Source organism: Amycolatopsis sp. NPDC098790 (assembly GCF_044759945.1).
Lineage (GTDB): Bacteria > Actinomycetota > Actinomycetes > Mycobacteriales > Pseudonocardiaceae > Amycolatopsis.
Genome location: NZ_JBIWAI010000002.1, coordinates 402,362 through 460,032, shown reverse-complemented (window position 1 = coordinate 460,032; position 57,671 = coordinate 402,362). Strand labels below are relative to the sequence as shown.

At 73.0% G+C, this 57,671-nt stretch carries 34 protein-coding genes (2 of these 34 running past the window's edge); 22 read left to right on the top strand and 12 right to left on the bottom strand.

Features of this window, described 5'->3' with window-relative positions; genetic code table 11:
* Together ACIQWX_RS15795 and ACIQWX_RS15790 are read right to left on the bottom strand one after the other, a co-directional pair.
* A protein-coding gene (locus ACIQWX_RS15795; protein WP_400870535.1) for a TetR/AcrR family transcriptional regulator crosses the window boundary here: on the bottom strand, nt 1-337 show its 5' portion. Its footprint begins 206 nt before the window's first position; 337 of the gene's 543 nt are visible here — the first part of the coding sequence; its start codon is at nt 335-337; its stop codon lies off the left edge, out of view.
* A gap of 61 nt (nt 338-398) precedes the next feature.
* Entirely contained in the window at nt 399-1,241 is an 843-nt protein-coding gene (locus ACIQWX_RS15790; protein WP_400870532.1) for an oxidoreductase, read from the bottom strand.
* A gap of 206 nt (nt 1,242-1,447) precedes the next feature.
* On the opposite strand from ACIQWX_RS15790, the gene ACIQWX_RS15785 reads away from it, so the two are divergent.
* The 3 genes from ACIQWX_RS15785 to ACIQWX_RS15775 all read left to right on the top strand — a co-directional run bounded on the left by ACIQWX_RS15785 (nt 1,448) and on the right by ACIQWX_RS15775 (nt 5,934).
* Nucleotides 1,448-3,013 (top strand): cytochrome c biogenesis protein DipZ, encoded by a 1,566-nt coding sequence (locus tag ACIQWX_RS15785; RefSeq protein WP_400870529.1) that lies wholly within the window; start codon nt 1,448-1,450, stop codon nt 3,011-3,013.
* Between the two features lie 84 nt (nt 3,014-3,097).
* Nucleotides 3,098-4,558, top strand: a complete 1,461-nt coding sequence (locus tag ACIQWX_RS15780) for an aldehyde dehydrogenase (RefSeq protein ID WP_400870526.1) — start codon at nt 3,098-3,100, stop codon at nt 4,556-4,558.
* Nucleotides 4,555-5,934 (top strand): MDR family MFS transporter, encoded by a 1,380-nt coding sequence (locus tag ACIQWX_RS15775; protein WP_400870523.1) that lies wholly within the window; start codon nt 4,555-4,557, stop codon nt 5,932-5,934. Before ACIQWX_RS15780 ends, ACIQWX_RS15775 begins: the two co-directional genes overlap by 4 nt.
* On the opposite strand, the gene ACIQWX_RS15770 is transcribed toward ACIQWX_RS15775, so the two are convergent.
* The gene (locus tag ACIQWX_RS15770) at nt 5,898-6,383 is read right to left on the bottom strand and encodes a carboxymuconolactone decarboxylase family protein (RefSeq protein WP_400870521.1); all 486 of its coding nucleotides are present in this window, start codon (nt 6,381-6,383) and stop codon (nt 5,898-5,900) included. The genes ACIQWX_RS15775 and ACIQWX_RS15770 overlap by 37 nt on opposite strands.
* Before the next feature lie 104 nt (nt 6,384-6,487).
* Nucleotides 6,488-7,609, bottom strand: a complete 1,122-nt coding sequence (locus ACIQWX_RS15765) for a hypothetical protein (protein WP_400870518.1) — start codon at nt 7,607-7,609, stop codon at nt 6,488-6,490.
* A 298-nt stretch (nt 7,610-7,907) separates the two neighbouring features.
* Between ACIQWX_RS15765 and ACIQWX_RS15760 the strand changes: the two genes are divergently transcribed.
* Nucleotides 7,908-13,226, top strand: a complete 5,319-nt coding sequence (locus ACIQWX_RS15760; protein ID WP_400870516.1) for an RHS repeat-associated core domain-containing protein — start codon at nt 7,908-7,910, stop codon at nt 13,224-13,226.
* Nucleotides 13,227-13,241: 15 nt separating this feature from the next.
* Here ACIQWX_RS15760 and ACIQWX_RS15755 read toward each other — a convergent pair whose 3' ends face one another.
* Nucleotides 13,242-13,835 carry a TetR/AcrR family transcriptional regulator gene (locus tag ACIQWX_RS15755; protein WP_400870513.1) on the bottom strand — a complete coding sequence of 198 codons (594 nt, stop codon included), beginning with the start codon at nt 13,833-13,835 and terminating at the stop codon, nt 13,242-13,244.
* Between the two features lie 110 nt (nt 13,836-13,945).
* Here ACIQWX_RS15755 and ACIQWX_RS15750 point away from each other — a divergent pair, with 110 nt between their 5' ends.
* Both ACIQWX_RS15750 and ACIQWX_RS15745 read left to right on the top strand, forming a co-directional pair.
* Nucleotides 13,946-15,010 carry an MBL fold metallo-hydrolase gene (locus tag ACIQWX_RS15750; RefSeq protein ID WP_400870510.1) on the top strand — a complete coding sequence of 355 codons (1,065 nt, stop codon included), beginning with the start codon at nt 13,946-13,948 and terminating at the stop codon, nt 15,008-15,010.
* Nucleotides 15,007-17,355: an acetyl-CoA acetyltransferase gene (locus ACIQWX_RS15745; RefSeq protein WP_400870507.1), complete on the top strand. Its 2,349-nt coding sequence runs from the start codon at nt 15,007-15,009 to the stop codon at nt 17,353-17,355. Before ACIQWX_RS15750 ends, ACIQWX_RS15745 begins: the two co-directional genes overlap by 4 nt.
* A 12-nt stretch (nt 17,356-17,367) precedes the next feature.
* Here ACIQWX_RS15745 and ACIQWX_RS15740 read toward each other — a convergent pair whose 3' ends face one another.
* On the bottom strand, nt 17,368-18,522 hold the full coding sequence (locus ACIQWX_RS15740; protein WP_400870504.1) for a TetR/AcrR family transcriptional regulator: 1,155 nt from the start codon (nt 18,520-18,522) through the stop codon (nt 17,368-17,370).
* A 207-nt stretch (nt 18,523-18,729) separates the two neighbouring features.
* Here ACIQWX_RS15740 and ACIQWX_RS15735 point away from each other — a divergent pair, with 207 nt between their 5' ends.
* On the top strand, nt 18,730-19,920 hold the full coding sequence (locus ACIQWX_RS15735; RefSeq protein ID WP_400870501.1) for an oxygenase MpaB family protein: 1,191 nt from the start codon (nt 18,730-18,732) through the stop codon (nt 19,918-19,920).
* A 39-nt stretch (nt 19,921-19,959) separates the two neighbouring features.
* On the opposite strand, the gene ACIQWX_RS15730 is transcribed toward ACIQWX_RS15735, so the two are convergent.
* A complete protein-coding gene (locus ACIQWX_RS15730) occupies nt 19,960-21,156 on the bottom strand; it encodes an MFS transporter (RefSeq protein WP_400870494.1) in 1,197 nt (398 codons plus the stop codon).
* Nucleotides 21,157-21,360: 204 nt separating this feature from the next.
* Between ACIQWX_RS15730 and ACIQWX_RS15725 the strand changes: the two genes are divergently transcribed.
* The 8 genes from ACIQWX_RS15725 (at nt 21,361) to ACIQWX_RS15690 (ending at nt 42,369) form a co-directional block, all read left to right on the top strand.
* Nucleotides 21,361-24,366 carry an MGH1-like glycoside hydrolase domain-containing protein gene (locus ACIQWX_RS15725; RefSeq protein ID WP_400870491.1) on the top strand — a complete coding sequence of 1,002 codons (3,006 nt, stop codon included), beginning with the start codon at nt 21,361-21,363 and terminating at the stop codon, nt 24,364-24,366.
* A 252-nt stretch (nt 24,367-24,618) separates the two neighbouring features.
* A complete protein-coding gene (locus tag ACIQWX_RS15720; RefSeq protein WP_400870488.1) occupies nt 24,619-28,416 on the top strand; it encodes an amino acid adenylation domain-containing protein in 3,798 nt (1,265 codons plus the stop codon).
* Complete coding sequence (locus ACIQWX_RS15715; RefSeq protein ID WP_400870486.1) at nt 28,413-36,881, top strand: AMP-binding protein; 8,469 nt, start codon at nt 28,413-28,415, stop codon at nt 36,879-36,881. Before ACIQWX_RS15720 ends, ACIQWX_RS15715 begins: the two co-directional genes overlap by 4 nt.
* A gap of 22 nt (nt 36,882-36,903) precedes the next feature.
* Entirely contained in the window at nt 36,904-37,776 is an 873-nt protein-coding gene (locus ACIQWX_RS15710) for a TauD/TfdA dioxygenase family protein (RefSeq protein WP_400870483.1), read from the top strand.
* A gap of 10 nt (nt 37,777-37,786) precedes the next feature.
* Complete coding sequence (locus tag ACIQWX_RS15705; protein WP_400870480.1) at nt 37,787-38,995, top strand: cytochrome P450; 1,209 nt, start codon at nt 37,787-37,789, stop codon at nt 38,993-38,995.
* Complete coding sequence (locus ACIQWX_RS15700; protein ID WP_400870478.1) at nt 38,992-39,663, top strand: hypothetical protein; 672 nt, start codon at nt 38,992-38,994, stop codon at nt 39,661-39,663. The genes ACIQWX_RS15705 and ACIQWX_RS15700 overlap by 4 nt, the downstream gene beginning before the upstream one ends.
* Nucleotides 39,664-39,665: 2 nt before the next feature.
* Complete coding sequence (locus ACIQWX_RS15695) at nt 39,666-41,108, top strand: serine hydrolase (RefSeq protein WP_400870475.1); 1,443 nt, start codon at nt 39,666-39,668, stop codon at nt 41,106-41,108.
* Between the two features lie 76 nt (nt 41,109-41,184).
* Complete coding sequence (locus ACIQWX_RS15690) at nt 41,185-42,369, top strand: glycosyltransferase (RefSeq protein ID WP_400870472.1); 1,185 nt, start codon at nt 41,185-41,187, stop codon at nt 42,367-42,369.
* Nucleotides 42,370-42,391: 22 nt separating this feature from the next.
* On the opposite strand, the gene ACIQWX_RS15685 is transcribed toward ACIQWX_RS15690, so the two are convergent.
* A complete protein-coding gene (locus ACIQWX_RS15685) occupies nt 42,392-43,246 on the bottom strand; it encodes an EamA family transporter (RefSeq protein ID WP_400870469.1) in 855 nt (284 codons plus the stop codon).
* Nucleotides 43,247-43,330: 84 nt separating this feature from the next.
* On the opposite strand from ACIQWX_RS15685, the gene ACIQWX_RS15680 reads away from it, so the two are divergent.
* Both ACIQWX_RS15680 and ACIQWX_RS15675 read left to right on the top strand, forming a co-directional pair.
* Nucleotides 43,331-44,218 carry a LysR family transcriptional regulator gene (locus tag ACIQWX_RS15680; protein WP_400870466.1) on the top strand — a complete coding sequence of 296 codons (888 nt, stop codon included), beginning with the start codon at nt 43,331-43,333 and terminating at the stop codon, nt 44,216-44,218.
* 255 nt (nt 44,219-44,473) lie between these two features.
* A complete protein-coding gene (locus ACIQWX_RS15675) occupies nt 44,474-45,625 on the top strand; it encodes an MFS transporter (protein WP_400870464.1) in 1,152 nt (383 codons plus the stop codon).
* Between the two features lie 95 nt (nt 45,626-45,720).
* On the opposite strand, the gene ACIQWX_RS15670 is transcribed toward ACIQWX_RS15675, so the two are convergent.
* Entirely contained in the window at nt 45,721-48,552 is a 2,832-nt protein-coding gene (locus tag ACIQWX_RS15670) for an AAA family ATPase (RefSeq protein ID WP_400870462.1), read from the bottom strand.
* A gap of 998 nt (nt 48,553-49,550) precedes the next feature.
* Between ACIQWX_RS15670 and ACIQWX_RS15665 the strand changes: the two genes are divergently transcribed.
* The 4 genes from ACIQWX_RS15665 (at nt 49,551) to ACIQWX_RS15650 (ending at nt 53,710) form a co-directional block, all read left to right on the top strand.
* Nucleotides 49,551-50,549, top strand: a complete 999-nt coding sequence (locus ACIQWX_RS15665) for an ABC transporter substrate-binding protein (protein ID WP_400870459.1) — start codon at nt 49,551-49,553, stop codon at nt 50,547-50,549.
* A gap of 148 nt (nt 50,550-50,697) precedes the next feature.
* Entirely contained in the window at nt 50,698-51,084 is a 387-nt protein-coding gene (locus ACIQWX_RS15660) for a YciI family protein (RefSeq protein ID WP_400870456.1), read from the top strand.
* Entirely contained in the window at nt 51,084-52,298 is a 1,215-nt protein-coding gene (locus ACIQWX_RS15655; RefSeq protein WP_400870453.1) for an RNA polymerase sigma factor, read from the top strand. The genes ACIQWX_RS15660 and ACIQWX_RS15655 overlap by 1 nt, the downstream gene beginning before the upstream one ends.
* 173 nt (nt 52,299-52,471) lie before the next feature.
* Nucleotides 52,472-53,710 (top strand): prolyl oligopeptidase family serine peptidase, encoded by a 1,239-nt coding sequence (locus ACIQWX_RS15650; RefSeq protein WP_400870450.1) that lies wholly within the window; start codon nt 52,472-52,474, stop codon nt 53,708-53,710.
* Here the strand turns inward: ACIQWX_RS15650 and ACIQWX_RS15645 are convergent.
* From ACIQWX_RS15645 to ACIQWX_RS15635, 3 genes are all read right to left on the bottom strand, one after another.
* Nucleotides 53,707-54,537, bottom strand: a complete 831-nt coding sequence (locus ACIQWX_RS15645; protein ID WP_400870448.1) for a MaoC family dehydratase N-terminal domain-containing protein — start codon at nt 54,535-54,537, stop codon at nt 53,707-53,709. The genes ACIQWX_RS15650 and ACIQWX_RS15645 overlap by 4 nt on opposite strands.
* Nucleotides 54,534-55,679, bottom strand: coding sequence for an acyl-CoA dehydrogenase family protein (locus ACIQWX_RS15640; RefSeq protein WP_400870445.1), 1,146 nt, complete (start codon nt 55,677-55,679; stop codon nt 54,534-54,536). Before ACIQWX_RS15640 ends, ACIQWX_RS15645 begins: the two co-directional genes overlap by 4 nt.
* 105 nt (nt 55,680-55,784) lie before the next feature.
* Nucleotides 55,785-57,182: a carboxypeptidase-like regulatory domain-containing protein gene (locus ACIQWX_RS15635; RefSeq protein ID WP_400870443.1), complete on the bottom strand. Its 1,398-nt coding sequence runs from the start codon at nt 57,180-57,182 to the stop codon at nt 55,785-55,787.
* Nucleotides 57,183-57,421: 239 nt separating this feature from the next.
* Between ACIQWX_RS15635 and ACIQWX_RS15630 the strand changes: the two genes are divergently transcribed.
* A protein-coding gene (locus ACIQWX_RS15630) for a helix-turn-helix domain-containing protein (protein ID WP_400870440.1) crosses the window boundary here: on the top strand, nt 57,422-57,671 show its 5' portion. The gene runs 701 nt beyond the window's last position; only the first 250 of its 951 coding nucleotides appear in the window; the start codon lies at nt 57,422-57,424; the stop codon falls past the right edge of the window.

The following is a 57,671-nucleotide window of genomic DNA, read 5'->3' as shown; positions in this document are numbered from 1 at the left end:
GCCGGGCCCAGATCTCCGGGTCCGAGCGCATGCGGCTGACCTCGGTCGGCCACTTGCGGTTGACCCCGACGATCTCCTCGACGTACCGGTGCAGGGCCACCGGCACCGGCGCCTCGCGGAGCCGGGCCGCCTCGATCGCCGCCTCGATCGCGTCGAGCCGGGCTTGGTACACCGCCGTCAGCAGTTCTTCGCGGCCGGTGAAGCGCCGGTAGACGGTCCGGCGGTCCACGCCGGCCTCCGCCGCGATCGCCGCGATGCTCGTGGCCGGGTCGTCGGCGAGCATGCGGGCGCCCGTCGTCAGCAGGAGTTCGAGGTTGCGCGCGGCGTCGGCTCTCACGGTCCCAACCTACCCTTCGGTGTCGCTTTCCCCGGCTCAACCGCCACCCGGCTGAGGCCGCTCAGCGTTCCTCGGCCGGGAAGTCGGCCGCGCGGCTCGCCTCGGCCCACCGCTCGGTCTCGGCGGCCCGCTCCTCGCCGGCCTTCAGCGCGGCCACGACGGCGTCGCCGCCCAGGATCAGCCGCCGCGGCGGGTCGTCCGAGCCGACCGCGTCGACGACGACCTTCGCGCCGCGGGCCGGGTCGCCCGGCTGGTTTCCGTCGTGCTCGTCGCGGTAGCGGTGGATGGCGCCGACCGTCTGCTCGTAGTCGGCGCCCACGGCGTGCCGGGTCATGGACGAGCCCTGCCAGTCGGTCCGGAACGCCCCGGGCTCGACGATGATCACCTGCACGCCGAAGGGCGCCGTCTCGCTCGCGAGCACCTCGGAAAAGCCCTCCACCGCGAACTTCGCGGTCTGGTAGGCGCCCATCCCGGGGGTGCCGCCGACGCGGCCGCCGATCGAGGAGAACTGCACGAAGGTCCCGGACCGCTGTGCCCGGAAGACGGGCAGGGCGGCGCGCGTGACGTTCACGACGCCGAAGAGGTTGGTCTCGATCTGCGCGCGGAAGTCGTCCTCGGGCATCTCTTCGATGGGTGCGCTGTTCGCGTAGCCGGCGTTGTTGACGACCACGTCGAGACGGCCGAAGGCATCGGTGGCCTCCTGGACGGCACCGGCCGCCGCGCCGGCGTCGGTGACGTCGAGGGCGAAGGGCCGGACGCGGGTGCCGTACCGGGCGACGAGGTCGTCCAGCTGCCCGGGCTGCCGCGCGGTGGCCAGGACGGAGTCGCCCGCCGCCAAAACCGCTTCGGTGAGGCTGCGGCCGAAGCCCCGGGAAGCTCCGGTGATCAACCAGGTCCTGCTCATCGCCCTGCTCCTGTCGTTAAGTGCGTCATCGATGTGTCAATTAGAGCATGAAGTGGCACGAAGTGCGACTCGATGTGACGACGGAGACAACGGGCACCCAGCCGACGGAGAGTCCGAAGTGGACAGTGAGCGTGGAAACCTGACGAAACCCTTACCGCAGCCCCACAATCCCGGAGCCGGCCACGGACGTCATTACGGTCGTTTTCGTGCCCACCCTCCTCATCGCCGGCCTGCTCGCCGGGATCGTCACCAGTGTTTCGCCGTGCGTGCTGCCGGTGCTGCCCGTCGTGCTGACCGCGGGCGCGCGGCGCCCCTGGGCGGTCGTCGGCGGGCTCGTCACCAGCTTCAGCCTCGCCACCCTGTTCGGGTCCCTGCTGCTGGACGCGCTCGGCCTGCCGACCGGGCTCCTGCGGACCGCGGGCATCGCCGCGCTCGTCCTGCTGGGCACCGGGTTGCTCGTGCCGCGCGCGGGCGAACTGCTGGAACGGCCGTTCGCCCGGCTGCGCGGCCGGGCCGCCGCCGACGGCCGCGGCGGGTTCGTCACCGGCCTGGCGCTGGGACTGGTGTACGTGCCGTGTGCGGGGCCGGTACTGGCCACCATCGCCGTGGTCGGCGCGACCGGCCACATCGGGTTCGGCGGCCTGCTGCTGACCGCCGCCTTCGGGATCGGCACCGGCATCCCGCTGGTCCTGCTCGCCGCGTCGGGCGGGGCACTGGCCCGCCGGGCACGGTTCCTGCGGACGCACGCCCGGACCCTGCGGGTCGCGACCGGCGCCGCGCTGGTGCTGGTCGCCGCCGTCACCGCGTTCGACCTCGCCGCGCCGCTGCAGCGCACCGTGCCGGACTACACCGCCGCCGCCCAGCGGGCGGTCGGCACCGACCAGCTCGACCAGCTCACCCACGCCCCGGAGTTCACCGGCATCAGCACCTGGCTCAACACCCCCGGCGGGCAGCCCGTTTCGCTCCGGGAGCTGCGCGGCAAGGTCGTCGTCGTCAGCTTCTGGACCTACAGCTGCATCAACTGCCAACGCGCGCTGCCCCACCTCGAGCAGTGGTCCGCCACCTACCGCGACGCCGGCCTGACGGTGATCGGCGTCCACACCCCCGAGTTCGCGTTCGAGCACGACCCGGGCAACGTCGCCGACCAGGCCGAGGCCCTCGGCGTCCGCTACCCCGTCGCCGTCGACAACGGCTACGCCACCTGGAACGCCTACCGCAACCACTACTGGCCGGCCGCGTACCTGATCGACGCGACCGGGCAGGTCCGCGAGACGAGCAACGGCGAGGGCGGCTACGCGGAGTTCGAACAGCGGATCCGCACCGCGCTCACGGACGCAGGAACGCCTCGGCTCCCGCCGCCCACCGACGTCCCCGACACCACCCCGGCCACCTCGCTGACGCCGGAGACCTACCTCGGCGCCGAGCACGCTCCCCTGGCCACCACCGGCACCCGGGTCGCCACCGGCCGCACGCGCGGCTACACGTTCCCCGCCTCCCTCGACGCCGACACCTTCGCCCTCGACGGCACCTGGACGTCCGGCACCGACAACCTGACCGCGGGACCGGACGCCCGGCTGCGGCTCGCCTTCCACGCCACGTCCGTCCACTGGGTACTGGGCGGGACCGGGACGGTGACCGTCGACGGCACGAGGACGATCACCGTCTCGGGCCCGCCGACGCTCTACACCGTGCTGGACGGCCATTCCGGTCGCGGTGAGCTGACGTTCTCGGTCAGCCCGGGCGTACAGGCTTACTCCTTCACCTTCGGCTGAGGTTGTGCACCGCCTCACAGATGCGCTGCTTGATAGTTCTAAGTGCTACATTGATGTGGCAGATCAAGAACTCCGGAGGCACCTGTGATCACCCACAACCAGCTCTTCATCGGCGGCGCGTGGACCACTCCGAGCAGCGCCGAGCTGCTGGACATCGTTTCCCCGCACGACAACGCGGTCATCGGCCGCGCCGCGCAGGCGCTGCCCGCCGACGTCGACCGCGCCGTCGCCGCCGCCCGCAAGGCCTTCGACGAAGGGCCGTGGCCGCGCACCGCACCCGCGGAGCGGATCGCCGTGCTCCGGCGGCTGGCCGCCCTCCGCGAGAAGCGCGCGGACGAGATCGCCGCCCTCATCTCCGCGGAGAACGGCTCGGCGCTGTGGTTCACCAAGGCCGGCCAGCCCGGACTGGGCCGGCAGGCCAACGCCTACTTCAAGGCGGCCGAAGAGTTCGACTGGGAGAAGACCCTCGAGCCGTCGGACCCGGCGCTGCCGTTCCGGTCGGTCGTGCGCCGGGAGGCGATCGGCGTGGTCGCCGCGATCATCCCGTGGAACTCGCCGTTCTCCTCGGCCATGGCCAAGATCGTCCCGGCGCTGCTCGCCGGCAACAGCGTCGTCCTCAAGGTCTCGCCCGAGAACACGCTGAGCATGAGCCTGCTCGCCGACCTGCTTGCCGAAACCGGGCTGCCGGAGGGCGTCATCAGCGTCCTGCCCGCGGACCGCGAGACGAGCGAACACCTCGTCAAGCACGCGGGAGTCGACAAGATCGCCTTCACCGGCTCGACGCGCGCCGGGCGCCGCATCGCGTCGCTGGCCGGGGAGCAGCTCAAGCGCGTCAGCCTCGAACTGGGCGGCAAGTCCGCCGCGATCATCCTGCCCGACGCCGACGTCACCACGGCGGTCCAGGGCCTGAAGTTCGGTTCCCTGCTCAACAACGCCGAGTCCTGCATCGCCCAGACCCGCATCCTCGCGCCGCGCAGCCGCTACGAAGAGGTCGTCGCCGGGCTGAAGGACCTGGTCGAGTCCCTCGGGGTCGGCGACCCGGCCGACGACGCGACCTTCATCGGCCCGATGATCCGCCGCGACCAGCAGCAGCGCGTCCTCGACTACATCCGCCTCGGCGTCTCCGAAGGCGCGCGGCTCGTCACGGGCGGCCCCGAAATCCCGGCGGGGCTGGAAAAGGGCAACTACGTCACGCCGACGCTCTTCGCCGACGTCGACAACGGGATGCGCATCGCCCAGGAGGAGATCTTCGGCCCGGTCCTGGTCGTCATCGCCTACGACGACGAGGACGACGCCGTCCGGATCGCCAACGACTCCGAGTACGGCCTCTCCGGCGGCGTCTGGTCGGCGGACCCGGCGCACGCGCTGGCCGTCGCGCGCCGGGTGCGGACCGGCACCGTCACCGTCAACGGCGCGCCGATCGGCTTCGACGGCCCGTTCGGCGGCTTCAAGGCCAGCGGCCTCGGCCGCGAATACGGCGCCGTGGGCCTCGGCACCTACACCGAGTACCAGACCATCACGATCCCGGAAGCGACAGACCGATGACCCTCGACGTCCCCGCCAGACCCGCGGTGCGCCCGGCGATGGCGGCGCTGGTCCTCGCCGTCCTGCTGGCCGCACTGGACCAGACCATCGTGTCCACGGCCTTGCCGAAGATCGCCGCCGACCTCGGCGGGTTCCGCGACATCGCCTGGATCACCGCGTCCTACCTGCTCGCCTCGACCGCCGCCACCCCGCTGTGGGGCAAGCTCGGCGACCTGCTCGGGCGCAAGCGCCTGTACCTCGTCGCCACGACCGCGTTCCTGGTCGCGTCCGCGCTGTGCGGGCTCGCCCAGGACCTCCCCCAGCTGATCGCCGCCCGCGCCGTCCAGGGCCTGGCCGGCGGCGGCATGATCGTCCTGACGTTCGCACTCGTCGGCGACATCGCCGAACCCGCCGAGCGCGGGCGGTACCAGGGCAGGTTCGGCTCGGTGTACGGCGTCGCCAGCATCGCCGGCCCGCTGCTCGGCGGCCTGTTCACCGACCACCTGTCGTGGCGGTGGGCGTTCCTGGTCAACGTGCCGGTGGGGCTGGTGGCCGTCGTCCTCGCCGCCCGCGCCCTGCCCTCGACCGGCCGCCGGCCCGCGGCCCGCATCGACTACGCGGGCGCGCTGCTGCTGGCCGGCGCGGCGACGGCCCTGGTCCTCATCACCTCCTTCGGGCCCCGCTGGGGCTGGACGTCCCCGGGCACCCTGGCGCTCGCCGGCGCGGCGATCGTCCTCATCGGACTCGTGGTCCCGGTCGAACGCCGCGCCGCCGCACCGGTGCTGCCGCTGACGATGTTCGCCTCCCGCACGGTCGTCATCGCCTCGCTCGTCGGGTTCATCGCCAACGTCGCGATGTTCGGCGTGCTCGTCTACCTGCCGACGTTCCTGCAGGTCGCCGACGGGGTGTCGGCCACGCTGTCCGGGGTGCACATGCTGCCGCTGGTGCTCGGGCTGGTGGTCAGCCAGTCGTTCGCCGGCCGGTGGGTCGCGAACCCGGCGCGGCTGCGGGTGGTCCTGGTGACCGGCATGGCGCTGAACGTCGCCGGGCTCCTGCTGCTGAGCACGTTGGCGCCGGGCACGGCCCAACTCGCCCTCATCGCCTACTTCCTCGTCGCCGGCGTCGGCATCGGCATGGTCCCGATGGTGGCGCTGACGGCGGCGCAGAACGCGGTGCCGGCCGCCGACATCGGTGCGGCGAGCGCGGTGGTCACGTTCGCCCGCTCGATCGGCGCCGCGTTCGGGGTGGCCGTGTTCGGCACCCTGCTCGGCGAAGACGTCGCGCACACCATCGGCGGTGCCTTCCTGGCGATCACCCCGGTGGTCGTGGTGGGCACGGTGCTCGCCGCGCTGCTGCGGCGTCAGCCGGTGACCGCCGCGAACATCCCGGGCTCGTAGGAGCCGCCCTTCTGGTGCACGATCACGGCGAGCCGGTTCGCCGCGTTGATGAGCGCGACCAGCGCCACCAGGGCGGCGACCTGTTCGTCGTCGAAGTGCTCGCGCACCCGGGCCCAGGTCGCGTCGGAGACGCCGTCGCAGGCGTCCGCCAGCCGGGTGCCCTCCTCGGCCAGCGCGAGCGCGGCCCGCTCGGCCTCGGTGAACACGGTCGATTCACGCCAGGCGGCGACGAGGTGCAGCCGGACGGCCGTCTCCCCGGCGGCCGCGGCCTCCTTGGTGTGCATGTCGATGCACCAGCCGCACCCGTTGATCTGGCTGGCCCGCAGGCTCACCAGCTCCTGGGTGGCCTTCGGCAGCGGCGACCGCTCGACCACCTGCCCGAGGTTCGCGAACCGCTTGCCGAGCCGGGCGCCGGTCTCGGTGGTGAACAGGTCGAATCGGGGTTCCATGGTGTCGTCCTCACTCGTGTCGTGGCGGGTGAACGACCTCAAGACACCGGGTGCGCGAACCCTGTGACAGCCTGCTGTTGTGACGGGCGTCACCGGCCAGGCGCTCACGTCACCGGGTTCTCGACCAGGTACACCTCCGGCGAGGGCGCGCCGCACGTGATCGGCAGCTCGCCGGGGTGGCCGGTGAACGCGAGCGTCGCCGCGGCGGAACTCAGGGAGACGGCGACGCTGCTCGCGCCCGCGTCCGGGCGGAACGGCCCGGCCGACAGCGTTCCTTCCGCGGGCAACAGCAGCACGATGTCCCGGTCCCGCACCAGGGGTGTCGGCGGGATCGCCACGCCGGCCGCGACGTTCTGCGCCGCCGGGGTGCCGCCGCGCACCACCAGGTTCAGCTCCGTGACCCGGCCGGACACGCTGCCCGAGTACCCCTGGTCGAGGAGCTTGTTCACGGTCGCCTTCGGGATCGTCAGCGCGCCGGAGGCGTCGGTGAACGACATCGACCCGGCGCGGGCCACCGTCAGCGGGATGGTGCCGCCGACCGCGATGCCCGCGTCGAGCCGCTGGTCCCCGAACGAACACCGGTACGGCGCGTTGATGATGCCGTTCAGGTACCCGGGCGCGACGGGTGGGAAGTGCAGCGGCGCGCCGTGGATCAGCGAGACCGGCTGCCCGGCCGGACCGCCGACGGCGATCGTCAGCAGCGCGTTGCCCGCGGTCGGCGTGCACGTCGCGTCGACCTTCAACCGCAGACCCCAGGACGCCTTCAGCGTGACGTGCGCCACCGCCTGCTCGAACTTCAGCGTCACCGTGCCGCTCTGCGGTGCGGTGTACGGGCCGACGTCGAAGGTGCCCTGCAGCGGCAGCCCCACGGTCAGCGGCTCGCCGGGCTTGATGACGATGCCGACCGTGCCCGCGAGCCCGGTCAGCCAGGACGGGAACGTGATCGCACCGGACCCCTGGGAGAGGTAGAACTGCTGGCCAGGGCCCAGACCGGTCGCGACGACGCCCTGGACGTCGACGCTGGTGCCGAGGTCGAAGACCTTGGTCCCGCCCAGGTCGGGCAGCGTGATCGCGCAGCTGATGGGCAGGTCGAAGCGGCCGGTGTCGACGCCGACAGCCGGCACGTCGGCCGGCGCGAGTGCCTCGGCGGGTGGCACCGCCGTGGTCAGGGAAGCTGCGGAAACCGCGGCGAGGACAGCGATCCGCCGCAGCGGACGTCCGAACATGGCTTGCCTCCGTGCGAAAGCGGGGACGAGGACGGCCCATGGGACACCCGAAGGTAGCGGCGGCCCGCGCCGAGATCCAGGGGAACCGTTGCCGCGCAAGGTTTTCGTCACGTCCGGACGAGGCGACGGCGGCGGCGTGCTCACCGCCGTCCGGCTCGCGGGTGTGAACCACGTCGCAGCCGCGGGGACACGATCGGCTGACCGAAGGGGCAACGTGAGGGGTTCGCGATCTTCTCGCCGACACCACTTGTTAACTTGATTTTGTGGTCGTCAGGCCCGTGGAGGGGAAGAAGCACACGTGAGCAACCCGTTGATCGCGCAGACGCAGGATTCGACGAAGGCGTATTCCGGCATCTCGCTGCTGGAGTCGGCGAACGACCTGAAGTCCGCGATCGAAAGCGGCGACTGGGCCTCGGTCGCCCTCGGCGCCGTCGGCACCGCCCTCGACGCCCTCTCCATGGCCATGGACCCCTTCGGCGCGATCCTCGCCGCCGGCGTCGGCTGGCTGATCGAACACGTCGGCCCGCTCAAGGAAGCCCTCAACGCCCTCACCGGCAACGCCGACGAAATCGCCGCCCAATCCGAGACCTGGAAGAACGTCGCCACCGAACTCGGCAGCATCGGCGAAGACCTGACCGGCATGGTCAAAGCCGACACCGCGTCGTGGACGGGCAACGCCGGCGACACCTACCGCCAGCGCGCGCAGGACACCGTCACCCTGCTGGAAACCGCGCAGAAGGGCTGCGAAGGCGCCTCCAGCGGCGTCAAGACCGCCGGCGAGGTCGTCGCCGCCGTGCGCGCGCTCGTCCGCGACATCATCGCCGAACTCATCGGGCACCTGATCAGCTGGGCGCTGCAGGTCGTGTTCACCCTCGGCATCGGGCTCACCTGGGTCGTCCCGCAGGTCATCAACGCCGTCGCTAAGACGGCCTCGAAGATCGCCGATCTCACCAAACGGCTCGTCAAGGCACTGCAGGCGCTCATCCCGCTGCTCAAGCGCGCCGGCGACCTGTTCTCCGACGCCGCCAAGGCCCTGAAGAACATCAAGCCCGGCAAGGCCGCCCCGACGCCGAAGCACGCCGACATCAACGGCAACCCCAAGGGCCTGGACGGCCCGAAGGGCAACGGCGGGCCGGACGCTCCCCCGCCGAAGACCGACCCGCCGCCGGCGCCGAAGGGCGGCGACGGGAACACGACGCCGTCGGGTGCCAAGGGCGATTCGACCACGCCGTCCGGCGACCACACCCCGCCCCCGCCGAAGAGCGACCCGCCGCCCGCGTCGAAGAGTCCCGACGAGACGCCGAAGAGCCCGGACCCGACGCCTCCCCCGGCGTCGAAGGGGCCGGACACCACGCCGTCGAGCACCCCGAAGGGCGACCCCAAGGGCGACGGCGGGCGGATCAAGGACAACAACCCCAAGCCGGACGAGCACACCACGCAGACGAAGGACAAGACCGACTGCGGCGACCCGATCGACGTCGCGACCGGGGCCGTGATGCTCGTGCAGGAGGACGTCTCCCTGCCGGGTGCCCTGCCGCTCGTGGTCGAGCGCACGCACCTGTCGACCTACCGGGCCGGCCGGCTGTTCGGTCCCACCTGGGCCTCGACGCTGGACGAACGCCTCGAGGTCGAGCCGGACGGCCTGCACCTGGCGCTGGCCGACGGCACCCTGCTGCGCTACCCGGTCCCGGCCGGGGTGGAGGCGGTCGTCCCGGACAGCGGCCCGTACCTGGCGCTGCGCCGGGTCCGGCACGGGTTCGTCGTCGGCGACCCGCAGTCCGACCGCATGCGCTACTTCGCCGGCCGTCCCGGCGACACCACGCTGCCGCTGCGCGCGGTCGTGGACGGGACGCGGAACCGGATCGTCGTCCGCTACCGCGACGGCGTGCCGGTGGCGCTCGAGCACTCCGGCGGCTACCGCGTCGAGATCGACAGCGCCGGCGGCCTGGTCACGGCGGTGCGCGCGGCGGGCTCCCCGGTCCCGCTGGCCGAGTACACCTACGACGCCGCCCGCCGGCTCGTCCAGGTCGTCGACGCGGTGGGCACCCCGCAGAAGTTCACCTACGACGCCGACGGCAGGCTGACGCGCTGGGAAGACGTCAACGGCCGCTGGTACCGCTACGGCTACGACAGCCAGGGCCGCTGCGTGCGCGCCCAGGGCACCGACGGCTACCTGGACACGGCGCTGGCCTTCGAGCCCGGCGTCACGACCGTCACCGACTCGCTCGGCGCCGTCACGCGCTACCGGCTCGACGAGCGGCTGCGCGTGGTCGGGCAGACCGACCCGCTCGGGCACACCACGAGTGCCGAGCGGGACCGCTTCGGGCGCGTGGTCGCCGAGACCGACGAGCTCGGCAACGTCACGCGCTGGGACTACGACGAGGTCGGCAACCTCGCCGCCGTGACGCGGCCCGACGGCAGCCGGATGGTCGTCGGCTACGACGAGCGGCACCGGCCGGTCGCGGTGACCGGGCCGGACGGCGCCGTGTGGCGCTACGAGTACGACGCCGGCGGCAGCCTCGCCCGGACCGTCGACCCGACGGGCGCGGCCACCTCCTACACCTACGACCCCTTCACCGGCACCGTCGATTCGGTGACCGACGCCCTCGGCGGGGTCACCCGGATCCAGGCCAACGCCGCCGGGCTCCCCCTGCTCGTCACCGAACCGGACGGCGCCGTGTGGCGCTACGGCTACGACGCGCTCGGCAACACGACCACCGAGACCGACCCGCTGGGTCACACCACCACCTTCGTCAGCGACGCCGCCGGCCGCCTCGTGCAGCGGCGCGACGCCGACGGCGCGGTCGAGGAGTTCGCCGCGACGGCGCAGGGCAGCTTCGAGGAGCGGACGGACCCGCGCGGCGGCGTCACCCGCATCGAGTACGCCCAGTTCGACCTGCCGGTCAGCGAGCGCGACCCCGGCGGCGGCACGCTGAAGTACGGCTACGACACCGAACTGCGGCTCACCTCGATCACCAACGAACGCGGCCTGGTGTGGCGCTACGAGTACGACGCGGCGGGCCGGAAGATCGGCGAAACCGACTACAACGGCCGCGTCCTGCGCTACGGCTACGACGCCGCGGGCCGGCTCGTGGAGCGCACCAACGGCGCCGGGCAGACCATCGCCCTCGAGCGGAACGCCGTGGGCCGGGTCGTGCGGCGCAGCAGCGCCGACGAGGTCGCCGTGTTCACCTACGACGAGGCCGGCCGGATGGTGTCGGCGGCCAACGCGCACAGCGAAGTCCGGTACACCTACGACGCGCTCGGCCGCGTGCTGGCGGAGTCCGTCAACGGCCGGACCGTGGTCCACCGCTACGACGCCCTCGGCCGCCGCGTCGCCCGCCGGACGCCGTCGGGCGCGGAGTCGGTCGTCGGCTACGACGCCGCCGCACGCCCGGTCGCGCTGACGACCGCCGGGCGCACCCTGCGGTTCGGGTACGACGCCGCCGGCCGGGAAACCGTGCGCGAACTGGTCACCCGTACCGGGCCGGTGGCGCAGCTGCGGCAGGACTGGACCCCCACCGGGCAGCTGTCCGCGCAGACGGTGCTGCGCGGCCCGGACACGTTGCAGCGGCGCGAGTACGGCTACCTGCCCGACGGCTACCTCGCCGGGGTGACCGACCTGATCTCCGGGCCGCGCACCCTCGACGTCGACCCCCGCGGCCGGGTCCGCGCCGTGCGCGGTCCGCGCTGGCAAGAGGACTACGAATACGACGCGAGCGGCGCCCTCACCGGGGCGGGCTGGTCCGGCGGGCCGCAGGCCGGCGGGCCCCGGTCCTACACCGGCACCCTGCTCACCTCGGCCGGCCCGACGCGCTACAGCTACGACGGCGAAGGCCGGGTCGTCGCCCGCGAACGCCACGGGCAGCGGTGGACCTACGAGTGGAGCGCGGAAAACCGGCTGACCGGCGTGCTCACCCCCGACGGCACGGTGTGGCGTTACCTCTACGACCCGTTCGGCCGCCGGATCGCCAAGCAGTGCCTCGACGGCAGCGGCGCCGTCGCCGAGCAGGTCGAGTTCGCCTGGGACGGCCAGGTCCCGGCCGAACAGGTCCACAGTGGACCGGGCCGGCCGCCGGTCGCGACGGTGTGGGAGTACGCGCCCGGCTCGCCGGTCCCGCTCACCCAGACCGAGCGCGTCCTCGGCGCCGCCGGGGACCGGTTCCACGCCATCGTGCCCGACCTCGTCGGCGCGCCCGCGGAGCTGGTCGACGACACCGGTGCGCTGGCCGGCCACCTGCACACGGCGCTGTGGGGCCCGGCCGTCTCGGCCGGCGGCACGGCGCGTACCCCGCTGCGGTTCCCCGGCCAGTACCACGACCCGGAGACCGGGCTGCACTACAACCGCCACCGCTACTACGACCCCGAGACCGGCCGGTTCCTCTCGCACGACCCGCTGGGCCTGACCCCGGCGCCGGACTCGATGTCCTACGTGGACAACCCGACCGCCATGACCGACCCGCTCGGGCTGGGCCCGCAGCGGACCACGCCGTGCGCGGCGGCGGCCGCCCGGGCCCAGGCCCACCCCTACGCCCGCGGGAACGACGGACCGTCGACGAGCAACCGCAAGTACCCGGAAAGCACCTACGGCGACCGCAACGCCGAGCGCAAGCGCCTCAACGAGAAGTACGACTACAAGATCGACGGGGACAAGACGCACCAGAACGAGCACGCCGCCGGGTACGACATCCTGAGCGACAACGGCGGCGCGAAGGGCTTGCGGAAGGACAAGGACAACAAGCCGCTGGAGAACAACGCTTACGCCTACTACGAGGACCACGCCAACCACCGCTACCACCCCGGCACGGGCAAGGGCGGCGCGAACCACGAGTCCGGGTTCACCAAGGGCGACGTCCGGGACGCTCCGGACACCTCGCCGGACGCGAACCTCAAGTACGACGACCGGCTCGGGTCGTACCGGCACGCCCAGCGCAGCGCCATCGAAGGCAACGACCCGAGCTCCGCGGTGCAGCTCAACCAGCTCGGTTACGGCCACCAGCAGGGTTTCGGCAAGACGGGCAACGACACCTTTTCCGACCAGGTCTACCACGGCAACGACAAGAACCACGTCCACCACGAAGACCACCCGCTGTACGACAAGGACAAGGCGGACGCGGCGAAGGCGGAGCAGGACCGGCGCGACGCCGTCAAGAACGACCCGAACCACGCCGACCGCAAGGCGTGGGAAGACGAGCAGAAGCGGATGGCCATCGCGGACGACTCGTACCACAAGATGATCGACGACATGCGCTCCAGCGGCGAGGGCATGCGGTACAACCCCCAGGCGGGCCAGGCGGTTCCGGCCGGCGGGCACACGGCGGACCACGGCACGGTGACCACGAAGCCGATCGACAAGTGGGACGCGGCCGAGATGCACGGCGCCCGCGACGCGGCGCGCACGGGCGAATGGCCGGGCTACGGCGGTTTCTACAAGAACCCGACGGCCGAGGACTGGGCCAAGCTCGAGCGCGGCGAGCTCGACCCGCCCCAGATCAAGAACATGCCGGACCCGACCGACGCGCAGATCTCGGACGCGGCGGCGAAGTTCAAGGCCCACCACGACCCGCTGTGGGAACGTCAGCAGGAGGGCTTGGCGAACCAGATGGACGTCGACTGACGCGACCGCGATCGGCTAACCGGCGGTGACCGCGCCGAGGACGAAATCCACCAGTTCGCCCGCGTAGTCGGTCAACCCCGCCGCCACCTGGGGGCGCAAGTGGGCGGGCGCCGCCAGCGCGTGGTTGAGGCACCCGCCCACGATCGCGTCCAGCAGCAGCGTCACGCTCGTCGCTCCGTGCAGCTCCCCCCGGGCGATGCCGCGCCGGACGATCGCGCGCGCCGCCAGTACCTGGGCCTGCCTCAGCTCGGCCACCCGCTCCGCCACGCCGGGGATGCGGTCGGCTTCCAGGAGCAGCCTCGTCGTCGCGCGGCCCGACTCGCCGAAGAACGCCGTCAGCATCTGCTCGGCGAGGCGGACCAGGTCCTCGCGCACCGAGCCCGTGTCGATGTCCGCGACCGGGGTGATCCGCGCTTCCAGGCAGCTGGCCAGCAGTTCCTTCTTGTTCGGCCAGCGCAGGTAGATCGACGCCTTGCCGACACCGGCGCGGCGGGCCACGGAGTCGACCGTGAACCGGCCCCAGCCGTCCTCGCCGAAGACCTCCGCCGCCGCGCTCAGCACGCGGCGGTCGACCTCGGGGTCGCGGGGGCGTCCGGCCTCGCCCGTCATGCGCCTCACCTCGCCCCGTGATCGGGGTCATTGCCGCACGGAATCCGACCACTATAGAGTCGGGGCATTACTGGACGCACCTTGTTCAGTATCTCGCGGGAGGTGCACCCATGCCGGGAATCGAAGTGCTCGGCACCGAGCAGCAGGCGGCGTGGCGCGCGCGGCAGCGGCCGCCGGTCGAAAAGCTGCCGGGCGGGCTGTGGTCGGTGCCGGTGCCGATCCCGGACAACCCGCTGCGCTACACGCTGTCCTACCTCGTCCCCGCCGATGAAGGCCTGGTCGTCGTCGACCCCGGCTGGGACACCGACGACGGCTGGACGGCCCTGCTCGACGGCCTCGCCACCGCGGGCGCGTCGACCGCCGACGTGGCCGGGATCGTCACCACGCACGTCCACCCCGACCACCACGGCCTGTCCGCCCGGCTGCGCGCGGAGTCCGGCGCGTGGATCGGCATGCACCCGGCCGAACGCGCCACGCTCCCCCAGCGCCGTCGCGACGAGCACGGCGACCCCCGCACCGAGATCACGACGTGGCTGCGCGGCTGCGGCGCCCCGGAAGCGGAGATCGCCGACCTCCTCGGCGCCCTCGAAGCCGCCCCGCGCCCGGCCGCCGAGCTGCCCGAACCGGACGTCCTGCTGGAGGACGGCGACCTCGTCCCGGTGCGCGGCCGCCGGTTGCGCGCGGTGTGGACACCCGGGCACACGCCGGGGCACCTGTGCCTGCAGGAGCCGGACGCGCAGCTGCTGCTCACCGGCGACCACGTGCTGCCCCGCATCACCCCGGCGATCGGCTCCTGGCCGGGCGCGGCCGAGCCGCCGCTGGGCCAGTTCCTCCGTTCGCTGGAGCGCACCGCGACCTTCGACGACCACGACGCGCTGCCCGCGCACGAGTACCGCTTCCGCGGCCTCGCGGCGCGCAGCGAGCTGCTGCGTGAGCACCACGAGCAGCGGTGCACGGAGATCGTCGACGTCGTGACCGGGCACGGGCAGCCGACGCCGTGGGAGATCGCGACGCGGCTGACGTGGTCACGGCCGTGGCCCGAGATCGGCTTCATGCGGCTGTCCGCGGTGGCCGAAACCGTCGCGCACATCGAGTACTTGGCCGGGCAGGGCCGCCTCGCCTGGCCGGGCTACGGCGGCCCGTCCCCGATGCGAGTGACCAGGGGCGCCCCGTGACCGACCTCGACCCCCGCACCCCGGTCATCGTCGGCGTCGGGCAGTTCGCCGAACGGCTCGACGATCCCGGCTACCGGCGCCTGTCCGCCGTGGACCTCGCGGCCGAAGCCGTCCGGGCCGCGCTGGCCGACACCGGTGCCGATCCCGGCGACGTCGCCGCGGCCGTCGACACCGTCGGCGGCATCCGCCAGTTCGAAAACTCCACCCCGATCGCGTCCGCTCCCCTGGGCCGGTCCGACAACTACCCGCGCTCGGTGGCCGCCCGCGTCGGGGCCGCTCCGGCACGGGCGATCCTCGACGTCGCCGGCGGGCAGAGCCCCCAGCACCTGGTCACCGAGCTCGCCGCCGCCATCGCGGCCGGCGAGGCGGAAGTCGCGCTCGTCTTCGGTTCGGAAGCCATCTCCACCGTCCAGCACCTCGCCCAGGCCGCGGACAAGCCCGACTTCACCGAGCACGTCGAGGGCAGCCTCGAAGACCGCGGCTACGGCCTGAAGGGACTCGCGTCCCGGCACCAGGTCGCGCACGGCCTCGCGGACGCCCCCAGCCAGTACGCGCTGTTCGAGAACGCCCGGCGCGCCCGCCTCAAGCTGTCCCGCGAGGACTACGCCACCGCGATGGGGGAACTGTTCGCGCCGTTCACCAAGGTCGCCGCCGCGAACCCCTACGCCGCCGCGCCCGTCGAACGCAGCGCCGAAGAACTCGCGACGCCGTCCGAAGCGAACCGTCCGATCGCCGACCCCTACACCCGCTACCTCGTCGCGCGGGACAAGGTGAACCAGGGCGCCGGGGTCGTCCTGACGTCGGTCGCGGCCGCCGACCGGCTCGGGATCCCCCATGAGAAGCGGGTTTTCCTGCACGGGCACGCGGACCTGCGCGAACGCGACCTCATGGAGCGCGCGGACCTCAGCACCGGCCCCGCGTCGGTCATGGCGGCCCGGCACGCCCTCGACGTCGCCGGCATCGAGGCCACCGATCTGTCCACAGTGGACCTCTACAGCTGCTTCCCGGTGGCCGTCTTCACGGTGCGCGAAGGACTCGGCGACCTGCGCGACCTCACCGTCACCGGCGGCCTGCCGTTCTTCGGCGGGGCGGGCAACAACTACTCGATGCACGCGATCGCCGAAACCGTCCGGCGCCTGCGGTCCGAGCCCGGCGCGTTCGGGTTCGTCGGCGCCAACGGCGGCCTGCTGAGCAAGTACTCCGCCGCCGTCTACTCGACGACGCCGGTCGCGTGGCGCGCCGGCGACAGCGCCGCGCTGCAGGCGGAAATCGACTCGTGGCCCGCACCACCGGAAGCCCGGCGAGCCGACGGCTGGGCCACGATCGAGACGTACACGGTGAAGCACGGCGGCCGGCGCACCGGCATCGTCATCGGCCGGCTCGAGGCCGACGACCGCCGCTTCCTCGCCACGACCCACGACGGCGACGCGGAAACGCTCGACCTGCTCTCCACCGGGGAGCCCATCGGCCGCCGTGTGTTCGTGCGCTCCTTCGGGTTCGGCAACCGCGTCACGACAACCGCGGCCCGGATGGCGGAGCTGTTCCCGCCGCGGCCGAAAGTACTGCGGGAGGACTACGAACACGTCCTGGTCCGCCGCGACGGGCACCTCCTGGAAGTCACGATCAACCGCCCGGAGTCCCGCAACAGCCTGCACCCCGCGGCCAACGAGGAGCTCGACGAGGTCTTCGACGCCTACTTCGCCGACCCCGACCTGTGGGTCGCGATCCTCACCGGCGCGGGCGGGAAGTCCTTTTCGGCAGGCAACGACCTCGTGCACTCCGCGTCCGGGAAACCGTTGTGGGTGCCCAAGAACGGCTTCGCCGGGCTCACCAGCCGCCGGGACATGGGCAAGCCGGTGATCGCGGCGGTCAACGGCTACGCCGTGGGCGGCGGCTGCGAAATCGCCCTGGCCTGCCACCTCGTCGTCGCGGACGCGACCGCGCGGTTCGCCCTGCCGGAGGTCAAGGTCGGCCTGGTCGCCGGAGCCGGCGGGCTGGTTCGGCTACCGCGCACGATCCCGCCGGCGGTCGCCACCGAAATGATCCTCACCGGACGCCGCCTCGACGCCGAAGAGGCACTGGCTTACGGGCTCGTCAACCGCGTCACCGAAGCGGGCCAAGCCCTGGAGGGCGCTCGCGAACTGGCGGCGCGGATCCTCGACGGCTCCCCCACGGCGGTCCGGGCCTCGCTGCAGATCATGGCGGAAACGCGCGGCATTCCCGACCCCGTCGACGCGGCCGACCACCCGTCCCCGGCGTTCGACGACCTCCTCGTCAGCGAGGACACGATCGAAGGCATCACGGCCTTCGCGCAGAAGCGCCGGCCCGTCTGGCGCAACCGCTGACGCGGACCGCCGTCACAGGTCCAGGGCGCCCATGAACAACGCGGCGACGGCGGCCCGGTGCTCGGGGGTGTCCTGCCACCGCAGGTGCCGGCCGGCCTCGACCACCACGCCGAAGCCCGCGTGCACGAGCACCCGCGCCTGGCGCGTGTCGAGGTCCGGGCGGGCCTCGCGCAAGTGCTCCTCCCAGACGGCGATGTGCTCGCGCTGCGCGGCGACCAGCGGCCGGCGCAGACCGGCCGGCAGGCCGACGACCTCGGCGTTGGCCACGCTGTTGAGGGCGCTGTGCTCGAAGCTGTACGCCACGTACGTCGCGGTCAGGGCGGCGAGCGGATCGGTCACCCCGCGCAGGTTGTGTTCGACCGCCTGGGTCAGCAGGTCGGCGGCCTGCAGGCACGCCGCGGCCAGGATGTCGGCCTTGCCGGGGAAGTACCGGTACAGCCCGGACGGCACCAGCCCCACGGCCTCGGCGATCATCCCGTTGGTGACGACGGCGAACCCGTCGCGTTCGAACAGCGGGATCGCGGCCGCGAGGATCTCCGACCGCCGGGTGCGCGGCACGGGCCGGGCGGGCAGTTCGACGAGGCCCACGTCGGCGACCGCCGCCGTCGGGTCGGTCGCGGCGACACTCAGCGCGGACGCCCGCAGCAGGTCTTCGACCCGGCGCCGGCCGATCGAGTTGTGGTGCATGGTGATCGAGCCGATCGCACCCAGCGCCGCCACCGCCCGTAGGTGCTCGCCGGGCAGCGGGTGCTCGCGCCGCACGGCGTCCGCCACCCGCCCGACGACCCGCGCGAACTTCCCCTTCAGCAGCCGGCGGTCGGCGCGGTCGAGGTACCGGGCCTCCCACCGGTAGACGCCGCCGGCCGCCCGGTGGGCGACGGTGACCCGGGTGACGGCGGCGAGCAGGTCGGCCAGCGCCGCGTCCGGCGGCACGTCGTCGAGCGCCGCGACGAGCCGGTCGGCCGTGACGTTCGCGCACTCGGCGAACAACGCGTACTTGTTCGGGAAGTGCCGGTACAGCGCGGCGGCGGTGATCCCGACCCCGGCGGCGATCTCCTCCATGGACGCCGCGTGGTAGCCGCGCTCGCTGAAGACCGTGGCGCCCGCTTCGACGATGAGCTGCTTGCGGTTGCGCGGCCGGACGGCCGCGGCCGGCTCGGCGGTCACCGCGGCCACCGGGCGGGGTGGTGCGCGAACGGGGCCATGCGTGCCAGTCAACCACGAAGTCCCCGTGCGTCCCCTCGGACGGCCTCTTGCCGACCGGTCACCGGGCTCGCTATGTTAATGGAAAATCTCCCCTCGGCTCATGTCTGAACTTGCCCGTCGAGCCGGTACTCGACCGGGCTGTGCCTACCAAGGAAGCTAGGTAAGTAAATGAGCGATCTCAGTCGGAGGAACGTTCTCACCCTGGCCGCGGCGCTGGGTCTGGCCGGCGCCGCCGGTGCTGTTCCCGCCTGGGCCGCACCGGCCGGAGCCGCGGGCACCGACCCGTGGTGGGTCTGGGACGACGAGGTCGACCGCCTGATGGCGGGCATCCTCGACCGCGGCGGGGTGCCCGCGGTCAACACCGCGCTGCGCCCGTGGGTGAACAACGGCGACCCGCTGCCGACCGGGCTCCCCACCGACCTCGCCGGCTACCTCCAGCAGGTCAACCGGCTGCCCTCCTGGGCCGACGCCGCCAAGCTGCGCCGCGCCGCCGACTTCAACCGGCGCAAGGACACCTACCTGTTCATGCTCTACGGCCTGGGCAGCGGCATCATGAGCACGGTCATCCCGCGGGAGGCCAAGTCGGTCTACTGGTCCGCGGGCGGGGCGAACATGCAGGACCGCGCGGCCAAGACGTTCACCTTCGGCTACGACCTGAGCGACCTCAACGCGTTCCAGCCGAGCGGCCAGTTCGTGGTGACGGCCAACAAGACGCGGCTGGTGCACGCCGCCGTGCGCCACCTGCTGCCGCAGTCGCCGCACTGGCGGGCGGTCGCCGACGAGCAGATCCCGATCAGCAACGGCGACATCCTGGTCACGTTCCACAGCCTCGGCACCTACGTGCACCGGAAGCTGCTCGAATGGCGCGTCCCGATGTCGGCCGCGGACGAAGAGGCCTTCCTGCACCAGTGGCAGGTCGCCATCCACCTGCTCGGCGTCCGGGACGAGTTCATCCCGAAGACGTGGGCGGAGGCGGACGCGCAGTCGACGCGGGTGCTGACCCCGCTGCTCTCCCCGACGACCGAGGGCAAGGAGCTGGCCGCGGACCTGCTCGGGCTGACCGCGCAGATCGACCTGGGCGTCACGCGCGGGTTCCTCAACGAGTTCGTGCGCTACGTGCTCAGCGACGCGGTCGGCGACTGGCTCGGCCTGCCCCGCGACTACGCGGCGGCGACGCTGGTCCGCACGGGATGGCCGGCCTACATCGCGTTCCGCGAAGGGCTGCTGCCGATCGCGCCGGCCGGGTTCTACTTGTTCGACCAGTTCATCCGCGCGATCGCGATGCTGTTCCTGAACAAGGTTTCTTCGCCGACGACCACCCCGATCACCATCCCGACCGGCAACCGCCCCGGCGCCTGAAGCCGGCCGCTCCCGGGTCCGCCGGCCCGGGAGCGCCGGTCACGCTCTCGCCCGCCCGGGTCGCGGGATCCACCGCCACAACGCCCCCGCCGCCAAAAAGCCGACCAGACCCCCCGCCACGATCCCCGCGCCGAGGCCGGCCAACGCGGTCACCGCCGACAGGATCAGCGGGCCCACGCCGGTGCCGATGTCGGCCAGCTCGTTCCAGATCCCGAGGTGCGTCGGCCGGCCCACCTCCGGGCTCACGTCGGCGCCGAGCGTCATCACGATGCCCGAGCCGATGCCGTTGCCGAAGCCCATCACCATCGCCGCGATCGTCAGCAGGACCGCGCCGTGGGTGAGCGGCACCAGGAGGAACGAAGCACCGAGCACGAGGGTCGACGGCACGGCCACCCAGCGACGGCCGTGGCGGTCCATCACCTTGCCCGCCGGGTAGAACGTCAGCGCGTCGATGGCGCCCGCGATGCCGTAGATGATCGAACTGGTCGTCGGCGACAGGCCGATGTGCGCCGCCCACAGCGGAACGACCGTCTGGCGGGTCTGCCGGATCGCCGACAGCAACAGGACTCCGACGCCGAGGGTCGCGTACACGCGCCACTGCCGGCCCAGCATCTTCCGCGTCGTTACGGCGGACGCGGCGGCCCGGTCGCCGTCGGTGACCTCGAGGTCGGGCACGCGCAGCACCAGGGCGGCCGCGGCGGCGATCGCGGCCAGGCTCACGTAGTACGCGCCGGGCAGCCCGGCGAACCGCATCGCCGCGGCGCCGGCGAACGGCCCGAGGAACACGCCGATCCGCATGCTCCCGCCGAGCGTCGACAACGCCCGCGCGCGCATGTGCGGCGGGACGATCTCGGTCAGGTACGACTGGCGGGCCAGGCCGTAGACCGCGCTCGCCGCACCGATCAGCATGACGCCGAAGCCGTAGAGCAGCAGCGACCACGGCCCGCGGCCCAGGTCGATCAGGCAGGTCACGACGCCGGCGACCATGACGGCCGCGGCCAGCAGCATCGACCGGCGTTCCCCGATCCGCGTCGCGAGCACGCCGGCCGGGATGTTCGCGGCCAGGGACCCGAAGCCGAGCATCGCGGCGACCAGCGCGGCCGTCGAGGTGCTCGCCCCGCGATCGATCGCGCTGAGCGCGATGACGGGCAGCACCGCACCTTCGGACAGCCCGAAGAGCGCCGCCGGCCCGTACGCCGCCGCGGCGACCGAGCGCAGGCGGAAGTCGTCAACCATCGCGGCCATCATGCGTGGCCGGAAGGGCTGCCGACGCCGGGAGTGATCATTGTCGCGTCCCGGATCGCACGCGGGCCAGGCAATCCGGACTCAACGGCGGGAGGGCGTTCCTGTCCGGCCTTGTCCGCACACCGGGTGTTCCCTTTTGGGGTCTCTTGAGCGATAGTGTGTTTTACAACGTTGTAAATCCTTCACGGAGGCGTGATGCGACGGTCCTGGAGACGCACCCGAGCCTGGCTGGCCACGACCGTCCTCGCCGCTCAGCTCGGCTTCGCCGGTGCCGCGACCGCGAGCGTGCCCGCGGCGGACGGCGCGACGCACTTCCTCGACCACGCCGCCGCTCTCGCCGGCTACGCCGATCCCGCCTGGTACGAAGCCAACATCCCGTTCGTCGACCTGCCGGACGCCACCATGCAGAGCGTCTACTACTACCGGTGGCGCGTCTGGAAGGAGCACCTGCGCTACACCGACCCCGCCGACGGCTGGATCTCGACGGAGTTCCTCGACTGCTGCGGTTACGCCGCGCCCTACCAGGCGATCAACGCCGCCGCCGGGCACCAGCTGACCGAAGGGCGCTGGCTGCGCGACCCCGGCTACACCCAGGACTACCTCCGGTTCTGGCTCACCGGCCCCGGCGCCGGGCCCAAGCCGGCCACCGACGACGTCAACGCCGACACCACCGACTGGGCGCACGAGTACAGCGTCTGGCTGGCCACCTCCGCCTACGGCCAGGCGCAGGTGACCGGCGACTTCGCACCCCTGCGCGAACTGCTGCCCGCCCTCGTGCGCCAGTACCGCGGCTGGGACAAGCAGTTCACCGCCCAGCTGGGCCTCTACTGGTCGGTTCCGGTCTGGGACGCCATGGAGTTCTCCGCGTCCTCCTACGAGTCGCCCGAGCCGTACCACGGCGGCGCCGGGTACCGCCCGACGCTGAACTCCTACCAGTACGGCGACGCCGTGGCGATCAGCCGCATCGCTGACTCCGTCGGCGACCACCGGCTCGCCGCCGAATACGCGCAGCGCGCCGCCGGGCTGAAGACCTCGCTGCAGAAGTGGTTGTGGGACCCGGCCCGCGGCTTCTACTACGCGATGCCGCGCGACGACAACCCGGACCACCGGCTGTCCGGCAGCCGCGAGCAGATCGGGTTCGTCCCGTGGATGTTCGGCGCGGCCCAGCCGGCCGACAGCGCGGCCTGGTCCCAGCTGCTCGACCCGAACGGGTTCGCGAGCGCCTACGGCCCGACCACGGCGGAGCGGCGCAGCCCGTTCTTCATGAAGGACGCCGGCAGCTGCTGCCGCTGGGACGGGCCGAGCTGGCCGTTCGCCACTTCGCAGACCTTGACCGGCATGGCGAACCTCTTGACCGACTACCCGGCCCAGCCGACGGTGTCCAAAGAGGACTACGCGGCGGCGCTGGCCACGTACGCCCGCACCCAGACCAAGAACGGCAAGCCGTACGTCGCCGAGGCGCACGACCCGGACCGGGACGCCTGGATCTACGACGGGCAGAACCACAGCGAGGACTACAACCACTCGACCTACACCGATCTCGTGCTGTCCGGGCTCCTGGGGTTGCGACCGAAAGCCGGTACCACCTTGGACGTCCGTCCGCTCACACCGTCCACATGGGACCACTTCGCCGCCGAAAACGTGCCGTACCACGGGCACAACGTGACGGTGCTGTGGGACCGCGACGGCCGGCACTACGGGCAGGGCGCCGGGATGCGGCTCTACGTCGACGGACGGCTCGTCCAGCGCTCGGCGACGCTGCGGAACACCACCGTCGACGTCGGCCCGACGCGGCTCCCCCGGTCCGACGACCTGGTGAACGACGCCGCCAACCCGTTGCGCACCGGCTACCCGCGGCCGATCACGTCCTACACCTGGCCCAACGACAACGCGTGGAGCGCCCTCGACGGCAAGGTCTGGTACAACGAGGTGCCCGAAAACACACGCTGGACGAACTACTCGTCGCCGAACGCGAACGACTTCTACGGCGTCGACTTCGGTGCCCCCACCCCGGTTTCCGACATCCGCTGGCACGGGTACGACGACGGCGGCGGGGTCAAACCGGCCGCTGCATACAGCTTGCAGTACTGGACGGGCTCAGCCTGGCAGGAGGTGCCCGGCCAGGTCCGCGCACCGGCGGTGCCGGTGGGCAACGGCGTCAACCGCGTCACCTTCCCCACCTTGACGACGAGCAAGGTCCGGCTCGTGTTCACGAACCCGCCGGACGCGTTCGTCGGGGTCACCGAGCTGCAGTCGTGGACGCCGTCGAGCCCGGACGCGCGGATCAGCGTCGGGCCGGCCACCGGGGTCATCACGGTCAAGGGGAGCACGCCGGTGACCGTGACGGTGCGGAACACGACGCGGAGCCCGCTGCTCGCCCCGCGGGTGACCGTGGCCGTGCCGGCCGGCTGGTCGGCCGTCCCGGCCGGGCACTCCGCCGCCGCGATCCCGCCCGGCGGGTCGCGGACGTGGACGTACACCTTGACGGCCCCGGCGGACGCCGAGCCGGGCAGCGCGGCGACGCTGACGGCGACCGCGTCCTACCGCGGTGGGTCCACGCACCAGCGGCAGAACCTGCAGGTCGCCCATGCGCCGGGTCAGCACGATCCGGTCGGCGCGTGGCCCCTCGACGAGGGTGCCGGTACGACGGCCCACGACACCGCCGGCTCCCACGACGCCGCCCTGACCGGCTCGTGGGTGCCCGGGGTGACCGGCTCGGCGGTGCGGTTCGACGGCGCGGGCCAGTACGCGCAGACGAGCGGGCCGGTGCTGGACACGACGGGCAACTACTCGGTCGGCGCGTGGGTCCGCCTGGACCGCACGGGTTCCTGGGCGACGGCGGTCAGCCAGGACAGCGACCCGAGCAGCGGGTTCTACCTGCAGTATTCGGCCGCGGACGACCGGCTGGCGTTCTCGACCAGCTCGGGCCGGGCGTTGTCGGACACGGCGCCGCAAACCGGGCGCTGGTACCACCTGGTCGGCGTGCACGACGCCGATGCGGGGACGTACGTGCTGTACGTCGACGGGGTGGCGCAGGCCAAGACGTGGAGCCAGCCGGCCGGGGATGCGGCGCCCGGGCCGTTGGCCATCGGGCGGGCGATGTCCGGTGGCCGGCAGAGCGACTTCTGGCCGGGAAGCGTGGACGACGTGCGGGTGTGGAACCGGGTTTTGCCGGCGGCGGAGGTGGCTTCGGCAGGCTGACACCGTGCTTCACCGTGTCCTTTGTGGACTCTGCCGGGCCGGCGGCGTGAAGCCGTCGCCCGGCGGGTCGGTTCGAAGGCGGTCGGCCGGGATACGTCGGTAGGGACTTCCGGGCAAACTTCGGTCACCCCTCGTCCTCACCCGATGGTGTGGTGTTAACTGTCGAGACAGACAGAGAGCGTTTCCCCGACCTCGGCTGCGACGGCACGACGCCGTACCGGTTCGCCCGCCCCGCCAGGAAGGCCGTCCTCGATGCGAGTGTCCGCCCCGCTGTCGTCCGGCCAGCAGCGCCTTTGGACCGTCTCCCAGCTCGACGGCGCCGGGGCCGCCTACAACGAGACCATGGCCTTCGCGCTTCGGGGCCCCTTGGACCGCGAAGCCCTGCAACGGGCCTTCGACGCCCTCGCCGACCGGCACGAAGCCCTGCGCACGCGGATCGTCGTCGAGGACGGCCGGCCCGTGCAAATCGTCGAACCCGCCGGTCACGGCTTTCCTTGCCCCGTCACGGACGTCGACGGGCTGCCGGAAACCGAGCTGCGGCGGACCGAACCCGCCGAGCCGTTCGACCTGACACGCGCGCCGCTCGCCCGCGCGCGGCTGCTGACCGGGGCTGGGGCGCCGCCCCCCGGTTTCCACGCTACCGGGGACCACCGACAGTTCCACGTCCTGCTGATCACCGTGCACCACGTCGTCTTCGACGGCTGGTCGCGCACCCTGCTGCTGCGGGAACTCGGCGTCCTCTACGCCGCTCAAGTGAGCGGTACGGCCGCCGATCTGCCGCCCGCGCGGCCCTACCGCGAGCACTCGAAAGCGCAGCAAGCGTGGCTGGCCGGTGCCGGTCCGGGGCCGCACGAGACCTACTGGCGGGAGCGGCTCGACGGGGTGCCGCCCGTGCTCGACCTGCCCGCCGACCGGCCGCGTCCGGCGCGGCAGGACCACCGGGGCGCGCGGGTGCCCGTCTCCCTCGGGCCGGACCTCACCGCCCGGCTGAAGGCGGTCGCACGCGAACACGGCGTCACCCTCTACTCCACCATCCTGACCTGCTGGTTCATCCTGCTCCACCGGCTTTCCGCGCAAGCTGACATCGTTGTCGGCGTCCCGACCGCCAACCGCGGCGCCGGCGGCGAGCACCCGGACACGATCGGCTTCTTCGTCAACACCCTCGCCGTGCGCGCCGACCTGAGCGGCTCCCCCACCGGTGCCGCGCTGCTCAAGCAGGTCCGCGCGGCTCTGCGGGGCGCCATCGAGCACGTCGAGCTGCCGTTCGAGCGGGTCGTCGAGCTGGTGAACCCACCGCGCAGCCCGGCGCACACCCCGCTGTTCCAGACGATGTTCGCCTGGGTGCCGACCCTGCACGACGTCCTCGAGCTGCCGGGCGTCACGGTCGAATCCCTCGACGTCGAGCACGCGCCGGCGAAGTTCGACCTCGCCCTCGGTCTCGCCGACGAGGACGGCGACGTCGCCGGGCACCTCGACTACGCCGTCGCCCTCTTCGACCACGCCACCGCCGAGCGGTACGCCCGCTCCCTCGTCCGGCTGCTCGACCAGCTGGCGACGCGGCCCGACGCGGGGATCGCGAGTCACGAACTGCTGGACGACGCCGAACGCCGGGAGGTCCTCGCCTGGAGCACCGGCCCGAGTTCGCGCCGGCGCCCCGGCGGGCTGGTCGGCCGGTTCACCGGTCACGCCGACGCCACCCCGGACGCGCCCGCGCTCGTCTGCGACGGCCGCACCCTCACCTACGGCGAGCTGGATCGCCGCAGCACGAAGCTGGCGAACGCGCTGACCGCCCGGGGAGCCGGGCCGGGCAGCGTCGTGGCCGTCCTCAGTGGACGGTCGGTCGAGCTGGTCGTCGCCGTGCTCGGTGTGCTGAAGAGCGGCGCCGCCTACCTGCCACTCGACCCGGCCCAGCCGGCCGCCCGGCGGGCCGCGATGGTCGAGGACGCCCGCCCGGTGCTGGTCCTCGGCGACGACGTCACGGCGCTGGAGGCCGAAGGCGACGAGACCCGGCGGCCGGTCGCGACCGGCCCCGCCGAGACGGCCTACGTCATCTACACCTCGGGCTCGACCGGGCGCCCGAAGGGGGTCGCCGTCACCCACCACAGCGTCCTCGCCTTGTTCGACCAGTGGCTCGACCGCTTCGGCGCGACGCCCGGAGAGGCGACCTCGGCGTGGTCGAGCATCGGCTTCGACGCGTCGGTGCACGAACTGCTGCTCCCGCTCACCACCGGCGCGGTGCTGCACGTCGTGCCCGAGGACGTCCGGCCCGATCCGGCGGCGCTGATGGCGTGGCTCCGGGAGCACCGGGTGGTCCAGGCCTTCCTGCCGCCCGCCTACGTCCGGTGGGTCGACGAGGACCCCACGCGCCTCCACGGGCTCGCGCTGCGGCAGCTGCTGACCGGCGTCGAGCCGCTGCCGGAGGCCGCGCTCGCCCGGTTCGCCGCCGCCCTGCCCGGCCTGCGGATCTGCTTCGGCTACGGACCGACCGAAGCCACGCTCTACGCCACCGCGCACTTCGACCCGCAACCGCGGGACCGCCCGGCGCCGATCGGGCGACCGCTGCCCGGCTCCCGGCTGTACCTGCTGGACGAGCGGCTGCGGCCGGTGCCGCCGGGCGTGGCGGGCGAGGTCTTCCTGGCCGGCGACTGCCTGGCCCGCGGCTACTTGCACCGCCCGGGGCTGACCGCCGAGCGGTTCGTCGCGGACCCGTTCGTCCCCGGCGAGAGGATGTACCGCACCGGCGATCTCGCCCGGTGGCTGCCCGGCGGGGAAGCCGAGTACGCCGGCCGCCGCGACGACCAGATCAAGCTGCGCGGGTTCCGCATCGAGCCCGGCGAGGTGACGGCCGCGCTGCTGGCCGTGCCCGGCGTGAAGGAAGCCGCCGTGCTCGTGGACCGCGAAGGCGAGCCCCGGCTCGTCGCCGGCGTCGCGGGCGGCGGCGGCCGGACCCCGCACGAGTGGCGTACGGCGCTGGCCGGCCGGCTGCCGGACTACATGATCCCGTCGGTGTTCGCCGAGTTCGAGCGGCTGCCGCTGAGCCGCAGCGGCAAGCTCGACCGCGACGCGGTACTGGCACGCGCTCGAACGAGCGCGCCCGCGGCGGTCAACACCACCGCCCCGCGCGACCACGTCGAGCTGGCGCTGCTGAAGATTTGGCGGGACCTCTTGCTGCACCCCGAAATCGGCGTTTCGGACGGCTTCTTCGACGTCGGCGGCACGTCGATCTCCGCGATCAAGCTGGCCCACGCCATCGGCGCGGAGTTCGGCCGCGAGCTGCCGATCCGGGACGTCATCCTGCACCCCACCATCGAGGCGCAGGCCGCGCTGGTACGTGCCGACCGCCCGCCGGAGGGCGGCAGCCTGATCGAGTTCCGCCGCGGCGACGGCGGGGGCCGCGTCGTCTGCGTGCACCCGGCCGGCGGCACGGCGTTCTGCTACCTGCCGCTGAGCGCGCTGTTGCCCGATGAGGCCGGGGTGCTCGGGATCCAGTCCCCCGGGCTCAACGCCGGTGAAGCGCCGCTGCCGAGCGTCGAGGCGATGGCCGAGGAGTACCTGCGGCTCGTCGATCCGCGGCCCGGCGAATCACTGGTCCTCTGTGGACTCTCCTACGGCGGGCTGATCGCCTACGAGATGGGACGCCGGCTCGGCGAGCGCGTCAGCGTCGTCCTGCTCGACACGACCGCCACCGACGACCCGGCCGCGAAGGCCGCGATCGAACCGGTACCGGCGGCCGAGTTCCGCGAGAAACTGGTTCGCTTCAACGGGATGTACCCCGGGATCGAGGACGCGCAGATCGAGCGCTACCACCGCACCTACAACCACAACCGGCTGACCGCGCGCGAGCACGACCCCGGCGAGACGGCCGCGCGAGTCGTGTTCGTGCAAGCTGTCGGCGAAGACCCGGTCCCGGGCACCGAGGAGTTCTGGCGCCGCCGCGCCCGCGGCGGGTTCGAGGTGGTCCCGGCGGACTGCGGGCACTGGGACATGCTCGAAAGCGACGCGCTGCCGCTGGTCGCCAAGGTGCTCACCGCCGAGCTGGCGGCCCGATGACGTCGATCGCACGCCGCGTCCACGACCGGGCGCTGCGGCACCCGGACGCCCTCGCCGTGTCCGACGGCCCGCGTCGGCTCACCTACGCCGAGCTGAACGCCGGTGCCGCGGCGGTCGCCGAATGGCTGTCCCGGCGCGGGGTCCGCCCGGGTGACGCGGTCGCCGTGGACCTGCCGCGGTCGGCGGACCTGGTCCTCGCGATGCTGGGCGTGCTGCGCCTGGGCGCGCAGGTCGTGCCGCTGGACCGGCAGAGCCCGCCCGCGCGCCGCGACGTCATCCTCGCCGACGCGGGGGCGGTCGTCGTCGTGGCCGAGCTGCCCGAGCTTCCCGCCACCGAAGCCGGTGTGCCCGCCGAACCCGCCCCGGCGTCGTTCCTCTTCTCCACCTCCGGCACGACCGGGCGCCCCAAGGGCGTCGAGGTGCGCGACGCCGGGGTCCTGCGCCTGGCCGAACCCGGCTGGCTCGACATCGGCACGCGGTTCGCCTGCCTGGCCAACCCCGCGTTCGACGCCATCAGCTTCGAGGTGTGGGTGCCGCTGCTCACCGGCGGCACGTGCGTGGTCCTCGACGACGACACCGTCCGCGACCCGCGGGCGTTCGCCGACGCTCTGGTCCGCGAGCGCATCGACACGATGTTCGTGACCGCGACGCTGTTCAACGCGGTCGCCGAGACCGTGCCGGGCAGCTTCTCGACCGTGCGCCGGGTCGTGATCGGCGGCGAGCAGCTCAACGCCCCGCTGATCCGCCGCTGGTACCGGGCCAATCCGGATTCGCCGACGCGGCTGCAGAACGGCTACGGCCCGACCGAAACGACGACGTTCGCGCTCAGCTACGCCATCCCGCGCGGCTTCGACGGCGACGTCGTGCCGATCGGCCGCCCGCTGCCGGGCACCGGCGCCGTCGCAGTCTTCAAAACGGGCGAGCCGTCGGACGAGCGCGTGGCCGCCGAAGGCGAGGTGGCCGAGCTGTACGTCTCGGGCGCCGGCGTCGCGCTCGGCTACCGCGGCCTGCCCGCGGAAACCGGGCAGCGGTTCGTCCGGCTCCCGTGGCTGGACGACGGTCGTGCCCGCTTCTACCGCACCGGCGACCTGGTCCGCGTGCTGCCGGGCGGGCGGTACGCCTACGTCGGGCGCACCGACCGGCAGGTCAAGGTCCGCGGGTTCCGGGTCGAGCCGGGCGAGCTGGAGCAGCGGCTGCTGGCGCACCCGGAGATCCGGCAGGTCCACGTCGCCGTGCGCCGCGCGGCCACCGCGGAGCTGCTCGCCTTCGTCGTGGCGGGCGAGCTGTCCTTCGACGCGTTCGAAGCGCACCTGGCCGGGACCGTGCCGGCCTACATGCGGCCGCACCACGTCTTCCGCGTCGGCGAGCTGCCCCGCAACGCGAACGGCAAGGTCGACGAAACCGCGCTCTTGGCCGGTGGCTTCCCGGCGTGGCGGCCGGACACCGGCGGCGACGCGACGCCGTGGGAGCGCGAAGTCCTGGACGTCGTCTCGGAGACCCTCGACGTCCCGGAGCTCCGTCCCGGCGACACGTGGCTGCGGTCCGGGGGCGACTCGCTGAAGGCCCTGCGGCTGCGGTTCGCCCTCCGGGAACGCTGGGGTGCGGAGCTCGCGCCTTCGGTGGTGCAGCGCGGGACGTTCGCCGATCTCGCCGCCGCCGTCGCGGCCGCGGGCCGGACGGTCTACCCGGAACCTGCGCCGCCGACGACCGCGACGACGGCGCCGGCCACCAGCGAGCAGCAACGGCTTTGGCTGCTGCAGCAACGCGATCCGGCCTCGACGGCGTACCACGTGCCGCTCGCCTTCACGGTCACCGGCGCACCGGACGTCGACGCCCTGCGGCGGGACGTGCGGGCGCTCGTGGACCGGCACCCGGCGCTGCGCACCGCGTTCGAGGCCACTCCCGACGGTCTGCGGCAGGTCGCGAAACCGGCGTACGACCCGTGGACCGAGCCCGCCGAGGACTTCTTCACCGCGCCGTTCGACCTGGCCTCGGGCCGGCTGCTGCGCGCGGCCTGGCGTCCCGACGGCACGTTCCTGCTGTGCCTGCACCACATCGCGGTCGACGGCTGGTCGCTCAACATCCTGTTCCGGGAGCTGTCCGGCGCGGCACCCCGGCCGGACGCGCACACGCCGTTCGACTTCGCCGCGTGGCAGTCCCGCTGGTTCGCCTCCCCCGGCTACCGCGACCGGCTGACCGAGCGGTCCGACGACGCCGAACCGCTCGGTGCGGCGTCCCTGGCCGGCCGGCTGCACACGACCCGCGTCGACCGCGAACGCGTCGACGAGTGGGCCGGTGAGCTGGGCCTGACGCGGTTCCAGCTCCTGCTCGGCGTGTTCGCCTGGAGCCTCTACGCGGTGACCGGCCGGACCCGGCCGCGGATCGCCGCACCGGTCGCGAACCGGCCGGTGCGGGAGTTCGAAGACGGTGTCGGGATGTTCGCCAACACCGTGCGGCTGCCCGTATCCGTGGAGCCGGGCGAAGACCTGGACACCCAGCTCCGCCGCCTCGGCGCGGCGTCCGGTGCAGCCCTGGACGACCAGGACGTCGCCTTCGCCGACCTCGACCCGGGGTATGCGGCCTTCGACTACCTGTTCGTCTTGGAGAACACCGACTTCGAGGCGCTGCGCCTGGCCGGCTGCTCGGTCGGTCCACAGTGGATCGAAGCGGCCGAAGCCAAGTGCGCGCTCACGCTGTCGGTCGTGGAACGGCCGGACGGCTTCGACTGCCTTTGGGAGTACGGGGAAGGCCACTTCACCGAAGCCGAAGCGACGGTCCTCGGTGAAGTCTTCGACCGCGCGTTGCACGGTGACGCGCGGACTCCGGACCGCGGCGACGACGGCCGGGGTCCCGACGCCGAACTGACGTGGGAAACCGTGGCCGAAGGCTTCGCGCGTCAGGTCGCCCGGACCCCCGACGCCCCGGCGCTGACCGGCGCCACGACGCTGACCTACGCCGAACTGGACGCGCACGCGGCCCGGCTCGCGGCCACCCTGCCCGCGGACGCCACGGACATCGCGCTGTACTTCCGGCCGTCGGCCGAGCACGTCGTCGCGCTGCTCGCGCTCGCCCGGCGGAACATCACCGCCGTGCCGCTGGATCCCGCGTACCCGCCCGAACTGCTGCGCGCGATGCTCGACCGGGTACGGCCGCGCTGCGTGCTCCTCGCCGCCGGGGAAACGTTCGACACCGATGTCGAGCAACGGTTCGTGACGCTCACCGACGGCCCGGTGCCGGACGTCCCGGCCCGGCACTTCGGCCGTCCGCTCTACACGCTGTTCACGTCGGGCTCGACCGGCGTGCCCAAGGGCGTCCGCGTCCCGGACCGCACCCTGGCCAACCTGCTGCAGTGGCAGGACGCGCCACCGGCGGCCACGCAGCAGTTTTCGATGCTGTCGTTCGACGTGTCGTTCCAGGAGATCTTCACGACGCTGTGCGGCGGCGGCCGGCTGCACCTGATCCGCCCGGAGTGGCGGCACGACGTCCCGGCGCTGCTGACGCAGCTGGACACGGCCGGGATCGAGCGGATCTTCCTGCCGTACGTGGCTTTGCAGCTGCTCGCCGAACACGGCGTCCGGCTCGGCCGGTACCCGGCGCGGCTTCGGGACGTCGTCACCGCCGGCGAGCAGCTGGTGTGCACCCCGGCGATCCGCCGGTGGTTCGCCGGGCTGCCCGGCGCGCGGCTGCACAACCACTACGGGCCCACCGAAACCCACGTCGTCAGCGCGCTGACCCTCGACGGCGATCCGGCGTCGTGGCCGGAGCGGCCCGCGATCGGCCGTCCGGTGGCCAACGCGGTCTTGCGCGTCGCCGACGCGGCGGGCGCGCCGCTGCCGCCGGGGCAGGTCGGCGAGCTGCTCATCGGCGGTCTCGCGGCGAACCGCTGCTACCTCGGCGAAGTGGCGCCGGAGAAGTTCGCGGAGCTGCCGGAGCTGTACTACCGAAGCGGCGACCTCGCGCACTTCGACCGCGCCGGGCTGCTGCACTTCGACGGCCGCGCCGACCGGCAGGTCAAGCTCAGCGGGCACCGCCTCGAACTGGGGCAGGTCGAAGCCGCGCTGCTGCGCCACCCCGACGTCGTCAACGCGGTCGTCACGCCTCAGGGCGATCGGCTGGCCGCGTTCCTGGAGTGCCGCCGGACGCCGTCGGCCTCCGAGCTGGCGGACTTCCTGGTGCCGCTGCTGCCGCCGCACGCGCGGGTGGACCGTTTCCGCGTCGTCGACGCCTTGCCGCGCACGCCGAGCGGGAAGCTCGACCGGGACGCCGCCGCCCTCGCGCCGGGCACGGATCTGCAGCGGACGGCGGTCCGGCCGTCGAGCGAGCTGGCGGCGCTGTTCGAGGAGGTGACCGGCGCGCCGATCGGTCCCGACGAGACGTTCTTCGCCGCCGGCGCCAGCTCGCTTTCGCTGATGCGGTTCCACTTGCGCTGCGCGGAGGCGGGCTACCGGTTCACCGTGGCCGACCTCTTCGAGCACGTCACCCTCCGGGACCTGACGCGGCACCTGGAGAGCGGCCCGGCCGCGGCCACCTCGTCCTCCCGGACCGTGGCCGACGAGCCGGTGGCCGTCGTGGGGATGGCGGTGCGGCTGCCCGGCGCGCGGGACCTGGCGGCGTTCTGGGACCTGGTCGTCTCCGGCCGCCGGGGCATCGAGGAGTTCCCGGCCGCCGAGGGCCTGGTCGGCGCGCGCAGCCTGCTGGACGACCCGCTCGCGTTCGACCCGGAGCACTTCGGGATCAGCCACCGCGACGCGGCGCTGATGGACCCGCAGCAGCGGCAGCTGCTGATGGCGTGCGTGGAGGCCCTTTCCCACGCCGGGATCACGCCGGGAGCCGGCGTCGGGCTGATCGCGGGCTGCGGTGAAAGCACGTACTTCCAGCGGATGCTGCGCGAGGCCGACCCGGCCGCGCTGCCGGACGGCTTCCAGCTGGCGCTGCACCACGAGAAGGACTTCCTGGCGACGAAGGTGGCGTACCACCTCGACCTGACCGGTCCCGCGCTGACGACCCAGTCGGCGTGCTCCAGTTCGCTGGTCGCCGTCCACCAGGCGGCGGGGATGCTGCGCGGCGGCGAGGCGGAGGTGATGCTGGCAGGCGGGGTGCTCGTCGACGTCACCCTCGCCGAGGGGTACCGGTACCGGCCGGGGCACATCTTTTCGCCGGACGGGCACTGCCGCCCGTTCAGCGACGACGCGGACGGCACGGTCGGCGGCAGCGGCGTCGGCGTGGTGGTGCTGAAGCCGCTTTCGGCGGCCCGCCGGGACGGCGACACGGTGTACGCGGTGCTCACGGGCTCGGCGCTGACCAACGACGGCGCGGTGAAGCAGGGCTACAGCGCCCCGTCCCCGGCCGGGCAGCGCGCGGCCGTCCAGGCCGCGCTCCGGCGGGCCGGGCGCACCGGCGCGGACGTCGGGTACGTGGAGACGCACGGGACGGGCACCCGGCTCGGCGACCCGATCGAGGTGGCGGCCCTGCGCGAGGCCATGCCCGACGTCACCACGTGCGCGTTGTCCTCGGTGAAGAGCCAGATCGGCCACCTGGGCGCGGCGGCCGGGGTGGTGGGATTGATCCGCGCGACTTTGGCGGTGCACCACGGGGTCCTGCCGCCGACGGTGGATTTCCGGGCCGTGAACCCGGCGGTGGACCTGGGGCCGTTCCGGGTGCCGACGTCGGCCGAACCGTGGCCCCCGGGCCCGCGGGTGGCCGGGGTGAGCAGCTTCGGGATCGGCGGGACGAACGCGCACGTGGTGCTGGAGGCGGTCCGCCCGGTGCCGCCTGCGCGTCCGGATCCGGTGCGGTGCTTGGTGGTTTCGGCGCGCAGTTCGGCGGCTGCGCGGTTGTCGGCTGCTCGGGTGGCGGGGTATTTGGAGGCGCATCCGGAGTCCTTTGTGGACGTGGTGCGGCACTTGCAGTCGGGTCGGCCGGAGGGTCGGTGGCGGTTGGCGGCGGTTTGCGAGGACGCTGCCGCGGCGGCGGCGTGGCTGCGCACGGCCGAACCGCGGGAGGTCGGTCCCGCCAACGACATGAATGAGTCATTCATGTCGTCTGGTGACATGAATGACTCATTCATGTCATCTGGCGAGCTGGCGGCTGCTTGGCTGGCCGGCGCTTCCGTCGACTGGGGACAGTCCCCCTCCCCCGCGCCGTGGGACTTCCCGCCGCCCGCCTTCGACGCCCGGGACTTCGACTTCCCACGCAAGGCCACGCGCCTGCCGGAAGCCGAGTGGCTGCACCAACCCACCTGGGTCCGCCTCCGCCGGGCGACGACCGCGACGAGGACCGCGGCGAGGACCGATCGCCTTCTCGTCATCTCGGGCGAAGGCCCGCTCACCGCGCCTGCCCTCGATGCCGCCTACCCGCGCGTCGTGCGCGTTCACGCGGCGGACCACTTCGCCCGCCGCGGCCCCGACTCCTTCGAAGCCGACCCGGCCGACACCGCACACCTCCGCCAAGTCCTGGCTGCCCTGCCGGACAAGGAAATCGACTGGCTCCACACCCTGCCCCTCGGCATCACCGGACCCGTCGGCGAAAAGTCGCTGAACCAAGCGAAACGGGCGTGCCTCGACACCCCCGCCGCCCTCCTGCGGGCCGCCCATGACCGTCCACTCAGGACGTGGTGGCTCTCCGCGGGTGCCGCGCCCGCGAACTCCGCCGTCACGCGACCCGAAGCCGGACTGCTCGCCGGGATCACCGCCGTCGGCCCCCAGGAAAGCGGCCTGCCCGGTCACTGGGTAGACCTCGACGGCCCCGGCCTGGACCCCCTGGCCGACCTGCTCACCGGCCCCACCCCGCCGGAGCGGGTCGCCCTCCGCACCGGGTTCTGGTGGACGCAGGACAGCGCCCCCGTAACCGACCAAGAGCCCATACCACCAGCCGACGGGACCTACCTCGTCCTCGGCGGGACCGGCGGCATCGGAACCGCCGTCGCAGCGGAACTGCTGACCCGCACCACCGGCCGGATCGTCCTCCTGGCCCGCGACGCACGACTACCCGAAACGCTCGAGCCGTGGACGGACCGCGTCGACCTGCTCGCCGCCGACCTCACGAAGATCACCGCGGACGAGATCGCAGGCCCCCTGACGGGAATCGTCCACGCGGCCGGCGTCCCCACCGGTGGCCTGATCGCCACCCGCGGCGAAGGCACCCAGGACGTCAAGCTCGCCGGCGCCCTCCTCGTCGAAGCGCTCGTCGAACGCGACCGGCCCGCCTTCGCCGTCTACTGCTCGTCGCTGTCCGCCCAGTTCGGCGGCACCGGCCAGCTGGACTACGCCGCCGCCAACGGGTTCCTCGACGCCCTCGCCCACCGGGACGGCCCGACCGCCCGGCTCTCGATCGGCTGGGACGTCTGGCGCGACAGCGGCATGGCCGTCACCGCCCTGGACACCGACGCCCGGCACCAGGCCCACCTGGCCGTCGGCCTGAGCGATGACGAGGGCCGCCGCACCTTCGCCCGCGCACTGACGACCGGCCTCCCGCAGCTCCTGGTCGCGACAACCGGCCTCGACACCGCCCGTGCGTTCCACGAACGCGAACGGGGACGCGAAACCCCGCCGGCCGCCGCGGACCTGACCGAGGAGGTCCGCGCCCTCCTCGGCGTCGCCGAACTCGACCCGGACGTGCCGCTCTACGACCTCGGCGCCGACTCCCTGACCCTGCTGGACGTCGTCGACTCGGTGAAACGCCTCTACGGCGTCGACCTCGACCTCGCCTGGCTCGGCCCGGAGGTCACGATGGCCGCGTTGCTGGCCCGGCTCGAGACCGCCGCCGGCACCGGCGACGTCGAGGTGCAGGTCTGGCGCGAAGGCACCACACCCGACGTCGTGTGCCTCGTGCACCCGGTCGGCGGGGACGTCCACGCCTACCGCCCGCTCGTCGCGGCCCTGCCGCCGGAACTCGGCGTCTGCGTGATCGCCGACCCGGCGCTGAGCCGCCCGGAACCGCCGGAATGGTCCATTTCGGACCGAGCCCGCCGTTATCACGCTGCCTTGCAAGCGAAACTGCCCGGCCGCTCCACCACACTGGCCGGGTGGTCGTTCGGCGCCTGGGTCGCGGCCGGCATGGCCGCCGAAGCCGAAGCGGCCGGACAGCCGGTGCGAGCGCTGCACCTCATCGACCCGCCGCCGCCCGGCGCGAGCGCCGCGGACTACAGCGACGCACAGCTGGAGACGGTCTTCGAGCGCGAACTGGGCGCTTCCGGCGGCACCGCCGGCGAGCACGCGGCCAAGCTCGCCCGCGCGTGCCGGGCCAACCTGCGGAGCATGGCCGGACACGCACTGCCCCGCCTGACCGCGACGCCCAGCCACGTCTGGCTCGCCACCGAAGCCGAACCCGGCCTGCCGGTGGCCGGCCGCGACGGCTGGCGGCCACTGCTGCCCGAGCCGAGCCACTGGCACGAACTGCCGGCCACCCACTACGGCGTCGTGCGCGCCCCGCACGTCACCGCGGTGGCCGCCGCCATCGGACTGTGAGACCCACAGAGGGAAGGAAACCATGGAGCAGTACGAACTCGACGCCGTCAAGCGGATCACGACGCGGCCGGCGCGCGCCTACCGCACCCTGGCGGTGCGGGGCCTGACCCCGGTCATCGGCGCCGAGGTCACCGGCCTCGACCTGACGCGGGAACTGACCGAAGAGCAGCTCACCGAGCTGAAGACGGCGTTCCTCGACCACCACGTACTGGTGTTCCGCGACCAGGACATCACGCCGGACGACCACCAGCGCCTCGCCGCGCACTTCGGCGAGCTGCGGCCGGTGAACCCGCCGCCCGAGCACGGGAACCCCTACATCCTCGAGGTCGCGACCGCCCCCGAGGCGGCGACGGTGTTCGGCAACGGCTGGCACGCCGACGGCACCGCCGACGAAGAACCGTCGCTCGGTTCGATGCTGCACATCACCGAGATGCCGGCGCCGGGCAGCGGCGGCGACACGCTCTTCGCGAACATGCACCTCGCGTACGACATGCTGTCGCCGAAGCTGAAGGAACTCCTGGCCGGGCTGACCGCGATCCACGACGGCGCCCACGCCTTCCGCGGCCACAAGATCCCGGAGGGCTACGAACCGCCGGTCAGCGAACACCCGGTGGTCGTGCGGCACCCGGAGACCGACCGGCCGCTGCTGTACGTCAACCCGGCCTACACCTCGCGGATCCCGCAGCTGTCGGCCGACGAGAGCCAGGCCGTCCTCGACCTGCTGTTCTCCGTCGTGCCGAACCGGCCGATGCTCGCGTGCCGCGTGCGCTGGGAGCCCAACACGCTGGTGTTCTGGGACAACCGCTGCGTCCAGCACCACGCGACCTACGACTACTACCCGCACACCCGGTTCGGGAACCGCGTCGCCATCAACGGCGGCCCGCTCAAAGGCTGACAGGAGTCCGATGTCGTCCGAACCCGTGGTGGACGTCCGCGATCCGGCCGTCCTCGACGACCCGATGGGCGGGTACGACCGCGTCCTCGCCGAGTCACCGGTCTGCTGGGCCCGGCTGCCGAACGGCGAGCAGGGCTGGCTGGTCACCGGCAGCGACGCCGTCCGCGCGGTGCTGTCGGATCCCGCCGTGCGCAACGATCCCACCGGTTTGCCGGGGCAGGGAGCGCAGACGCAGGAGGAGGCGTTCCTCGCGCTGGGCACGCCCCCGGAGCACCTGCCGTACTTGCGCGCGAGCCTGCTCAGCCTCGACGGCGCCGAGCACGCGAGGCTGCGCCGCAGCATCAGCCACGCGTTCAGCGCGTCGCGCGTCGCCACCCTGCGCCCGCGGGTGCAGCAGATCGTCGACGACCTGCTCGACGGACTGGGTGAGACGGCGAACCTGATCGACGAGTTCGCGTACCCGCTGGCCATGGCCGTGGTCTGCGAACTGGTCGGGGTCCCCGAAGCGGACTGGGCGGACTGGTGGCGCTGGGGCAAGGTGCTCGTCGACGGCGACCCGGCGCGGATCACGCCGACGCTGGGCGAGATGTTCGCCTACTGCCACGCCCTGGTCGACCGGCGCCGAGCCGAGCCGCGCGAAGACCTGCTCAGCGAGGTCGTCGCCCAGGACGACCTGACCGACGTCGACGCCGTGGCGCTCGTGGTGTTCCTGGTGCTCGCCGGGCACGAAACGATGGCGCACATGCTGTCCAACGCGGCGCTCGCGCTGATGCGCGACCCCGCCCAGCGGGAATTGCTGCGCGCCGAGCCGGGGTTGTGGCCGGCGGCGGTGCGCGAGCTGGTCCGCACGGACGGGCCGGTCCAGCTGGCCCGGTTGCGGTACGCCGCAACGGATCTGGAGGTGGCCGGGGTGCGGATCAGCGCGGGCGACGCGGTCCAGGCGGTGCTCGGCGCGGCCAACCGCGACCCGGCGCGGTTCGCCCACCCGCACGCGGCCGACGTGCGCTGGCAGGCCGAGCACGGCGGCCGCGAGGGCAGCGTCGGCTTCGGCTGGGGACCGCACTTCTGCCTCGGCGTCGCCTTGGCGAAGCTGGAGGCGGAAGTCGCGTTGCGGAGCCTCTTCGACCGCTTCCCGGCGGTGGCGCCGGTGGGCGAGCCGGCGTGGGTGCCGCTCCCCCGCGGCCGGCACCGGGTCGCGCTGGAGGTGCGGCTGCGGTGAGCGACCCCGACGTTTCGATCATCCTGCCCTGCGCCGGGTTCGGGACGCGCTTCGGAGCGCCGTACGCGAAGGAGCTGCACTGCCTCGCGCCCGGGGTCACCGTGCTGGACCGCAGCCTGGAGCCCGCGGTCGAGCTGGTGAAGAGCGGCCTCAGCGTGCGCGTGGTCGTCGTGTTCGCGACGCACAAGCTCGACACGGTGAAGTACCTCGCGCGCTACGCCGGGACGTTCCAGCTGGTCTTCGTCTACCAGGACGACGTGGCCGAACCGGGGCTCGACGGCGCGATCCGGTGCGCTCTGCCGATGACGCGGGGACCGGTGGCCCTCGTGCTGCCGGACATCGTCGTCAGCGACGTGGGCAGCCTGCTCGCCGCCCTGCGGCAGGCGGACTGGAGCGTGGTGGCGGCGAAGGAGAGCGACCCCGTGGTGCTGCGGCAGATGGGCGCGCTCACCGTGTCCGGCGGGGACGGCGTCGTGACCGTCGAGGCCGCCGCGGAGAAGCCCGCCGATCCTTCGGGGTTCAACGCGCTGTGGGGCACGGTGGTGGTCGCCGAGGGCGAGGCCCACCGGTTGCCGGACGTGGCGCGACGCGACGCGGACAGCCCGCTGGCCGGGGCGCGCGCCTTCATGGTGGAGCGGATCGTCAACTACAACACCACCGAGGGATGAGCATGCTCGACGACGTGATGGGGGCGCTCGACGCCGTCCTGCCCCGGCTGGCCGCGGTCACCGGCACGCCCGGGGTCGCCGTCGCGGTGGCGACGAGCGACGACCTGCGGACGGCCGCGACCGGGTTCGCCGACCTGGCCGCGGGCACGCCGATGACCGCGGAGACCGTCGCACCGGCGGGCTCACTCACCAAACCCGTCACGGGCCTGGCCTTCATGCGGCTGGTCGAGGCCGGTGCGGTCGGTTGGGACACGCCGGTCGACGACGTGCTGCCCGCGGGCCTGCGTGGCGACGCGCCGCCGGTCACGACCGCGATGCTGGCGTCGCACCAGGGCGGTTACTACAGCGACATCGTCACCGCGACGGCGTGTGAGGCGCCGGCCGAGCCGATCCTCGACTACGTCCGGCTGAGGCACGAGATCGGCCGCTCGGTGGAGTACGGCGGGGCGCTGCCGCTGGTGACGGCGCCCGGGCCGTATTCGTACTCGAGCTTCGGCGTCGGCGTGCTGGGTGGCGTGGTCGAGCACCTGACCGGCGAGCCGTACGCCGCGCGCGTCGGCCGGGAGGTGTTCGCCCCGGCCGGGATGACGTCCACGAGCATCGACGACGGCACGGGTCGCCCCGCCGGTGCCACCGGTTACCTGGCGTTCGGCGACTGGTGCGTGCCGAGCCCGCCGTTGCGCACCGCGGCCTACCCGGGCGTCGGGATGTACACGAGCGCGGCGGATTTCGCGCGGCTGCTGCAATCCCTGCTGCGCGGCTCGGTCGGCCCGGACTCGCTCGCCGCCATGGTGACCCCGCGGGTGGAGCGGCCTAGCTCGCACGGCGTGCGGTCGTTCTCCGGGTTGACGTTCGAACTCGCGGACCCGGACCTGGGCGACGACTGGTGGTGGGGGCACACGGCGGCGTTCCCGTGGGGGTTCTGGTGGGAGGCGCGGGTGTGGCCGCACCGCGACCTGGCCGCGGTCGCGGTCGGCACCCGGTGGGACATGGCGCGGTTCCACAACCCCGCTTCCCGCAGCGCCCCGGGCCTGGCCGTGGAGTGGGCGGGCCGCTGGGCGGTGTCCGGCGCGCCGGCGAAGCTGCCGGACCTCGACGGACGGCCCCGGTGGACCGGGCCGCGGCCCACCCCGGAGACCTCGCGCTGGATGGGGGTGCTGGTGGGCGAACGCACCCACGGCCTGCTCGGCGTGCCGGAGGCGATGCCGGTCGCGGCGCTGGCCGGCGGAGCGCGTTCCCTCGGCGACGGCGACGCGAGTGGCTGGGCCCCGGAGGCGTTCGCACGCGGAGTGGCGCAGGCGCGCGCGGTGGCCCCGGACCCGGCCGCGCTCGGGGTGCTGGGCCGGGAGCTGGGCCCGGCGGCGGCGTTGTGGATGCTGGAGTGCGGGGCGTCGAGCGCGGAGGTCACGATGCCGGTCGGCTTCTACGCCGGGGCGCCGCGGTGAGGCGGGTGCTGGTGTCCACCTACGGCACGGCCGCCACGCCGGAGACGCCGGTCGACTTCCACACCGGAGCACCGCGATGACGCGAGTGCTGCTGTCCACCTACGGCACGCTCGGCGACGTCGAACCGCTGGTGGCGCTCGCGGTGCAGCTGCGGGCCCTCGGCGCGGACGTGCGGATGTGCGTCCCGCCGGAGTTCGCGGAGCGGCTGGCCGGTCTCGGGATCGAGCCGGTGCCCGTCGGGCCGCCGGTGCGGGAGTTGATGCGCGGGGTGACCCCGGACGAGCTGTCCCGGTACCGGGCCGAGCTCGTCGAAACGCAGTTCGGCGTCTTCCCCGCGGCGGCCGAAGGGTGCGACGCACTGGTGGCGGCCGGTCTGGCGCAGGTCGCGGCGCGGTCCGTGGCCGAAGCCGCGGGCATCCCGTACGTGTACGCGACCTACTCGGTGGTGAACCTGCCGTCGCCGCACCACGCCCCGCCGCCGCGACCCGGCTGGCCGGAGGGGCACGGCGACCACACCGCGTTGTGGGCGGTGGACGCCCAGAGGGTTAACGCGCAGTTCCGCGAGCCGCTCAACCGCCACCGCGCCGCGCTCGGCCTGGCCCCGGTGGACAACGTGCGCGACCACGTCTACTCCGACCGGCCGTGGCTGGCAGCCGACCCGGTGCTGGGGCCCCCGGTCGAGGGTGTCGAAGTGGTCCAGACCGGGGCGTGGACGCGGGTGGACGAGCGTCCGCTGCCGCCGTCGCTGGTGGAGTTTCTCGAAGCGGGCGAACCGCCGGTCTACGTGGGGTTCGGCAGCATCAGCCCGGCGCCGGACATCGCGCGCTGGTCGGTCGAGGCGTGCCGCGCGCGGGGGTACCGGGTGCTGGTGTCCCGCGGCTGGGCGGACCTGGACGTGGCCGGCTCCTTCACGATCGGCGACGTCAACCACCAGCGCCTGTTCGGCGAGCTGGCGGCGGTGGTCCACCACGGCGGCGCGGGCACGACCCAGACGGCCGCGCGGGCGGGGGTGCCGCAGGTGGTGGTCCCGATCCGCTTGGCGGACAACCCGTACTGGGCCGGGAGGGTGGCTGCGTGCCAGGTCGGCGCGGCTCTGGACGGGCCGACGGCCACGTTCGAGTCGCTGAGCGCCGCGTTCGACACGGCGGTGGCCAACGAGACCCGGGCGCGAGCGAAGGCTTTGGGGGCCGAAATGCGCACCGACGGGGCCGCGGTGGCCGCCCGCCGGCTGCTCGACGCGTGTCTGCCACGGCCCTCGTGAGGCGCCCAAGCCGGATTCGCACTCAAGCCGGCTGCTTCACCGGTTCCCGAGCCCCAGTCCGCTCGGCACCGACCCCCGCCACCACGACGAACGCCACCCCGGCCACCGCCGCGGCATCCGGGACCTGGTGCAGCACAACCAACCCGATCACCAGCGCGATCGCCGGCTCCAGACTCATCAGCGTCCCGAACGCCGACGTCGTCAACCGCCGCAACGCGAGCATCTCCAGGCTGAACGGCACCACCGGCAACAGCACCGCCAGCCCGAGCCCCACGAGCAAGAGCTGCCACGTCAGGTGCCCGACCACCGCGGGCCCGTACACCAGCGTCGCCACGAGACCGGCCACCGGCATCGACACCGCCAGCCCGCGCACTCCCGACACCTCGTCACCCACTCGCTGCGTCAACAGGATGTAGCCGGCCCAGCACACCGCCGCCGCCAGCGCGAAGCCCACTCCGGCCAGGTCCGCGCCGCCCTGCCACGGCCGGGTCAGCAGCACGACGCCGATCGCCGCCAACACCGGCCACAGCTTCCGGCCCCCGCCGCCGCGGGTGATCGCCACCGTCAGCGGCCCGAGGAACTCCAGCGCGCTCGCCGTGCCCAGGGGCAGCCGCGCCACCGCCTCCATGAACAGCATCGTCATCCCGGCCGTGACCACGCCCAGCACCGCGCAGGCCGCGAACGTCGTCCGCCGGAACGTCGACGGCCGCGGCCGCACCAGGACGACCAGCAGCACGCCGGCCCACGCGAGCCGCAGCCACGCGGCTCCTTCGGGGCCGATGCGGTCGAACAGGCCGACGGACACGGCGAGACCGAGCTGGACGCACAGCATGGCGGCGACCGCGAGGGGCGCTCCGGAGCGGGTCGTGGGTGGCACGCCTGTCAGCAAATACCCCGCACACCGTTCGTGTCCACTTGCCGGTACTGGACAGTCCATTCAGGATTCGTGGACAATCTCGTCATGGACACGCGCCGGCTGCGGTACCTCCTGGAGCTGTCCCGGCACGGGTCGATGCGGGCCGTGGCGGACGTGCTCGGCACCACGACGTCGACGGTCTCCCAGCAGATCGCCGTGCTGGCCGGGGAGGTCGGCACGCCGTTGCTCGAACCCGACGGCCGCCGCGTGCGCCTGACGCCGGCCGGGCGGCGGCTGGCCGACCACGCCGTGACGATCCTGGCCGCCGTCGAGGCCGCGCACGCCGACCTCGACCCGCACTCCGAACCGGCAGGCACCGTCCGCGTGGCCGGGTTCGCCACCGCCGTCCGGCGCTCCGTGCTGCCCGCCGTGGCCCGGCTCGCCGGGGACCACCCCGGTGTGCGGGTGCTGGTCAGCGAGTACGAGCCCGCCGAAGCACTGGCCGCGCTGCTCGCGGACGACCTCGACCTCGCGCTCGTCTACGACTACGACCTCGCGCCCGCCACCGTGGACCCCGCGGTCGCCGTCAGTCCACTGTGGACTGCGGCGTGGGGCCTCGGCGTCCCCGCGGCCGACACGCGCCGGGTGCGGGGCGAGGGGACCCTCGCCGTCTTCGACGCCTTTCGCGAGCACGACTGGATCGGCAATTCGCGCAACACCGCCGACGAGGACGTGCTCCGCACGCTCGCGTCCATGGCCGGGTTCACGCCACGGGTCGCGCACCGCGCGGACAGCCTCGAACTCGTCGAAGACCTCATCACCGCCCCCGGCCGCGGCGTCGGGCTGCTCCCGATGGGACGGCCCACCGCGCCGGGCGTCGCCCTGCTGCCGCTCGCCGATCCGGCCGTCCGGCAACGGGCTTTCGCGTGCACTCGCCGGGGCCGCGCCGCGTGGCCGCCGCTGGCGCTGGTGCTCGACCTGCTGACGCACTGACACCACCGAACCCGCGGGGATCGCCCGGATGGGCGACGCGGGCCCGCCCGCGCGTGCACCGACTCCCCAGCGTCACCACGCCTGCGCCGGTCGTGCCGATGCACGCCCATTCGCAGGTCCGACGGGAGACGTAGAACCGTTGAGGGACAACGGACCTTCCGGCCATCCGTCACCTGACGGATGTCTGATCCACGCGTTCCGCGAAGCATTGTTCCACGGGGCCCGCCGCTCCGACCTCGACGCCGAGGAGGAGCGATGTCTCGTGCTACCACCACCGCCTCCACCGTTGTGATCTTCCTCTTGGCCATCAACCTGCGGCCGGCCGTGACGAGCCTGGGGGCGGCCCTGCCGGACATCTCGGTCGCCGGGAGCCTCGTCGCCGCCGTGCTCGTCGCGCTGCCCCTGTGGGCCATCGGACTGGGCGGCTGGGCGACGCCGTGGCTGTGCTCGCGGGTGGGTGCCCACCGGACCGTCACCGTGGGTCTCGCGGGGCTGGTGCTGTCGCTGGCCGGCCGGGTGCTCGGGGGCTCGTCGCAGCTGCTGGTCGGGACGGCGCTGGCGTGCCTGTCCATCGCGGTGCTCGGCACCATGCTGCCGCTGCTGGCCAAAGGATCCGCCGCGTTCACCTTCGGGCTCGGGCTCGGCAGCACGGCCGGCGCGCTGGTCACGCCGGCCGTCGTCATGTCGTCGTCGTGGCGGTACGCCCTCGGCCTGTGGGCGATCGTGGCGCTGCTGACCATGCAGATGTGGCAACGCACGCCCGACGAATCCCTCGTGGCACCGCAGAAAGCCACCGGCGCGCCGGCTCCCGCCGCGCTGACCATCCACTTCGGACTGATTTCGACGGTGACGTTCCTGGTCATGGGCTGGCTCCCCGGGATCCTGCGTGACGCGGGGGTCGCGCCGACGACCGCGGGCACGTGCCTCGCGGTGTCGATGGCCATGGGGTTGCCGATGATGCTGCTGGTCCCGGGCTGGACACGCCGGTGGCGCAACCAGACGCTGTTGGTCGTCGTCCTGGCCACGCCCAACGTCATCGGGGTCACCGGCCTGCTCCTCGCCCCGGCGGCGGCGCCCTGGCTGTGGGCCGTGGCGACCGGCACGGGCATGGGGTCGCTGGCGTTCGTGCTGACGACCATCTCGTTGCGCAGCAAGGACAGTTCGCTGTCGCTGTCCGCAGTGGTCCAGGGCGTGGGGTACGTGATCGCCGGCTTCGGCGTGCTGGCGTGCGGCTGGCTGCACACGCACACCGGCACGTGGCAGACGCCGCTGCTGCTGGTGCTGGCGATCCTGCTCGGGCAGGTGGTCAGCGGGCACGTGGCCGTCACGCGCCGCACCCCGGCATCGACGATCGTGCACACGATCCCGGTGCGGCCCAAGGGGAACGCACCGGAGGTCGGGGTGTGACTTCAGGGCCGACGCGAACTGGCGGCCGTCTCCCGGGCGATGTCGGACCCGGGAGGCGGCACGCCGGCCGCGCAGGCTGAACCCGAGGCCTTCGCTCAGCCCGACGCGGACTGGTGGCGGGCCGCCTCGCGGGCGATGTCGATCCGCGAGTGCACCCCCAGCTTGTTCAAGATGTGCGAGACATGCGTACCCACCGTGCGCGGGGACAAGTACAGGCGGGCCGCGATCTGCGGGTTCGACAACCCTTCGACCACCAGCGCCGCGATCCGGCCCTCCGTCGGGGTCAGGCTGTCCCAGCCGTGCGTCGTCTGGCGGTGCTTGACCGTCGGGCCGCGGCGGATGCCCAGCGCCCGGAACATCGCTCGCAACCTCGCCACGTCCCACTGCGCGTCCAGCTCCGCGTACACGTCCGTCGCGTGGGTGAACGCCGCTCGGGCCGAACCGCGGTCTTCGTCGCGGGACTTGGCGAAGGCGATCGCGGCCGCTTCGAGCGCTCTCGCGCGGGACAGCGGGCGGCCGGCCTCGTCGTACGCGTCGGCGGAACGCAGCAGCATCGTCCCGTCCCCGTCCAGCAGGCCGCGGCAGTACAGGGCCAGCGCGCGGCGGTGCGGGATGGCGGACTCGGCCGCGAGCGCGCGGACCCGGGCCTCGATCGCCACCACCGTCTGCCGGTCGCCGGTCGCCACCGCCAGCCGGGCCGCGTCGGCCAGGAGCTCCTGGCTCGCGTCTTCACCTCCCTGCGCGGCGGTCAGCACGGCCAGCGCCCGCTCCGGCGCGCCGGCGTGCTCGAAGGCGAGGCCGCGGGCACGGGCCAGCGGGTCCACGACCTGGTCGCCGATGCGTTCCGCGTACAGCGCCGCGATGTCGAGGTGACGGCGGGCGTCGGCCGTCTCACCGCGGTGGAAGTGGATGATCGCCGCGACCCCGTGGTCGGCGCACACCACGGCCGGTTCCTTGCGGTCGTCCGGGACGACGTCCACCTCGGCCAGCGCGTCGTCCCAGCGGCCCGCCCCCAGCAGGATGTGCCCGATCGCGCTCTGGGCCTGCGCGAGCCGCACGGCGCTGCCGGTGCGGTCGGCCAGCTCCCGCGCCTGGCCGGCGGCGGCGAGCGCGTCGGTGAGGCGGTCGAGCGCGCCGAGGGTGACCGACTGGTTGATGCGCAGCAGCAGCGTGAGGTCGATCAGCGCGGGATCGCCCCGCACGATGGCCATCGCGCGCTCGAACAGCGGCAGCGCGCCGGCCCAGTCACCCCGTGACATCGCGGCCAGGCTCAGCAGGTGCAGCGCCCACCCGGTCGCCCAGCGGTCTTCGGCCTTGCCGAGCTCCACCAGCGCCGCCGTGGCGACCTCGCCCGCGGTCGCCACGTCCCCGAGGTCCCGATGGGTGCGCGCGATCAGCACCAGCAGCTTCGCCCGGTGCCGGGCCTCCAGCCCGGGCTGCGTCAGGGCTTCGTTCAACGCGGCGAGGGACTCGGCGGCGCGGCCGGTCGACCCGCGGCACTGGACGACCGTCGTGTGCAGGTCGACGCGCACGTCGGGGTCGCGGACGCGGTCCAGGGCGCGGCAGGCGATCCGCTCGGCCTGGCCCACGTTGTCCACCCGGTAGTAGGCGTCGGCCAGCCGGCAGGCCAGCGCGCCGGTCACGGCGTCGTCGAGCGGCGCGTCGCGCACCGCCCGGCGCAGGAGCGCGACGGCGACCACCGGAGCCTGCCCGATCAGCAGCGTGGACACCTCGAGCAGCCACTTCACGGCCCAGGCGGGCACCGGCACCCGGCTGTCGGTGGTGGACACCATGGGCAGCAGCTGCCGCGCGACCCGCTCCACCGGGGCGCTCGCCTCGGCCAGCGCCCACGCGGCGGCCTGGTGCCAGGCGATCCGGACCGCCGTCGGCATCTCGTCGTACAACGCCGTGCGGATCAGCGGGTGCCGGAAGGCCAGGTCGTCGCCCGCCGCCACGAGCACCCCGGCGGCGCGGGCCTCGTCGAGGGCGGGCAGCAGGTCGGCGAGCGGGGTGTCCGTCACGGCCACGAGGTCCGCGACCGAGAAGCCGACGCCGAGCAGCGCCGCCGCGCGCAGCACGCCCTGCACCTGTTCGCCGAGGAAACCGAGCCGGTCCGCGATCGCCTCCGGCAGCGAGTCCGGCGTCGCCGCGCCGGTCAGCTCCACGATGCCCGCGGTGTCGACCTCCAGGCACGAGCTGCGGCTCAGCGCGTCGACCAGTTCGGTGAGGTACAACGGGTTCCCGGCGGCGCCGTCGGCCAGCTGCGCCAGCTCGGCGCCCGGTTTGCCGCCGGCCAGCGCGGCCACCAGCTCCAGCACCGCGGGTTCCGCCAGCCTGCCCAGCCGCAGCCGCTGGGCGGGCCCGACGAGCCGGAAGAGCGACCGCAGGTCGTCGCGGCGCGGCACCGGGCGCAGCACGCCGATCAGCAGCAGCGGGAGCTGCCGGACCGCCCGGGCGAGCCTGCTCCAGACCGCCACCGTCGTGCGGTCGGCCCACTGCAGCTCGTCGACGACCAGCACGGCCGGCCCGGCCTGGCAGAGCTCGTCCACCAGCGCGATCAGCTGCTCGGCGGCCGCGGCGGCGAGGTCGGTGCCCTGGCCCGCGACGGCGCCGCCCCGCAGCAGCTTCGAGATGGCTTCACGGCGGGGATGCCGCGCGCCCGGCGTGACCTCCAGCGCGTCGAGGAGCGGGAGCAGCGGCAGGGCCTGCCCGAGCTCGTCACCGGCGCCCCAGTACACCTGGCAGCCCGCGTCGGCCGCCTCGGCGCAGGCGGCCCGCACCAGCGCGGACTTGCCGACGCCCGGCTCGCCGTCCACCAGCACGGCGTGGCCGCGACCGGCGGCGGCACCACGGATCCAGCCGACCAGCCAGGACAGCTCGCTGTCCCGTCCGACCAGCAGTTCGGTACCGTCCGTGAGCGGTCGCACACCGGAATAATAGAAGTAAAAGTTGTTCCCCAACAAGAGGTATATCGGGGCAACCCGGATCACCAGGGGTTCTCCCGCGCTAAACATCGATTTCGGGAAATTCCCCGACTCGTGATCCGAACGTGATTCCCCCGCCTCGGCGGTGAAGGATCACCAACCGCCGGAGCGTCGTCGAGGAATGGTGCGTTGTGGACCATTCTCACAGTGGGCGACCCGGGCGCCTGCGCAGTGTACGCCACCGGCGGCGAAACGCGGAAGATCCGCGGAAATCGGAGCAAAACAGCGTTTTCCCCGACGATCGGGAGGCGATCCACCGGGCCGGCACCGCCTCCCCCTTTCTCGCCTCCGGCCGGGACGCGTCCACCGCCCGCGGCATTCGAGGATTTCGACACGACCACCCTCCGTCGCACGATCTTTCCCCGCGAGCGCTCATGAATACCGGGACGCCGCCGAACACCCGGACCGATGGCGGTCGGCGGCGGCCGGTTTCCGAAAAGTGAACGGTGCGGGTTTCGCCGCTGCGAGGCGGCGCCGACCTGTTGTTTTCCGCGCCGGCGGACGACCTCCGGCCACGATTTCCGCACTCGGCCGGTAAACGCCGGGCAGCCGATCGGCGACACCGCCGAAGATCGCCGGGCGACCCCCATCGGCCGCACCGACATCACTGTCCGCAACCGGGAACCGGCGCCGGCGGCCGCCGAATGGCCGAAGCCCGGACTCGCCGGATTCCCGCGTCCAACGGCCCGCCGCCCGGGATTTCAGCGGCTCCGGCACGCAATCCCCACATTGATTCGTAGTACCCGGCGGACAGCACGTCGCAAAAACAAGATCGTCGATCAAGAATTGGTGCCGCCATTCTGGTGAATTCCGGTTTCCGCCCGCATCCCGCGTTGTCAAGCGATGTCCCGGCTCCTACAGTGACCTGCCTGGCGCCGGGAATATTTCACACGAATCCGCTGGATTCGGTACATCAACTCACCTCCTTCTAGGAGCAGGCCTTGTTTGGAATCGTCAGGAGCGGCGGCCGGGTCCGCGTCGCGCTCGCCCTCGCGGTCACCATGATCGTCACCGGCTGCGGCGCACTGGGTTCGGCCGAGCCGAACGCCGCGGCGAGCAGCGACCTGGAGAAGGCGACGCTCAAGGTGTCGATCTTGCCCACGACCGACCTCGGGCCGTTTTGGCTGGCCCAGGACGAGGGCTTCTTCAAGGCCGAAGGCCTCACCGTCGACTCCGTCATCGCCGCCAGCGGCCAGGCCTCGCTGACGAAGGCGATCTCGGGCGAGGCCGACATCGCGTTCTCGACCTACCCGCCGTTCTTCACCGCGACCGGTACCGGCACCGCCGACATGCAGCTGGTCGCCGACGCGACCTCGGTCAACGCCAAGAGCAATGCGATCGTCACCGTGCCGAATTCGCCGGTGAAAACAATCTTCGACCTGGCGGGCAGCAAGATCGCCATCACGGCCAAGAACACCGCGTCGGATCTGCTCACGCGCTCGGTGATGCAGGACCACAACGTCGATTTCGGCAAGGTGAAATGGGTGCTGATCCCGCTGCCGAACATCGCCGCCGCGCTGCAGCAGGGCGAGGCCGACGCCGCTTACCTGCCGGAACCGTACATCACCCAGGCCGCCAAGACGGCGGGCGCGATTCCGGTGATCGACATCAACACCGGCGCGACCCAGGACTTCCCGCTGACCGGTTACGGAGCGACGCGGAAGTGGGTCCGCGAGAACCCGAAGACCCTGGCCGCGTTCCAGCGCGCCATGCAGAAGGCCACCCACGAAGCCCTGATCGACCGCGCCAAGGTCGAGCCCCTGCTGGTGCGGTTCGCCAAGATCGACGAGGACACGGCCAAGCTGCTCACCCTGCCGGGCTACGGCTCGATCCTGGACGCGCGGCGCCTGCAGCGGGTGCCGGACCTGTTGCTGCAGCTCGGCGCCATCCCGAAGCCGATCGACGTGAACTCGATGATCGGCCCGCAAGCCGGGAGATGACCTCGTCCCCCTCGTCCGCGCGGCGATACGATCCAGCTCCCGGACCGGGCGTCGAAAAGTTTTTCCGGGGCCGTGTTGATCCGCGGGCCGCCCGTTCGACATGAGGGGGCGAGGGCCGAGAGGCGGCCCCGCGGACGAGGAGCGCGCGATGCCGCAGTACATGCTGATCATGCGGGGCACCGACGAGTCGAACGCCGCCATGATGGCGAACATCGACGAGATGATGGCCACCAGCCGCCAGTTCATCGAGGACCTGTTCAAGGCCGGGGTCTACGTCGCGGCCGAGGGACTCGACGACCCGAAGCTGGGTGTCGTCGTCGACTTCGGCGGCGAGACGCCCGTGGTCACCGACGGGCCGTACGGCGAGACCAAGGAGCTGTTCGGGGGCTTCTTCCTGATCGACGTCGCCTCGAAGGAGGAGGCGGTCGAGTGGGCCAAGCGGGTCCCGGCGGCTCGCGGGGCCAAGGTCGAGGTCCGGCGGGTGCCCGGCGGCGACGAGGTCCCGGACGGGTCCGCCACCGACGGCCGGAACTGATGGGCCCGGCCGACGTCGAGGCCGTCTGGCGGATCGAGTCGGCGCGGATCGTCGCCGCGCTGACCCGGTTCACCGGCGACTTCGGGCTGGCCGAGGACGCCGCCCAGGAGGCGGTCGCCGAGGCGCTCGTGGCGTGGCCGCTCGACCCGCCGGCCAACCCGGCGGGCTGGCTGCGGGCCACCGCCCGGCGGCGGGCGATCGACGTGATCCGCCGCCGGACGGCGCTGCAGGACCGGTACGCCCTGCTGGCGGCCGACCCGGGCGCCGAGGAGGAAGCCGACCCCGACCGGATCGACGACGACGTCCTCGCGCTGATGTTCACCAGCTGCCACCCGGTGCTCTCCCCCGAGGCCCGGGTGGCGCTGACCCTGCGCGTGGTCGGCGGCCTGACCAGCGAGGAGATCGCCCGCGCGTTCCTCGTCCCGGTGCCGACCGTGCAGGCCCGCATCACCCGGGGCAAGAAGACGATCGCCGCGGCCGGGGTGCCGTTCGAGCTGCCGCCGCCCGCCGAGCGCCGCGAACGGCTGGGCGGCGTGCTCAGCGTCCTGTACGTGATCTTCACCGAGGGCTCGACGGCCACGTCGGGCGACCGGCTGCTGCGTCCCGACGTCGCCTACGAGGCGATCCGCCTGGCGCGCACGCTGGCCGCGCTGCTGCCGGACGAGCCGGAGGTGCACGGCCTGCTCGCGCTGTGCGAGCTGACGGCCGCGCGCTTCCCGGCCCGGACGGACGCGGCCGGTTCGCCGGTCCTGCTCGAGGACCAGGACCGGCGGCGCTGGGACATCTCCGCGATCCACCGCGGGCTGGCCGCGCTGGCCAAGGCGTCGGCCCGCGGGCTCGGCCCGTACGGCCTGCAGGCGGCGATCGCCGCCACCCACGCGGCGGCGGCCTCGGTCGAGTCGACCGACTGGGACCGGATCGTGGTGCTGTACGAGGCACTGGGCCGGGTCGCGCCCTCGCCCGTGGTGGAGCTCAACCGCGCGGTCGCGGTGGCGATGGCCTCGGGTCCGGAGGAGGGCCTGGCGATCGTGGACGAGCTGGTCGCGACGGACCGGCTGCCGGGATCGCACCTGCTCCCGACGGTGCGCGGCGAGCTGCTGAGCCGCCTCGGCCGCCGCCGGGAGGCGCGCGCCGAGCTGGAGCTGGCCGCCCGGCTGTGCGCCAACGAGCGTGAACGCTCGGTGCTGCTGCGGAAGATGGCCGCGCTGGACTGAGCGCCCAGCCGGCCGCGTGCCGCCTCGACGTCCACAATGGACGCTCGACGGCAGCCGGCGACCGCGTGGCCCCGGCGGCGGAAAACGCTTTCCAGCGACCGGCGCGGCGATACAATGACGTGCCCGACCGGCACCGCTCCACCCGGATCCGCACCACGGACAAAGGAGTTCGCATGGTCTCCGCGTTCAGCCGCCGCACCGTTCTGCTCACCGGCGCGGGCGTCACCGCCGGCCTCGCGTGGCCCGGTGTCGCCGTCGCCGGCCAAGCCGGCAGCGTCGGCTTCACCCTCGACGCCGAGACGCTCGACGGCGGCGAACAGATCACCTCGCTCACCCTCGGCACGTCCCGGCTCGGGCCGATCGACCCGGCGAGCCTGGCCACCACCACGTTCAGCGTGCACGCCAAAGCCACCAGCCCGATCGACGCCGGCGGCCAGGACGTCGGCTACGACCTCGACCGGCCCGTGACGGCCGCGCGGCTCGACCGCCACGGGAACGTCGTGCTCGAGCTGAGCCACGGCGAGGGCCAGACCGGCGGCGGCACGCTCGGGTACCTCAACAGCAGGAGCCGGAACGTCCGGCTCGACCTGGTCTACACCATCACGCAGCACGCCCCGCTCCGGCGGCACGGCCGCCCGGTCACGTTCACCCGCTTCACCCAGGGCCCGCTGACCAACCCCGAAGTCGACGCCTTCACCCACCACGTCTCCCGCTCCGGCATGAAGTACCGGCTGTACTCCCCCGCGCCCCGGCGCGGCCGCCGTCCGCTGGTCGTCTGGCTGCACGGTGGCGGCGAAGGCGCGTCCCTGCCCGACGGCTACTACGACAACGAGACGACCTTGCGCGCAAACCGCGGTGCGCTGGGCTTCGCGACCCCGGAGGCGCAGAAGATCTTCGACGGCGCCTACGTGGTCACCCCGCAGTGCACGGCCGCCTGGATGGACGACGGCCCCCGCTTCGCCCCGCTCATCCAGGAGATCGTCCAGGACCTCCTCCGCACGCGGGACGTCGATCCGCACCGCGTCTACGTCGTCGGCTGCAGCAACGGCGGTTACATGAGCCTCAAGATGACCACGGTCTACCCGGCCACGTTCGCGGCGTCGGTCCCGATCTGCGGCGTCGTCGAAGCCCGGAAAGAGGGCAACCCGCCGCTGATCCCCGACGCCGAGCTGACCGCGATCCGCACGCCCACCTGGCTGGTCGCTTCCCGCGACGACGACACGGTGGACCCGCAGGCCAACTCCGTCCACGCGCACGAGCTCATCCTCCGCTCGACCCTGACGCTCTACGACCACGTCGTCTGGAACGGCCACCAGTTCCCGGGTCACTGGTCGTGGATCTACGTGGCCCGCAACGACCCGAGCGCCCGCGGCACGCACGTCTGGCAGTGGCTGGCGCGCCGCCGTTCCTAGGTCGCGGTGCCGGTGATCGCGGTGGCGCCGCCTTCGACCATGCCGGACAGGGCGAGCTCGCCGTCCTCGCGACGCCCGTGGGTCAGCACGGTCGCACCGGAGAACACCGGGCTGGACAACCGGTACTCGAACGACGTCACCGGCCGGTCACCGTGCCGGCGCGGGATCTCCAGCAGCAGCAAGGCGAGCAGCGGTCCGTGCACGACCAGCCCGGGGTACCCCTCGACCCCGGTCACGTACGGCTGGTCGTAGTGGATGCGGTGGGTGTTGTAGGTCAGCGCGCTGAACCGGAACAGCAACTGGGGCCCGGTCGGCGTGCGGATCTTCCACTCGTGCGGTGGCTCGCCGGCCGGCACCGGCTCGGCGAGCGGCCGCCGCTGCCCGGCCGGCTGGGACCGGTACACGACGTCCTGGTGTTCGGTGAGCAACAGCTCGGCGCCGCGCCGGTACTCGTGGCGGACTGTCACGAACGCCATCTGCCCGCTGCGGCCCTCCTTCACGGCGACGCCGGCCAGTGCGCTGCGGCGGTCGATCCGGTCGCCGACGAGGATCGGCGCGCGGACTTCCAGCCGGCCGCCGGCGATCATCCGGCGCCGGTCCGGGATCGGCGGCAGGAACCGCCCGGCCGCCGGGTGGCCGTCCTCGCCGAGCGCGGCCTGCGGGGTCGGCTCGAGGAAGTGGAACCAGTGCCACAACGGGGGCAACGGCCCGGTCGGCGCGGGCTGGTCGAGCAGCGCGGAGAACGCCTCGGCCGGCCACCCGCCGATCACCTCGGACGTCTCGACGGCGTCAGGTCGCCACCCGGCGACCGCGTCCGGCAGGTTCACTTCAGGCCTCCGCGGGCGACGAGCTGCCCGACGATGACGTTCTGCTGGATCTCGTTGGTCCCTTCCCCGACGATCATCAGCGGCGCGTCCCGGAAGTACCGCTCGACGTCGAACTCCGTGGAGTACCCGTACCCGCCGTGGACGCGGATCGCGGCGAGCGCGACCTCCATCGCTGTCTCCGAGCAGAACAGCTTCGCCATCCCGGCTTCCAGGTCGGCGCGCTCGCCGGCGTCGTACCGGCGCGCGGCGTGCAGCAGCAGCTGGCGGGCGGCGGTCAGCTTGGTCGCCATCGTGGCGAGGTGGTTGCCGACCGACTGGTGCCGCCAGATCGGCTTGCCGAACGACTCGCGTTCCTGGGCGTACTTCAGCGCGTCGTCGAACGCCGCCCGCGCGACGCCGGTGGCGCGCGCGGCGACCTGGATGCGGCCGATCTCCAGCCCCCGCATCATCTGCGCGAACCCCTCGCCTTCGGTCGCGCCGAGCAGCGCCTCCGCCGGCACGTGACAGTCGTCGAAGGTGATCTCGCAGCTTTCGACGCCCTTGTAGCCGAGCTTCGGCAGGTCCTTGGAGACGGTGAACCCGGGCACCTTCTCCACCAGCAGGATGCTGATGCCGCGGTGCGCGGGCCGCGCGTCCGGGTCGGTCTTGCACAGCAGCGCGACCAGGCCGGACCGGCGGGCGTTGCTGATCCAGGTCTTGGTGCCGTCGACGACGTACTCGCCGCCCTCCCGGCGCGCGGTCGTGCGCAGCGCCTGGAGGTCCGAACCACCACCGGGCTCGGTCAACGCCATGGTCGCGCGCAGCTCGCCGGTCGCCATGCGCGGCAGGTACCGCTGCTTCTGCTCCTCGGTGCCGAAGGCGAGGAGCAGCTTCGCGACGACGGTGTGGCCGCCCATGGCACCGGCGAGGCTCATCCAGCCGCGTGCGAGCTCCTCGGTCACCAGCGCGTAGCACTCGGTGGAGACGCGCAGCTCGCCGTAGGGCTCGGGAATCGCCAGCCCGTAGACGCCGAGCCGCTTCATCTGCTCGATGAGCGCTTCGGGGTAGGTGTTCGCGTGGTCGAGCTCGCGCACGACCGGCCGGACGTCGCGGTCGACGAAGTCGCGGACGGTGTCCACAATGGCCTGTTCGGCGTCATCCATGGGGCTGCTCCTCGGACCGGGGTACGCGCACCGAGCTTCCCACCGAACCCGAGCCGTCGCGCGGCGGTGTTCCGGGCGGCTCGCACCGCCCGGAACTCCTCTCGATCAGCTCGCGACGAACTGGACGACCCACTCCCCGCCACCGTACGGCGGCGCGGAGACGTTCAGCTCACCGCTGCCCGGGACCGCCGCCTTCCACGGGCCGAGCACCCGCAGCTCGTAGTTGCCGACCGGCACGCCCTTGAACGTCGCGTAGCCGTTGGCGTCGGTCCGGGCGTAGGCGCGGATGGCGCCGTTCTCCAGCAGCACCAGGTTCCGGTACGCCAGGCCCTCACCGGTGTCGGGTGCGTTGTTGCCGTTCTTGTCGAGCCAGACCTGGCCCCGCGAGTCGCCCACCTTGCCGGGCACCTTGGCGGTGACGGAAACGTACGGCGCGCCGCCGGTGTGACCGTCCTGGGCGGTGCAGTCAAGCCCGGTGACGCCGGTGTAGGCCGCCTTGTCGGGCACCTTGCCCGTCGCCGTCAGCACGACCCGCTGTCCCGCGGCGAGCGTGCCTTCGCGACGCTGGTAGCTGAACGCGCCCCACTGGTCGTCGGTCACGGTCAGCTCGGAGCCGAAGCCGCCCGCGTCGCAGTTGAGGAACAGGCCGGTCAGCGGCTTGGTGCCGGAGTTGGTGAGCGTGACCGTCGCCTTGCCGGTGTCGCCGGCGGCGTAGCTCGTCTTGTCCAGCGTGAGGGTTTCGTGCAGCACGTCGGACAGCGGGCGGGTGGCCGCGACCTCCAGCGCCGTGTAGGCGCCCCGGCCGTCGAGCCGCAGGTCCGGCAGGGCCGGGGCGATCCAGCCGCCGGGCAGCCGGTCGAAGCTCAGGTAGGCGGTCCGGGTCAGCGGGAGGCCGTCGTAGGCGAAGTGGCCGGTCGCGTCGGTGGTGGTGTACATCTCGAGCGTCGTGCCGACGCCGAAGAAGCGCACCCGGGCCCCGGCGAGCGCTTCCCCCGGCGACGGCTTGCCGTCGCCGTTGGTGTCCCCGTACAGCACGCCGGCGACCCGTTCGGTGCCGGTCGCGAGCGGCACGGTGACCCGCGCGACGTTGTCGCTGTAGTCGGTGTCCCCGGCGCCGTACACCTCGACGTGCACGACGGAGTCGCCGTAGTACGTCGACCCGAGCTGCCCGGTGAGGTGGAGGGTCCGGGTCTCCCCCTGCGCGATCGTGGCGCCGGTGCCGCTGTCGTCGAGGTCGCCCCACTGGTGCTGGTCGACCCAGAAGTCCGTCCCGGACTCCGAGTAGGTGGAGCCGATCGCGCCGAAGACGACGGAGTCCCCGATGTTGCTCACGGTCACGTCGAGCCCGACGTACTCGCCCAGGAGCCAGTGCCCTTGCTGGGCGACGACGGTGACCTCGAGGTTCGGCCCGGAGTCGGCCCACGCGGGCGCGGCCGCCGTTCCGGTCAGGAGAAGAGCCGCGGCCAGCACGGACGCTGACCGCGTGAATCTGCCAATCGGCATGGTTTTGTTCCCCCTTTTGGGTTGTAGGGGAAATCTAGGGCCGGCCCCGGTGTCCGGGGAGACCGGAACGTTCCGCCGCGGCGGTACGGCAACCTTTCCCGGGATTCGAGCGTTTTCGCCCGGTCGACGGGGCTGCTGCGCCAAGTGGAGCAATCCGCCGGTTTTTGCCCGGCACCCGGCGGGACGGTGTTAACTTCCGTCCGTCATCCGCTGCCCCCGAGCGAGGTGGTCCCGTCACCGTGACCGTGCACACGGACAAGTTCGCCGCCTACCTGCGCATGTTGAAGGACCGCAGCGGACAGGGCTACGAACGGCTCGGCAGGCTGGCCGGCGCCAGCGGCTCCAGCCTGCACCGGTACTGCTCCGGCAAGAGCGTCCCCGCCGACTACCGGGTCGTCCACTCGTTCGCCAAGGTCTGCGGCGCGTCCGCCGAGGAACTGCGCGAACTGCACCAGCTGTGGGCCCTGGCCGACGCCGGGCGGGTCGACG

Bases quoted from the DNA above. Each gene is read 5' to 3' on its own strand.
- ACIQWX_RS15705 (WP_400870480.1), top strand. From the start codon at position 37,787: ATGTCGTCCGAACCCGTGGTGGACGTCCGCGATCCGGCCGTCCTCGAC.
- ACIQWX_RS15650 (WP_400870450.1), top strand. From the start codon at position 52,472: ATGGTCTCCGCGTTCAGCCGCCGCACCGTTCTGCTCACCGGCGCGGGC.
- ACIQWX_RS15690 (WP_400870472.1), top strand. From the start codon at position 41,185: ATGACGCGAGTGCTGCTGTCCACCTACGGCACGCTCGGCGACGTCGAA.
- ACIQWX_RS15750 (WP_400870510.1), top strand. From the start codon at position 13,946: ATGCCGGGAATCGAAGTGCTCGGCACCGAGCAGCAGGCGGCGTGGCGC.
- ACIQWX_RS15730 (WP_400870494.1), bottom strand. From the start codon at position 21,156: ATGGTTGACGACTTCCGCCTGCGCTCGGTCGCCGCGGCGGCGTACGGG.
- ACIQWX_RS15755 (WP_400870513.1), bottom strand. From the start codon at position 13,835: ATGACGGGCGAGGCCGGACGCCCCCGCGACCCCGAGGTCGACCGCCGC.
- ACIQWX_RS15715 (WP_400870486.1), top strand. From the start codon at position 28,413: ATGACGTCGATCGCACGCCGCGTCCACGACCGGGCGCTGCGGCACCCG.
- ACIQWX_RS15770 (WP_400870521.1), bottom strand. From the start codon at position 6,383: ATGGAACCCCGATTCGACCTGTTCACCACCGAGACCGGCGCCCGGCTC.
- ACIQWX_RS15725 (WP_400870491.1), top strand. From the start codon at position 21,361: ATGCGACGGTCCTGGAGACGCACCCGAGCCTGGCTGGCCACGACCGTC.
- ACIQWX_RS15675 (WP_400870464.1), top strand. From the start codon at position 44,474: ATGTCTCGTGCTACCACCACCGCCTCCACCGTTGTGATCTTCCTCTTG.
- ACIQWX_RS15695 (WP_400870475.1), top strand. From the start codon at position 39,666: ATGCTCGACGACGTGATGGGGGCGCTCGACGCCGTCCTGCCCCGGCTG.
- ACIQWX_RS15720 (WP_400870488.1), top strand. From the start codon at position 24,619: ATGCGAGTGTCCGCCCCGCTGTCGTCCGGCCAGCAGCGCCTTTGGACC.
- ACIQWX_RS15790 (WP_400870532.1), bottom strand. From the start codon at position 1,241: ATGAGCAGGACCTGGTTGATCACCGGAGCTTCCCGGGGCTTCGGCCGC.
- ACIQWX_RS15735 (WP_400870501.1), top strand. From the start codon at position 18,730: ATGAGCGATCTCAGTCGGAGGAACGTTCTCACCCTGGCCGCGGCGCTG.
- ACIQWX_RS15775 (WP_400870523.1), top strand. From the start codon at position 4,555: ATGACCCTCGACGTCCCCGCCAGACCCGCGGTGCGCCCGGCGATGGCG.
- ACIQWX_RS15765 (WP_400870518.1), bottom strand. From the start codon at position 7,609: ATGTTCGGACGTCCGCTGCGGCGGATCGCTGTCCTCGCCGCGGTTTCC.
- ACIQWX_RS15640 (WP_400870445.1), bottom strand. From the start codon at position 55,679: ATGGATGACGCCGAACAGGCCATTGTGGACACCGTCCGCGACTTCGTC.
- ACIQWX_RS15655 (WP_400870453.1), top strand. From the start codon at position 51,084: ATGGGCCCGGCCGACGTCGAGGCCGTCTGGCGGATCGAGTCGGCGCGG.
- ACIQWX_RS15710 (WP_400870483.1), top strand. From the start codon at position 36,904: ATGGAGCAGTACGAACTCGACGCCGTCAAGCGGATCACGACGCGGCCG.
- ACIQWX_RS15660 (WP_400870456.1), top strand. From the start codon at position 50,698: ATGCCGCAGTACATGCTGATCATGCGGGGCACCGACGAGTCGAACGCC.
- ACIQWX_RS15635 (WP_400870443.1), bottom strand. From the start codon at position 57,182: ATGCCGATTGGCAGATTCACGCGGTCAGCGTCCGTGCTGGCCGCGGCT.
- ACIQWX_RS15680 (WP_400870466.1), top strand. From the start codon at position 43,331: ATGGACACGCGCCGGCTGCGGTACCTCCTGGAGCTGTCCCGGCACGGG.